Genomic DNA, 57,671 nt, shown 5'->3' with positions numbered 1-57,671 from the left:
ATACGAAAAATACGTCTTTTTCACTTGATGATTTTGCTAGAGCATTAGAGCAACATGATTATGATCTCCAGAAAGGCCAAGTTGTCCGAGGTCAGGTTTTTGAATATACGAGCGATGGTGTATACATTGACATTCTTGGTGGAAAGTCTCCCGGTTTTTTACCCCGAAAAGAAGCTTCTTTAGCCGATGTTGAAGATTTGTCTGAGATTTTACCCCTCCAAGAAGAACGAGAGTTTTTAGTCATTCGGGAACAAAATGCAGAGGGTCAAGTTATCCTCTCAATTCGACAACTTGAACTCGAAAAAGTTTGGGATCAGTTAAATGAATCTCAACAGCAAGCTCAAAGCTTTCAAGTTCGAGTCACAGGGATGAACCGAGGGGGAGTAACAGTAGATTTTGACTCGCTACGGGGATTTATTCCCCGCTCTCATTTGAGTGAAAAGGAAGACTTAAATAGCTTAATCGATCAGTTACTTACTGTTCATATTTTAGAGCTAGATCGCGATCGCAATAAATTGGTTTTCTCTCAACGTTTAGCTTCAGAATCTGTTAGTTTTGGTCAGCTAGAAGTCGGTCAATTAATTGAAGGGAAAGTCAGTAGCGTTAAACCGTTTGGTGTGTTTGTTGATTTAGATGGCGTAACCGGATTGATTCATATTAAAGAAGTCAGTCAGAAATATATCGAGTCGCTTCCGACTTTATTCCCCGTGGGTCAGGCGGTTAAAGCATTGGTGATTGATCTTGAAGAAGGGCGACGTCGCGTTTCTTTATCCACTCGACTGTTAGAAAATTATCCAGGGGAAATTGTTGATAAGTTTCCCGAAGTGATGGACTCAGCAGAAGCCCGGGCTGAACGAGCAAAAAAATTAATTATCGCTTCTTAAATTGACCGGGAAAATCTATTGATTCATCGATCAATTCGCCACCAAGACATAAAGACATGAAGGTTTATTCTTTTTGGATGTTTTTTGTGTCTTGGTTTTTTAAAACTTCTGAACTTCTCATTTCTCATGGTTTATGTACTCGGTATTGATGGGGGTGGTACAAAAACAGTTTGTTTGTTAATCGATGAAACTGGTAATATTCTCAGTCGCGGACAAGCTGGATCATCTAATTATCAAACTGGGGGAATTGATTCTGCTAAAAATGCTATTGAAACTGCTATTAATCAAGCCATTTCTATTTTTTTAGATCACAAAAATTACAATAATATTTTAATTCAAGGATTGGGAATTGGACTCGCTGGCGTGGGTCGAAAAGAAGATTTTAACGTGATTCAAAACTTAGTTGAACAGGTCAAAACTAACTCAAACTTATCAATAAATTGGGAACTAACAACAAATTCTACTGTTATTAAAAGTGATAGCATGATTGCTTTAGTTGGGGGTTTAGGTCATCAAGTCGGAATAGTCGCGATCGCCGGAACAGGTTCACAAATATTTGGACAAAATAGCCAAGGAAAAACGAAACGAGTTGGCGGTTGGGGTTATCTCTTAGGCGATGAAGGAAGCGGGTATTATATCGCAATTTCCGGGTTGAAAGCGGCGTTAAAATCACATGATGGGCGGTTGGGTTCAACTCAATTAATTTCGGCATTCAAACACCATTTAAACCTCGATAATCTTGAATCTTTAATCGAAGTTGTTTATAGACGCGGATGGACAGTTTCACAAATTGCCAATTTAGCTAAAATCGTTGATGAAGTCGCTAGAAAGGGAGATGAAATCGCCAATCAAATTATTAATACTGCGATAGAAGAATTAGTCTTCGCCACAAAAATAGCCATAGATAGTTTATTTGAACCGAATGAAAGCGTTGAAATAGTAACTATAGGCGGAGTGTTTCAAGGAATGAACAATTTTCGCTTAAAATTTATTGAATCTTTAAACCAAATCGCCCCGACTGCGAGACTGATTTTACCTCGTTATGAACCTGCTTATGGGGCGGGAATATTGGCGTTAAATGCGTTAGGATATTTTCCAGTCAACACTGGATTAGATGAAACTCAAACAGACCCTTCAACAAATTTGTTAAACTAACTAACAGTAGAACTTCACACTCAAGTAGAATGACAGCAACACAAGAAAAACAAACTCATCCAACTCCCCCCGGAAATCTCGGTTTACCGTTAATTGGAGAAACCCTTAGTTTTTTAAGAGATAAAGATTTTGCAAAAAAGCGACATCAAAAATACGGGTCTGTTTTCAAAACAAACATTTTCGGTCGCCCCACAATAATGATGATTGGAAGTGAGGCAAATCGCTTTATCTTTACGAATGAAAAGAAATATTTTGAAAGTAAATGGCCAGCGAGTACCAGAACCCTTTTAGGGCCAGATGCTTTGTCAATTCAAACCGGAGATATTCACAAATCTCGCCGTAAACTCTTAGCCCAAGCTTTTCAACCGAGGGCATTAGCAGGGTACGTTCCGACAATGGAAAGCATGACTCGTCGCTATTTACAAAAATGGGAACAGCAGAAAACTTTTGCTTGGTATCCAGAGTTAAGAAAATACACCTTTGATATTGCTTGTAAATTATTTATCGGTGATGAGACGGCTTCTGAAAGTTCAATGGGTGAATGGTTTGAAACCTGGTGTGGGGGATTATTTACGCTTCCCTTGCGTTTACCGGGAACGAAGTTTAATCAAGCATTAAATTGTCGTCAAAAATTATTAAATCAAATTGAAACAATTATTCGTCAACGCCAACACCAAGCCGAACCCGGAGAAGATGCGTTGGGTTTATTATTGCAAGCAGAGGATGAGGATGGAAATCATTTGAGTGTTGAAGAACTCAAAGACCAAATTTTAACTTTATTATTCGCCGGACACGAAACCCTAACTTCTAGTGTCACTGCTTTTTGTTTGCTTCTCGCCCAACATCGGGATGTTTTGGAAAAAGCAAGACTAGAACAACAGCAACTTCAACGAACAGAACCCCTTAGCTTTGAACAGTTAAAATTGATGCCCTATTTAGATCAAGTCTTAAAAGAAGTATTACGATTTATTCCACCCGTTGGAGGTGCATTTCGAGAAGTAATTGAGACTTGTGAGTTTAACGGTTATACGCTTCCGAAGGGTTGGACTGTTCTCTATCAAATTAAACGAACCCATCAAGATCATAGCATTTATAACGAACCTGAAAAATTTAACCCAGATCGATTTTCTCCCGAACGAACTGAGGAAAAACCCTATGGTTATCTTCCGTTTGGGGGTGGAATGCGAGAATGCTTGGGGAAAGAATTTGCAAAATTGGAGATGAAAGTATTAGCGACAATGTTGTTACGAGAATTTGACTGGGAACTGCTTCCAAATCAAAATTTAGAGATGACTATTTCACCCACTCCTTATCCAAAAGATGAACTTTTAGTGAATTTTAAGCGTTTAAATCATCTAGATTAACCTGACCTAAAAAGGTTGATAAAACTATAGGCAGAGAGAAAAAAAATTCTGACCTCTGCCTTTGATAACGTCATTTTTTCGATGGCAAATTAATTTTTTGGAGAAAGTGATTTTCTTCGTCGAGTTTCTAAACGCGGATTTTTCAGCGAAACCACTTCTGCTGTATTACTTTCTCGAGCGACTCGAATCAATAATGCTGCTAAAGCTAAACTAGCAATCATCGAACTTCCCCCATAACTAAATAATGGTAAAGGTAAACCTGTTGTGGGTAACGTCCCCGTCGCTACACCAATATTTAAAATCGACTGACCAACCATCACCACCATCACCCCAATTGCAACTAATTGATGTTCAATTCGATGAGCATTTAAAGCAACTCTCAATGAGATTGTACTATAAGCACCGAGCAACAAAAGTAATAAAATGCCGCCAATAAAACCAAATTCCTCAGCATAAACAGCAAAGATAAAATCACTATATTGAATGGGTAAGTAAAACAGCTTTTGTTGAGACAATCCTAATCCTGTTCCCCAAACGCCGCCCGAACCGACTGCTAACAAACTTTGAATAAGTTGATATCCATCATTCATCGGGTCAGCCCAAGGATTCATAAAAGACAAAACCCTAAGTTTTTGATACTCATTTAAACTAATACTAATTGTTGCTAACAGTATCCCACCTAAAGCAGTTCCGCCTAAATACAGTAAAGGTAATCCAGCTGCTAACGCAATTAACCACAGCGTCATTCCACACAAAGCAGTTGTACTGAGGTTGGGTTGAATCAAAATTGTTAACAAAATTAGTGAAAAAATACCTAACCAAATCAGTCGAGTTTTCCAAGTTAGGCGATACCATTGAGAAAAAAAGCAAGCACTTTGTAAAACTAAAAAGGGCTTGAGTAACTCAGACGGTTGTAGCAGCAGCGGGCCAAGAGAAATCCACCGAGTCGCTCCATTAATTGTTGTACCTAAGCCTGGAACCAGCGTTAGAATGAGTAACCCCAAAATAGAAAAAAGACCAATTCGTGCGCTTTTTAAGATTGTAGGAATAGGAGTTCTAACAATAATATTAAATCCCACCATGCCGACGAACATCCAAATAACCTGTCTTTTGAAGTAATATAGTCCATCTTCATGTTCAATATTGGCGATGGGATAGGATGCAGAGAAAACTACAACTAACCCCACACTCAGCCACAAAAAAGTTAACCAGCGCAGGAGGCGGGCTTCCATCGACCAATGTTCTACTGTAGGATCAAAAAAAGGAATGAGATATCGCCAGTTCATGTCAGTTCGTTGAGTTCTAAAAATAACTGAGTTCGAGAAGGAAGGATATAAAGTCTCTGCGACACGCTCCCGGAGGAGTTAACACAAAACATCAGCTCTGTCTATCTTCTTTACAAACGATTACAATACAGAAGAATAGACCCTATCTATTGGAAAGGCATCGTGATTTCTAATCTCACTCAAACCAGTTCTCGCCGAGCTCAAATTGCTGAAGTTGTGTTCCGCAACGGTTGGGATTATATGCGAGGTCTCCTGACTGGAGGCAAAACTGATAAACCTAACTTACCAACCCCTGAGGTACTTCGCAATATTTTAATCGAGTTAGGCCCAGTCTACGTCAAGCTAGGACAGCTACTCAGCACTCGCCCTGATATTTTACCCGCCGACTACATTGAAACGTTATCAACCCTACAAGCGCAAGTTCCGCTGGTACCGTGGTCAGAAATGGAAGGCTTACTGCGCCAAGAGTTGCAACAGCCTGTAGAGGATGTATTTGCTGAAATTAACACCCAAGCTGTCGCCGCAGGTTCAATTGCTCAGACCTATCGTGCGACTCTCTACAGTGGTCAAGAAGTGGCTCTAAAAGTTCAGCGTCCGGGTATTGATAGAGTTATTGAAAAAGATATTGGCATTCTCAAAGGATTGGGAGAATTAGTCGCGTTAACGGACTTTGGCGAAGATTACGATATTTCAGCTTTAGCCGATGAATTTGGTAATGCGCTGAGAGCCGAATTGGATTTTACCAAAGAAGCTCAACATACAGAAATATTACGAAAAAATTTGGCTGACAGTCGTTGGTTTGATCCTGAAAAAATCATGGTTCCCAAGGTCTATTGGGAGAGGACAACACCCAAGTTATTAGTCTTAGAATGGCTGGTCGGCAAACCGATTTTAACGGCACAAATAGAAGGTAAAAATTATAACGGAGATGCACAAGCCGAACGTCAAGCAATTAGCACTTTAGTGTGTCGAGTATTCTTTAAACAATTTTATATTGATGGCTTCTTTCATGCTGACCCTCATCCGGGTAATCTGTTTTATCTTGATGATGGTCGAGTCGCTTTACTTGACTGTGGAATGGTCGGTCGTCTTGACCCCCGCAGCCAACGAATTTTAACAGAATTGTTACTCGCCATTGTCGATCTCGATGCTCAACGCTGTACTCAGCTCACACTGAAAATTGCTGAGGCTGCTCGTCCCCCAAGTTTAGCAAAGGTGGAAAATGAATATGCTAAAATGCTGCGAAAATATTATAATTTGAGTCTGTCTGAAATTAAGTTTTCGGAAGTCTTTTATGAAATTTTAGCCCTGGCTCGTGATAATAAAATCAAGCTTCCCAGTAATTTAGGATTATATTCTAAAACTCTTGCTAATTTAGAAGGGGTCGCTCGAACTTTTGATCCACAGTTGAATTTGATGGAAGAAATTAAACCGTTAATGACAGATTTATTTCAACGTCAATTGTTTGGAGATAATCCTTTAGAAACTGTATTAAGAACTGCCTTAGATATGAAAAGTTTATCTTTGCAGTCTCCCCGTCAAGTTGAACAGTTATTAGATCGAGTCACCTCTGAAACCCTGAAATGGAATTTAACTCTGACTGAGTTAGACCCTCTACGTCGCAGTTTAGATGATTCGGCTAATCGACTTTCGTTTAGTATTGTCGTTGCTGCTCTCATTATTGGAGCTGCCATTGTCACCACAGGCGCACAAACTCCTCAAGTGACGATCTTGACAAACGCTTTGTTTGGGGTGGCGAGTTTCTTTGGGTTATGGCTGATCGTCAGTATCTTACGTTCAGGCCGTTTGAAATAGCGATCGCTACAACGTTAGTTAAGAGATACAAGGTAATGGAGCTAAGCGGGCTCGAACCGCTGACTTCCTCAATGCCATTGAGGCACTCTACCAACTGAGCTATAGCCCCTTGCACCGTTTTTTACTATAGCTCAGTTGAGATCAATTTGTCAAGAATCTCGCCCAACTTACTCAGCTTTAGATAATACAAGACTTGTTTAACCCCCATTTAGACAACCTAGAATGAATATCCTCTCCTAAAAAGAGGAGTAAGAATAGGAGTGATTAGAAATTTGAAAAAGGTGTTCCACGCAAGATCCCATTAAAAAGTAAACCAGTATCATCGCGGCTGCCGAAATAGCAACCAAGATACCTGCCAAGACAAAAGAGAATTCGCGATAACGAGCAGCTTGTTGCATCAGATGCACAGACCAAGCTACCAAAGCAACGTCAATTATTAGAATAGGAATCAGCATAAGTTACGTTTCGTAACATTTCCTCTATTCTAACAGGAGTTTTGTAACTATTTGGAGAGAAATATTAATCTTATTAACCTGTATCATCAGCAATACCCCCTAAAATCACAATTAATCGCAATTTAGCGGAATTTAACAATTGCGGAATTTAACAATTGCGGAATTTAACAATTGCGGACAAGAACTTGCTCTTGGGTCAAATAAGACTTAATTTCTGTTACACTCAATTGGCCGTAATGCAGTAACGAAGCCAATAATGCCGCTTCTGCTCGTCCTGTTGTCAATGCTTCGTAGATGTGATGACAATTTCCAGCGCCCCCTGAAGCAATCACCGGAATTTCGACATTTTCCCCAATGGTTCGAGTCAATTCTAAATCATATCCCGCTTGTGTGCCATCCGCATCCATACTCGTTACCAGAAGTTCTCCAGCGCCTCTTTGCGCCACTTCTACAGCCCAGGCGATCGCATCTATTCCGGTGTTTTCACGCCCTCCCCGCACGTACACATCCCACCCAGGGTTCTGTGGATCAGTACGACGACGTGCATCAATTGCGACGACAATACATTGCGCCCCAAAGCGATCGCTAGCCCGACTGACAAACTCCCGATCACGAACAGCAGCCGAATTGATACTGATTTTATCAGCCCCCGCCCTTAACAAATTTTTAATCATTTCTAAGTTTTGGATACCACCCCCAACGGTGAGGGGGATAAATACCTGTTCGGCGGTGCGATAAACCACATCGAGGATAATATTTCGCTGTTCGTGAGTGGCGGTAATATCAAGGAATACCAACTCATCGGCGCCCGCTTCGTTATAGATAGACGCGAGTTCAACCGGATCGCCCGCATCTTTGAGGTCAACAAAATTAACCCCTTTTACCACTCGACCTGCGTTGACATCCAAACACGGTAAAATTCGTTTAGCCAGCATTACTATTCTTGTCCTATTAACTCGAAATTATTTCAATCAGATTTTTTCTGCAATCCTCTACTTTTTAATCTGGAAAAATAAAAGTTATACTCTCGACCCAAACTCAATCATCGTCTGACGGTAAGCTTCGGGTAATCCAGTGTCTAAACATTGACCTTTAACAATATACCCTGTTATTGGCTGTTGTTGTCGGAAAATTTCTAAACAAGAGGTTAGCTGAAATTCTCCCTTATCTCTTTTATTGGCTTGAATTTGCGCGGCTAAAATCTCAAAAATCTGCGCTTCCAACACATACAAACCAAAAATCGTGAGAAATTGATTATCATCCAACCCCTCAACCCGAAGATGAGTTAAAGCATAATCTAAACTCGGTTTTTCATAAATTTGAGTTAGAGATAAGATTTTTTCTGACTGCTGAAATGTTCCCGCCACACAACCATAATGATGAATAATATTTCCGGGTGTAACTCTCAACCCAATCACACTCTGTTGAACTTGTTTGTAAATCTCTAATAATTGACCCGCACAATTAATCTCTAATTCAGACCTATAAATATGATCGCCTAACAGCAATAAAAAAGGTTGATTATTCACCCAGTCCGCCGCACAAAACACCGCATGACCATAACCTTCTGGTTCGGTTTGAGTCAGAATCGTAATTCGTTCTCCGATGGTTTGTAAATAATTACTATATTCTCGTCGTTCTTCTGAAAGTTTGTTCCACAATTCCGGTTTGGGGGGATGTTTAAAAAAGGATTCAAACAGTTCGCGATCAGTTGGTTGTACAACAATCCCTACTTCTTCAATTCCCGCTTGAATTGCTTCTTCGACTATTACTAAAATTATCGGTTTAGCCAGTCCATCTTTATCAATAATCGGAAAAAACTCTTTCTTCAATCCTTTGGTTGCGGGAAACATCCGAGTCCCAAAACCTGCGGCTGGAATTATCGCTTTTTTGACTGGTTTATTATTGGGTTCTGAATTAAACATAATTTTATTTACAATGCCCCATCTATCCAGAGTTCTGCAAGCCGGATACTGCTATCATGTTACCATTCGGCGCAACAATCGAGAGTTTCTTCCCCCTTCTTCTTCCACCCTTGGGAAGGAGAAAATAAGGTTTAAAAGACATTTTAAATGAGAGGTTGCAGACTTCGAGGTTGAAGCCGTAGCCGAATGTTAAGACTTTAGACTATATTTTAAGGTGGGTGATCACCCAGAATTTACTGTGGGAATTGTAAAACCTTTTATGTCACCCATCCTGCGCCGATTTTTTGCCGTTACTGGGGTTAACTCAGATAAGTGTATCGCCCCAAACTACTCTCATAATTTTGTAGCAACCGTTGAGATTCTTCAATGGTAATTTGATTTTGTTGTAAAGCAAGTTCGGCTTGACGGCGAATATTTTCAACTAAATCTTCAGCATCATACTGAACATAACCTAAAACTTCCGTCATTGTATCCCCTTTAACAACGTGTTCAACCTGATAACCTTGGGGTGTTAGTTTAATATGAACGACATGAGGATCACCAAACAAATTGTGTAAATTTCCCATTATTTCTTGATAAGCACCCCCCAAAAATAGGGCTAAATAATAAGGTTCGATTGCATTTTTATGAGAATATTTTTCTTCGATTTCTTGTAAAGGATGCAACTCTAAAATAGGTTTTACATCTCGCAAATCAATAAACTGACTAATTTTACCATCACTATCACAGGTTAAATCGGCTAATGTTCCTCGTTGAGTTGGTTCTTCATCTAAACGATGAATAGGCATAATGGGAAATAATTGATCAATTGCCCAACTATCGGGTGCTGATTTAAACACAGATAAGTTTACATAATAAATGGAAGCCATCATTTTTTCTAGGTCTTCCAAATCTTCAGGAACATACTCTGCAACCCGAACAATACTCTGGATTTTATGACAACAAGACCAAAAAAGTTGTTCAGCTTTGGCACGATCGCTTAAACTCAGATATCCAAAGTTAAATAAACTAATTGCTTCTTCTTTAAATTGAATGGCATCGTGATAGGCTTCTTGATAGTTATCCGGGTTAATCGCTTGATAGGTTTCTGTCAGATTTCTTAAGATTAAATGATCCTCTTTTGTGATAGAAGGGGGAGCATTTTTTGCAACTTCACTGGTTCCCAAAACATCAAAAACTAAAACCGATTGATGAGATGCAATTGCCCGTCCGCTTTCACTAATTAATGTCGGAACTGATATCTTTCGTTCTTCACAAGCTTCTTTGACTTCTGCTACAATATCATTGGCGTAGTTTTGCATATTGTAGTTTTTAGAGGCCTGAAAATTGGTTTTAGACCCATCATAATCAATTCCTAAACCCCCTCCGACATCTAGATATTTCATATTTGCCCCGAGATGGGAGAGTTCCACATAAATTTGACTGGCTTCTCGAATAGCATCTTTAATCACACTAATCGAAGAAATTTGAGAACCAATATGAAAATGCAATAGTTGTAAACACTCTAATAATCCTGCTGATTTTAACGTTTCAACGACTTGAATCATTTCAGGAATAGTTAAGCCAAATTTAGCGCGCTCGCCTGTTGTTCCGCACCACCGACCCATGCCTTTTGTACTCAGTTTTGCTCGAATTCCTAATATCGGTTGAATGCCTAAATGACGACTCGCTTCAATAGCAATATTAACTTCTTCGAGTTGTTCCATAACAATAATTGGCGTATGCCCTAACCGTTGCGCCAACATTGCCGTCTCGATATAATCCCGGTCTTTATAGCCATTGCAAATCAGCAGAGAACCGGGCGTTTGTAGCATGGCTAAGGCAATTAATAATTCCGGTTTAGACCCGGCTTCCAAGCCAAATTTAAAAGGTTGACCAAACCGAACTAAATCTTCAATTAAATGTCGTTCTTGATTACATTTTACGGGATAAACCCCTCGATAATTTCCCGGATATTTGTAACGCGCGATCGCTTTCGCAAAACAAGCATTTAAACGTTCAATCCTGTCTTCAAGAATATCTGGAAAACGAATTAATAAAGGCAAGCCCAAATTGCGGCGTTTAAGGGATTCTACCAGTTCAAACAAATCGAGAGAACCGCCCCGATCTCCTTTGGGAGAAACGGTAATATGACCTGCGGAATTAATCGCAAAATAAGGCTCACCCCACCCCAAAATGCGATACAATTTTTCACTATCTTCTATTGTCCAAGATTTTTGAGTCGATGATTCAACAGAATTCGGGCTAAGGTTAGTCGATTTTAAGTTTTTAGAGGAAGATAATTTTCCAGGTTGAACTTCAGAGTTAATAGGCAACTCCATATTATTTGCGATCCTCGCGTTTATGCCTCGATTAGACAGTTTAACGTGGATAGTGGACATTGAGGTACACAAGAGAGGCAATCTTTGAATTGTCCGAGTGAAAACCCATTTCCCCAAATGATTTCCAATAAACGATCAATCTCGGGTTAATCTGGATGATGTAGGTTTCGAGCAAATTTGAGGAGACTGGTTTGGAACGCACATTTATCGCAATCAAGCCCGATGGTGTTCAACGCCGCTTAGTGGGTGAAGTTATTAGCCGCTTTGAAGAGAAAGGATTTACCCTCGTCGGTTTGAAGCTGATGAGTGTTAGTCGAGAACTGGCGGAAAGTCACTACGAGGTTCACAAAGGGAAGCCCTTTTTTGATGGTCTGATGAAGTTTATCACCTCTGGCCCCGTTGTAGCGATGGTTTGGGAAGGTGATGGTGTTGTGGCAGCCGCTCGTAAAATGATTGGTGCAACCAACCCACTAACCGCAGAACCGGGTACAATTCGGGGTGACTATGCTGTGAGTGTGGGGCGCAACCTCATTCATGGTTCTGATGCGATTGAAACAGCCAACCGTGAGATCAGCTTGTGGTTCAAAGAAGAAGATCTGATTGCTTGGGAACCGAGCATTATGTCTTGGCTCGTTGAGTAATTGAAAAAAAATTAGGGGATGTGGGGAATTGAAAAGGTTATTATGCGTGACTTAGCCTCTGCTCAATTCCTTCTTCCCCGAAAAATTATGTTATCTGTCTGATGTAAATCTAGTCAAACTTTTGAGAAACTCGGCGCTCTGAAAATCCCCAGGCAAATAAACCGACTGTGAACACAACTAGCGCCCATTCTGGGGGAATATATTCGGGATTAATCACCCGCACCAGTAGCCGAATTCCGACTAAGCCAACTGTGAGATAACCTGCTGTTTCTAAATTGGTGTATTCAGTTAACCAGCGAATAAATAATCCGGCAAGAAATCTCAGGGTAATAATACCCAGTGTTGCACCAATGATAATCAGCCAAGTTTCATCAGCAACAGCGATCGCTGCGGTGACACTATCGAGAGAAAAGGCTAAGTCTGTCATCGCGATCAAGGGGATGACTTGCCATAGCGACGAGAAGCTTTTGCCACTTGATGAGTTTTCTTCTTCTTCCTTTGAGGTAAAGTAATTAAACACCAGCCACAATAGGTACAAGGCTCCAATTAGCTCAAATTGCCAAAACTGAATAATCCAAGTTGCTGCAATAATCAGAGCAATTCGCAGCACAAAAGCTAATATTAAACCGATGTTGAGGGCTTTGCGTTGCATTCTCTTATCTTCTAAGGTTTTTGCAATTGAAGCCAGGGCAATGGCATTGTCAGCCGATAACACCGCTTCTAGAGCAACCAGAATGAACAACAGAAAAAAAACGTTAATACCCACTTCGGGCGAAGAAACTTCTAACACTTGATCCCACATTTATGATGTTATTAATTCTATGATACTATGTATTTTTTTTTACCGCAGGTAGATTGAGACCACTTATTGAGTTGTCACTTTTTCCAGATCGCGAGTGTAACAATCTTCAACTCTCGGCTCAGGATTTTTGCATCTACCCAAGATAAATGAGAATAGACTTCAACAATCTTAACGCAAGTTGTTGACAATTTTCGGAGGTGGGTTGGGTTCACGGGGAAAACAGTCCCAATTCACTGAAGCACACGACTTATACCCATCAGTTTAGCGAAGACGGGCCAGAGACTTTGTTTAATCTTATTACAAACCCTTCCCAAAACGGTCAATATAGCTGAAATTTGTGAACAATCGACAATTTAGATGAAGGAGTTTTTTAACGATGTCTTTATCAGATACTCAAGTCCTGGTTGCTTTGGTGATTGCTTTATTTCCCGGAATCATGGCTTTCCGCTTGGCAACAGAACTGTACAAGTAAGTCTTGTCAATTGATCTCCCGACAATCTCAAGCCTAGTCAACTCAGTCGTTTATAGCCTGAACGTTGTGATCCGACTTGAGTAGATCCTCAGCTTTCCAATCGAGGGATTGAGCTGTTCTCACTGTTAAACTGAACTAGACCTGTATAGAAACTTTATAAAGAGTTGTTCAGGGTCTAACTCACAAAGTTTAACGGTTAGGACAGTTTTTGTTTAAGTTCATCAACTGAATCTTCTCAGTTCTTTGACTGGTATGCTTAACTGGTATTGAGGTTCCCAGAGATTAACCTGGGGAAACTTGTAAAAATTTATACTGCTATAGAGAAAGAATATGCAAGCGATTCAGCCCGTTACAACCGTTCATCAGCCTCAAATCAAACAGCGACACCATCCCCGTCGTCCTGCGGCTGTACAACAACGACGTTCTCAACGTCACCGTGCGATCGCACTGGAGGCGAGCATTAAGTTAGCAACCAATGTCATGCTCTCCGTTTGTGTGCTTTCTGCCTTCGTGCAAATTATGCCCCATTATCGCTCAACCTCAGACAAACTGAGTCAGATACAGTCAGAAGTCAAGCTTACTCGGGAGCGAGTCGCATCTGAGCAAGCCGACTTCAATCGTCATTTCGATCCCCAACAAACCGCGAGTATCATGCAAGAGTATAGCAATCGAGTTGCTCCCGGACAGCGACAAGTCATTTGGTTAGAAGACTATACGACTGAACAACCGGAGTCGGAGGAGGGTTCAGAATATCTAGGTTTGGGCTGGAACTAGAGAACAGAGATATTTCATTCGATTCTCTCCCTAAAAATTTCGGGGGTTCCGGGGGTTCCGGGGGTTCCGGGGAGAAGATTTTTTGGAGATGAAAAATAGCTTTTTATTAATAAAAATCCTCCCTACCTCCCTACCTCCCGCGCACGGGTTCGCCACTCCCCTCAACGCGGGGAACCCGCGCACGGGGGTGGACTCACTACCTCCCCACTTCCCCACCTCCCCACTTCCCCACCTCCCCACAAATCAAATTTTAGTCCGACGAGCGCTCGCGGCCCACCTCCCCAACTCCTGACTCAAATCCAACTAAGCTGCATCTGCCAAGGCAAACTCAGACATGAGCAATTCAACAGCAGCTTGATACTGAGGATCAGCGTCAGTGGCGATTTGATTTCGGGTTAAAGCTTTCGTCGGAACGATTTTATCCGGTTTAATCCCGAGTTTATGAATATCGTGATGATTGGGAGTTTCGTACTTGGCAACCGTGACCGCCAATCCTGAACCATCCGACAAATCGAATAACGACTGAATTAAGCCTTTACCAAACGTTTTTTCTCCCACCAGTTGAGCGCGAAGATTATCCTGTAATGCTCCAGCTAAAATTTCACTCGCGCTAGCTGTTCCTTGATTGACTAATACCGCAAGTGGGGCTTGAGTCAAGGGAGGACTCACTACATCAAAACTTCCTAAGACTCCCTGACGATTAACGGTATAGACAACCGTTCCGTCGTTTAACCACAGTCGAGCAATTTCAACACCCGCTTGTAAGAGTCCACCCGGATTGTTTCGCAGATCAAGAATATAAGCTTTTGCCCCTTGCTTGTCAAGAGTTTGAATTGCATTGGCGACTTCTTCAGTTGCATTGGCACTAAACTGACTGAGGCGAATATAACCAATGGGGGCTACAGATGACTCGGATCGCAGTTGAGCAAACACTGGATTTAAAGCAATGCGATCGCGAACCAGTTCAATCTCCTCAATTTCTGTTGTATCAAATCGTTGAACCGTGAGCGTTACCGTCGAACCGATTGGCCCTCGCATATGAGTCGCAGCTTCATCGAGAGTCAGTTCATCGGTGGAGAATTGATCAATTTTGAGAATGCGATCGCGAGGTTGAATTCCTACTTCAGCCGCAGGAGAACCATCAATGGGCGCCACAACCGTTAGCTGTCCAGTTTCAGCATCGAGGGCAATTTGCAATCCCACACCCGTCAGTTCTCCGGAGGTACTCACCTGCAAACTCCGATACTGATTGGGTTTGAGCAAACGAGTAAAGGGATCATCCAAGCTGGCGAGCATTTTCTCGATCGCGCTATAGGTTTCTTCACGGTTTTTTAAGTTTTGGCGAATCGCTTTTTCACGGATGAACCACCAGTTTTGATGGTTAAAAGTTTCATCCAAATAGGCTCGGTTGACAATACGCCAGGTTTCACTGACGAGCTTTTGTTCCTCTGTGATTGCCATTGCCGGGGCAGTCCATCCACCGATGATCAGGGTCAGTTGTAGAATAATCACCAGTACAATCTGAAAAACTCTTTTGTGCATCTTCCCTAACTTTAAGGTTTTCCTAACGTTTTGAGCAAGTTGTTTTTGATTCCGGGGACAAACGGCTCAATCGATTGCAGGCTGAATGACGTACCGATTGGCATATCGTCATCAACCCCCAGATGAAGACCGCTTGATTCCCCAAGGTTTTGTGAAATTATAGTTAAAGTTATGTTACATTTTTGAATGATGGGCAACAGAGTTAGAGCAATTGACTTGCCAGCTTAAGAGAGTTGTACCATTGTCTCACTCCCTCTTGTAAACTAAAGATGACTCCTCTAATTCTGAGATTTAGTAGTCTCCATGCTAACTTAGAAGATCTAAACGAATCGAGAGTCAACTGTTTGATAGCACAGCTAGATCGAAACAAGCTTTGAGCTTTAACTCATCTACATTCGTGCCGAAAAAAATCCTTAGCCTCTCTGGGAGTAGGCTTTATAAGGATATGAACACCCCAACCCAGACCGCAATTCATTTTTAGGAATTCTAGTTTCATGTTTTCAAAGGAAATAGAAGAATCAAAAGCATTTCAGTGGTTCAACGAACGCCTTGAAGTCCAAGCGATCGCAGATGATATTACCACCAAGTACGTTCCTCCCCATGTCAATATTTTCTATTGTTTGGGCGGAATCACGCTGGTTTGCTTCTTGATTCAGTTTGCGACTGGATTTGCGATGACGTTTTACTACAGACCCACCGTTACTGAAGCTTTTGCGTCTGTACAGTACATTATGACGGAAGTCAACTTTGGTTGGCTGATTCGCTCCATCCACCGCTGGTCTGCCAGTATGATGGTATTGATGATGATTCTGCACACTTTCCGAGTTTACCTCACAGGTGGCTTCAAAAAGCCTCGTGAACTGACTTGGGTAACGGGTGTGGTTTTAGCGGTAATCACTGTTTCCTTTGGGGTAACTGGATACTCTCTGCCTTGGGATCAGGTGGGATATTGGGCGGTGAAAATCGTGTCTGGTGTTCCCGAAGCTATTCCCGTGGTTGGTTCAACTTTGGTTGAGCTAATGCGTGGGGGTGCAGCAGTCGGACAAGCAACTTTAAGCCGCTTCTACACCTTACATACTTTCGTATTGCCCTGGCTGATTGCTGTATTCATGCTGATACACTTTTTGATGATTCGTAAGCAAGGTATCTCTGGTCCCTTGTAAGGCGAATTTAAGTAGCTTTGACTACGTTAATCAGCATCTTGGAAAACCATAATTAGAACCATTAACGACTGTAAGACTTGAAAAAGGAGACTCAGTATAGCGATGTCAACATTAAAGAAACCGGATCTTAGTGATCCCGTATTACGCGCCAAACTAGCCCAGGGTATGGGCCATAACTACTACGGTGAACCTGCATGGCCGAATGACCTGCTGTATACTTTCCCCGTGGTAATTTTAGGGACTTTTGCCCTCGTTGTCGGTTTAGCGGTACTAGACCCTGCAATGATCGGCGAACCGGCTGATCCGTTTGCAACTCCGTTGGAAATTCTACCCGAGTGGTATTTGTGGCCTTCGTTCCAAATGCTACGGGTGGTTCCCAACAAATTGTTAGGCATTACCCTAATGTCTGCAATTCCTCTGGGTTTGATTCTTGTTCCTTTCATTGAAAACGTCAACAAGTTCCAAAACCCCTTCCGTCGTCCTGTAGCGACTGCTATTTTCTTGTTTGGAACATTTGCAACCCTTTGGTTGGGTATCGGAGCAACTTTGCCGATTGATACGTCTCTGACCTTGGGCTTGTTCTAAGGTTTGTTCTAAACTTTCAAACTATCCGCATTTTCTGACGGATAAGATACCTGTGGGTTTCTATTTAGGCTGTACTAGAGTCTATCACTGAAACTTTCACAGGTATCATTATTTTTGTTTTCTTTTTGATGTCAGTCTACTCAAGATTTGCTGTAATAGAGTAAAAAAGAGTAGTATTCGTTAGATTAATTCAAAAACTTGGATAAGAAAACAGATCTCAATCCCCAGTTCTTGTGGTGCTTCTTGGAGATTTTATCCTGTGAGGGAGGCATTCAGTCTTATGTTAAAGATATTTTAAAGGCTTATTTAGATCTAATCGAGCCAGGGAAAAAATTTCACTCCCCAACAGACTTCCAAAGTGAAATATTACTATTGCGAGATGCTCCCGGCTGTCCTAACCCCTACGAGAACAGCGCCATTAAGTTTGATTATCTCCAAACCAAACCGCCCGCTTTAGGACGCATTCGACTTGCTTTAACCCTACTGAGAGGTTTACTCACAAACCGTCCTCAACGGGTGTTTTGCGGTCACATCAATTTAGCACGTTTAGTCCAAGTCACCTGTCAACCGTTTGGAGTCCCCTACACCGTACTCACCTATGGAAAAGAAGTCTGGCAACCCCTTCCCCCGAAATATCGTAACGCCCTGCAACAAGCCGACCAAATTTGGACAATTAGCCGCTATAGTCGAGATCAAGCCTGCCAAGCCAATCAGTTAAACCCAGAAAAATTTCGGCTGTTACCCTGTATGGTGGATGGAAATCGCTTTACTCCTGGCCCAAAACCCCAACCTCTAATCAAGCGATATGCTTTACACAATGCTAAAGTTTTAATGACTGTGGCACGTTTATGGTCTGGTGATATCTATAAAGGCGTTGATGTCACCATTAGAGCCTTACCCCAAATTTCCCAAACCATCCCGAATGTTAAATATTTAGTCATCGGACGGGGAGATGATCAACCCCGGTTAGCCAATTTAGCCCAAGAATTAGGGGTTGCTGATCAAGTTGTGTTTGCTGGATTTGTTCCCACAGAAGATTTAGTAGATCATTATCGCGTTGCCGATGCCTATATCATGCCATCCCAGGAAGGATTTGGTATCGTGTATTTAGAAGCTATGGCTTGTGGTATTCCAGTTTTGTCTGGTAATGCTGATGGTTCAGCTGATCCCGTTCAAGATGGAAAGTTAGGATGGCAAGTACCTCATCGAGATCCTGATGCAGTCGCTAAAGCTTGTATCGAAATTTTGCAAGGTAACGACCAACGTTGTCAAGGTCAATGGTTACGACAACAGAGTTTAACTCAGTTTGGTCAAGATGCTTTTCGGGTGCAACTGCAAAAATTGCTGAATTTGTCGGTAGTATCATAGAACAAAGGGATGTTTTATCTATCGATGAACGCTTAAGGAGATCGCTGTGAACCAGGAACGGCCTAAAATCCTCAAATTTAATTTTTCCAAGGTAAGCAACTGGCTGATTATCCTGGCAGTGCTGTGGTTGCTCACCTCGATTGGTTTGGGGTGGCTGATTAATTCGATTATTATCTTGATCGGGATTTTACTACTGCTTCCTATTGTTTTGTTCGTTGGGGCGCAGTGGTGGTTGAGCCGCAATATCATACAAGATGAATGCCCAGTTTGTGGCTTTGAATTTACTGCACTCAATCAAACTCAGTGCCAATGTCCTAATTGTGGTGAACCACTTCAAGTCGAACAGGGTCATTTTAGTCGCTTAACCCCGCCAGGAACCATTGATATTAAAGCGGTGGATATTTCAGCTCAGACATTGGACGATTGATTTCAGGGGGTCAGATCTCGCTTCGTTGTACGGAGTTCGGGAATGCTGACAAACAGAAAAATAAAACTTCAGTTCGGCTCAAATAGGAGTTAGGATTTAACGTGTCTCAAATCAAGCCAACAGTTCTGGTAACGGGCGGAGCCGGATATATCGGTTCTCATGCGGTTTTAGCTCTGCAACGTTCGGGTTATGAGGTTGTGATCTTAGATAACCTCGTTTATGGTCATCGCGATATCGTTGAACAAGTCCTCAAAGTAGAATTGATTGTTGGAGATACTAACGATCGCCAACTGCTGGATAATTTGTTTTCGATGCGTCAAATTGATGCGGTGATGCACTTCGCCGCCTATGCTTATGTGGGTGAGTCTGTATCGGCTCCTGATAAGTATTATCGCAATAATGTCGTCGGTACACTGACGCTGTTAGAAGCGATGAAAGACGCATCTATTAATAAGTTTGTTTTTTCTTCAACTTGTGCAACTTACGGCGTTCCTCAACAAGTTCCCATTCCCGAAGATCATCCCCAAAATCCGATTAATCCTTATGGGATGACGAAGTTAATGGTTGAAAAAATATTATCAGATTTTGATCATGCTTATGATTTTAAATCGGTTTGGTTCCGCTATTTTAACGCGGCTGGAGCCGACCCAGAGGGGGCTTTGGGAGAAGATCATCAACCTGAAACTCATTTGATTCCTCTGACTTTATTCGCGGCTTTGGGTAAACGAGAGTCTCTATCGATTTTTGGGACTGATTATCCGACTCCTGATGGAACTTGTGTCCGAGATTATATTCATGTGAATGACTTGGCGACGGCTCATGTTTTAGGCCTAGAATATTTAATGAAAGGCGGAAAAACTGATGTCTTTAATCTCGGAAATGGTAATGGATTTTCGGTTAAAGAGGTGATTGAAACGGCTCGTCAGGTGACAGGACGGGATATTATTGCGGTTGAATGCGATCGCCGCCCTGGAGATCCTCCGGCTTTAGTCGGAAGTGGAGAAAAAGCCCGTCAGATTTTAGGATGGAATCCTCAATATTCTGACTTGAATACGATTATTTCTCATGCTTGGCAATGGCATCAAAAGCGGCACGGTTAATTTAAGATCATTCAATTAACTGTTTCATTAAACATTGGGCAATCCGGTTAGCGGCTCCGGGTTGTCCCATTCGTTTTTGACCATTTTCTGCAATTAATTTTAACCGATTTTGATCGGCTAAAAGCGATCGCACAATATTCGGAATATCGCTCGGATGTTTGACTAAAATTAATGATGGCCCGAGCAGACGACTTTGGGCTTCTGCAAATCTTGGGGTGAATTGGGGGCCTTGACCTTCTAGGGCGATCGCAGGTTTTCCTAAACCCACAAACTGTTCGGTTGCGGTTCCTGCCATCGCAATGGCTAAGTCTGCTTGATGCAAACAATCACTAAAGCGTTGCGTTAAAATCATTGTCGCATTTTTCCGGGTATATTCGACCTCTAAATCGGTCTGTACATCTGTCTGATTCCACCCCAAACCGCTCAAACCCTCACCAAACGGACTCAAGTCCAAAGAAGGAGCGATCGCCGCTAAAAAGACCAAATTTGCGGGCTGTTGTCGGTCTTTTCCCTCAGAAAAAGCTTCGACTAACTGAGTCACGGCTTCTGTGATCCGTTGCCAATTTTCATAGGCTTCTGGTGGGCGAGAACCGGGTAAAAGGGCGATGTTCAGCGTTTTATTGCTTTTAGAAATAGGCGGGGTATGAGGTTGCAAATCATCCATCATTGGGTTTCCCAAGTCATAAGCCGGAATTGACCATTTTAAGAGGGTTTCAGTGGTCAAACGATCTCGGGGAAAAACCGCTTGGCAATTAGGATGACTCATTAACCAACGTTCCCAAGGCAAATAAACCGAACCAGACCAACCTTCCCAACGCTGCATCCAAGACTGACGCGATAAAGGCCCTTGTTCATCTCGCAGATAATATTCTGATTTGGCGGTACCGACAAAAGCATAATCGGCACCACTCAGCCTGGCAAATAGGAGTGGGACAATATCCCCAACTGCGAGTATAAATGCACCTTGTTTTGCCCAATTGCGAATAATTTTAAATTGAATGTGGGTTAGCTGCAACAAACCCCCCTGTACATCTCGCAACAATTGTCTGCCATCCATATAAATAAAACCCCCAGAAGGCATTTGCTGAACCGGTCCGGCAATTGTCACATTTTCCAGTTGATGATAAGCAATTCCATCTCCAACTAAGGGTAAAGCAGCGAACTGGGGAGGGTTGGGAAAACGCTGTAATTGTTGTAAAATGCGAACAGCAATCGCATCCTCCCCATGACCGTTACTCAAACACAATAATTTCACGCCTTTTGAGACACATTAACGTTCTTTTCGTCAGATTAGCAGCACAGCAGCAACAAGTGAAGTGAATCACCTCAGATTTTATGTTTCGTTTCGATCACGACTGACTGGGTTGCATCATTTTTGACGAGTAAATTAATGATAGGCGGAGAAAATTAATCGTGTGACTAACTGCTTTGCTTTGTTTTGACATCCTCACGATTACCATCTTCATCTGTTGCTTCATAGACAATAATCTCACCGTTTGAGGTCAGTTGATTGAGAGAGAAGCGGTCATTATTGCTACTCCAACTGATAGCCTGACTCAGTGTCAAGCTTGCCGATAAAATTAACGAGCTGAATAGAAGTGTGTTTTTCATGGATGAACCCTGATTTCTACAAATGCGAAGGATATTTAACCCTGTTTTAGGATTAAAAGTGGGTGATTGCAATAACCCGCTTGTATTAAAAAAAATTGTTTGGTACTCTCATTGCGGGTTAATCTTGCTTTCAACTAAACTCTTAGCAAGAACCAAAAATTTTTTCGGTTCTGCACTTTATTTTCTATCAGGTTTTCCGGTTTTGGGAAGTGGGGAGTGACCCATCAAGACATAAATACATCAGGGGGATATCCACCTCAAAGACATTACAAATGTTGACTGTATTAATCTATCTGTAGTGAGCAGTTATCACTCGTTATCACACTAAATTTAGAATTTAATCAAGCTTCTAAATCGATACAAACTCCCAAAAAACAAAAAATTTCTTAAAAGACAATTCATTGATCCGGTCAGATCTCAAATTAAAGATGTGGACAATTTTTAGGGAGAGATAAAATTAAAATCATCCATTTTTTTGTGAATTACTCTACTCAACTCTCTTAGACCCATCCAGTTTTCAGACTGTCCAGGTGAGTGACACGCAACGATTAAAATTTCGATACAGTAAAATAGATAGACTAATTTTTGATATGTCTTGATATTCCAACAATGTTCACAAAATTCACCGGAGGCGAATTGTGACTCTAGCCAACATCGGAATGCTGGTTCTAAATTGACAACTCCAAAATATTCACCCATGCCATCCAAGCTAATTTTTCGTCAATTTGCCAATGGTATACCTAAATTACCTCTGCGTTTTGTACTGGTTGTTCCCTTCTTAATCCAAATTTTTGCCGCAGTCGGGTTAACAGGGTGGCTTTCATTTAGAAATGGATCAAGTGCTGTTAACGATTTGGCAACTCAGTTACAAGTTGAACTCAATCATCGGATTCAACAAGAACTGAATACTTATCTAGAAATGCCCCATTTAATTAATAAAATTAATGTTGATGCGATTCGTCAAGATTTAATTAACTTAGACCAGGTTGACCGTCTCGAAGGTTATCTTTGGAACCAAATGCAGCAATTTCCGACGGCAAGTTATATTGGGATTGGCACTAGCAAGGGTGAATATGTCGGTGCAAATCGTTATGATGATGGCTCAATAGAATTTGATATTTTAACAGAAAACACCGATCAAAAACTGCAAAAATGGCTAGCAGATAGTCAAGGAAATCGGACAGAATTAGTCAGTGAACAAGACAACTATGATCCGAGAAATCGACCCTGGTATGAGGCTGCTACTTATTCTAAACAACAGGTTTGGAGTGAAATTTATGCTTACTTTGGTTCTAAAGCTTTAGTGGTTTCTGCCAATCAACCCATTTATGATCAACAGGGAAATCTTTTAGGCGTTGCTAGCACTGACTTAACTTTAGAACGAATTAGTGAATTTTTGAGTCGTTTAAAAATTGGTAAAACAGGACAAACTTTTGTGATGGAACGCAACGGGGTTTTAGTGGCGACTTCTACCTTAGAAGATACTTTTACTGTGATTTCAAAAAACTCCGAACCTCAACGACTCAAAGCAGTTGATAGTCGAAATTTATTAACTCATGCGACGGCTGAATACTTGATCGAACATTTTGGCAGTTTAGAGAATATTCAGACTCAAACTCAACTTACTTTTCAACTTAATGGACGGCGAGAATTTTTACAAGTGACTCCGCTTTCTGATTCTAGAGGAATTGATTGGTTGATTGTGATGGTTGTTCCAGAATCAGATTTTATGCAACAAATTAATGCAAATACTCGCCTTACTATTTTACTTTGTATTGCTGCTTTAATTTTAGCGACTGGATTTGGAATTCTAACGACTCGTTGGATCGCGAAACCGATTTTAAGACTAAGTGAAGCCAGTCAAGCCATTGCCAGGGGTGCAAAATCAGCAAAAGCCAGTAGTGAACTTCATCAAAAAGTAACCATTGAATCCATCGAAGAATTAGGGATTTTAGCAAGTTCTTTTAATACGATGACCCAACAATTACAGGAGTCTTTTATTACCTTAGAACAACGAGTAGAAGAACGGACTGCTGAACTCCGTCAAGAAAAAGAACGATCTGAACAGCTTTTACTGAATATTTTACCAAAAGCTATTGCTGATCAGCTAAAAAAAGACCAAAAAGCGATTGCTTCTGCTATCGAAGAAGTGACAATTTTATTTGCAGATATTGTCGGGTTTACGCCTTTATCTGCACGAATTCCCCCCATAGAATTGGTGAGTTTACTGAATGAAGTTTTTTCTATTTTTGATCAATTGGCGGACAAATATAAGTTAGAGAAAATCAAAACTATTGGTGATGCTTATATGGTTGTCGGAGGATTACCTTTACCCCAAGCTAATCATGCCGAAGCCATTGCAGATATGGCTTTAGAAATGCAAGCCGAAATGAATCGCTTTCAAACCACTTCAACTTTAGGAATAGATGGACTCGAAAACTTTCAAATTCGGATCGGAATTAACACAGGTTCGGTTGTCGCAGGTGTGATTGGAATTAAGAAGTTTATTTATGATCTTTGGGGAGATGCAGTTAATATTGCATCCCGGATGGAGTCTTCTGGATCACCTGGATGTATTCAAGTCACCGAAGCCACTTATGAACGGTTAAAGGATGAATATTACTTGGAAAAACGAGGTCTAGTTGAGATCAAAGGGAAAGGTAAAATGAATACCTATTGGTTACTGAAAAAACAGGATAATTTTTAATTGATTGTTGGTTTAAAGATTCTCAACATTTGATTTCCACCTTTTTGAAACTCATAAGCAACAGGTTCAATTTCAACCGTCCATCCTTGCTGCTGTAAATGACTAATTACAGGAGTCAAAAAAGGCGAGAGATTTCCACTTATCTCTAACAACGGAAAAATTCTAACTTCTCGTGCGACTCTACACAATTCTAACACAGATTTGAGATGAAAATCTTCTGATAAATGTTGAGAATAGCTAAACAGTAAATGACTATTCAAGGCGAGATCAAACTGTTGAGAATTAAAGGGTAATTTGGGTAACTCAGCCGTCACATAGCGTTCTTCTGCTTTTCCCATAGGAAAATCTTCTAAAAATCGTTGCATTGCCTCCATTCTTAACTGTCCTAACTGTTGGGGAGACTTGATATCATTCCAAACATAATCATTTTGATTTTGACGCAGTTGTTCGACAACTGTTGAGTAAGTTTCTTGAATTCGCTGGTTAATTTCAGGGGCTGAAAATTGATAAACCGGATCACAAGAAATAACTCGATATCCTCGCCGTTTCATTTCTACGTTAAAGCTTGCAGGGCCACCCGCACAGTCTAAAATTGAACGTTCTAAATCCTCGGGAATCAAAGCAAACATTTCTAGATAATCTTCAAAACTACGTCCCCAAGGAATAATATTATTGAGTTGAAATCCCATCTTTTTCTATCTTATTTCAAATCTAACAAACCACTCGTTTTTAGCTTAGGATTAAAGCGAATTTCTTCTTGTAAACCCCGTTCTTTGAGTTGTTCTAAAATCAGAGATTCAATTCGCCTGGAAACCTTTTTTAAATGCTTTTCTTGGTCAATTCCATCAAGATGATGATAGGTTTGATTTTCTGACTCACTCATCAAGGGTTTAACATTAATCGGTTGATTCCATTGTTCGGTTTGTTCTCCATTTCCAACCGGAACTGAACCATTTTCAGCGATCCAAGCTTGTCGTATTTCTTCTAATATTGTCCGACTGGGACGATCAATGGTTTGAACTTTTATCCAATAACATCCTTGAGGTTGACGAACGAGATGCTGTTTTAAACTGAGATAAATATCGCGAGAATATCCTACATATTGTAAGACTTGATCGGCATCAAAAATAGCATAAACTCCGATTTTTCCTTGTAAACTTTCTGGAAGTTGACCTTGTTCGTTAATGTAGGAAATAGAGTCCAAGCTTGCTAAGGTGGGAATTTCGGCTTGAGTTGTCATTTTTAGAGAATATTTGAAAGAATTTACGTTTGAGAAATTGAACAGAGTTTTATTAACTTTCAACGAGGCGATAAATCGCACATAAACGACTGGGTTGGAATATTTTTGCTTGAAACATAAAGTTAGGTGGAACGTTGACAATAATATGATCTTCAGATTCGTGATACTGTTCAAATTCCCTGGGCATTCCTTTCGGAGTTTGCACACTGTAGGGAATGGGTTGAAATAAAAGTTCGGTAAATTCTACCGCTTTTTCATTTACTTGTTGACTAACTTGATTGAGAAAACCTTGACTCGTGAGTAAGCCAAATAATGTGGTTTTTACTTGCGGATCGAGGATAAAATCAGCATCAAAATTTTCTACAATTCTTATACGCATTACACAATCACCTAACACTTGACAACCTGAACAAATGATGAAACAAACAAACCCTGAAGTCTGGCTTGCTATTTCTGCAAATGTCCCTAAGATCATCTTAGGACGATTGGGGACAGTTCCCAAGTGTTAAACAGAAATAAAAATGTGAAGTATTATTAAAAAAGACTCACAACGAAAAAAGCAGCCAGATGGACTGTATCCTGATTTCGTCATCAATTTGAGTGATCAGTCCCCGTTTAGGTTAGCATTGCTTTGTTACTGTTTGCTCTAGCGATCGCCATGCAGAATAGAGAAACGTCTTCAATACCCTCACAAACATCAACAGATTGGTGGAAAATCGCCGAATACAGTGCTGTTGTCGGTTCAACCATCGGTTCTATCGTTGCTGCTGCATGGTATAGGCAGATTTTATATGCTGCAACTCCAATCAGCGCCGCATTATGGTTAAATTTAATTAATCGACAACGGTTTGAACAACAAGTTCGACAGTATAGCGAATCTGCGATCGCCGATGTGCATACAGTTGTCCAATCTCTACAGGAACAGGTGCAAAATATACCTGCTGAACCGACTGAACTTGATCCCATTACTGAAGTTTTAACAGAGTTGCAGCGTGTGACCCAAAGTTTAGAACATGATGTGATTCGACAGCAAGATTGGGAAGTGATCAATGTCCGCATCAAACTCATAGAAGAAGCGTTAGAAGCGGTGAAACAAACTCCTGTTTCTGATCATGTCCCTCTGATTTCTGACTACTCTACAGATCCTCCTCCAGAGTCAGATCTTACTCCTCCTGTATCTTCTTCTCAGTCTTCTGAGCGCGACGAGAAACTCCATGTCAAAATTAATCAGCTTCATCGACAAATCGTAAAACTCGATCAGCAAAATCGAGATGTTGTCAAACCCTATCTGATCCGTTTAACGAAAGCTGTCGAACAACTACAAAATGCTCAAAAAAACTAATATTTTTCTTCTGAATTATTGAGAAATTTTACCTTTTTACTCAGACATTTTTCGAGCTTGTTTAACCATCTCAATTAGGGTATGATGAGCATCTTCCGAATTTTCTAGAGTGTGATCGAATGAAACTCGTAATGGGGTTGATTTGGCTTCCACTAAAGCCGTGAGATCCATCCCTTCTGGGTCTATCGAAACTAGACGAGCAGAGGTGGCATTCGGAGTTTTAGCAAAGACTTTGGCATAGAGTAAAATAGCATTGGCGTGATCATCATTCATATGAGCGCAAATGCGATCGCTAATTTCCGGGGTAATCGGTTCTGCTGACATGGTTTGACTTCGCCTTACTTTTTGTTTGATCTAATAATACAACACTCACAAATAGAGCGCAAAAAATTTCCACATTTCCTTAGCGGCGATATTCATCTCCACAATCTCCAATGATTTGAAATAAATCCTGAGATTTGTCAGTTATTGTCTGAATCTTTTGATGATCTTCTGCATCTAAACTCAATTCAAACACATGAGCATTTTCTTTGAGATGTTCAGAAATTCCTAAACGCGCTCCGATCATTGTTCCAGCAACGGTTGGCTGGTCTAAAATATAACGAACAGCAACATTCGGAATCGTAACTTGATGTCTATCTGCAATAACTTTGAGGGTTTGTAGTAACTCCTGAAAAAGACTCCAACCGCCCCAACCATCAATCATATTTTTGTATTTTTTCAAGCTAACAGTTTCAAGCTTAAAATTTTGCGGTTCGGGCTGATTCAAATACTTTTCAGATAAAAATCCTCCACACAAAACCCCATAAGGTAAGAGTTTAATCTCCTGTTTTTGACAATATTCAACCATCTGATTGAGAGGGCGACGATCTACTAAAGAAAACTGCACTTGATTAGAAACAATCTTCATCCCATTTTCAACAATAATTTTTAAATGTTCAGTATCAAAGTTAGTTAAAGCCAGATGTTTGATCTTCCCTTCAGTTTGCAATTGGCTCATGTGTTGGAGCGCGTCTAAATAACTTTTATCGCGATAGTCCCACCAATGAAACTGTAATAAATCGAGGCTTTCTACCCCCATGCGTTGACAAGAGATATCAATATTTTTCTCCACAACAGATCGGGTCATTTTACCGGGTCGAGGCACCCATTTTGTAAAGGCTTGTAGGTTAGATAAAGCATCTTCACCCCGTTGATTAACCAGTTGTTTGCGAAACTCCCCAATAAAATCTTCAGCCGGGCCATAATGATCCGCAAGATCCCAGGTTGTATAGCCTGCATCGAGATACTTAAACATACTATCAATTGCCGATGAGGGGTTAATGCGTCCGTGAGAACCGGAAACTTGCCACATCCCATTTAAAATGCGACAGATGTTTAAATCATCCGTAAATTGATAGCGACTAGACGACGATAGGATCATGTTCGTTTGTGATTTCAAAAACACACTCTCTAGTTTAAGGAAAAATTGCCCCTAATTTTCAGGGGAGGTCGGGAGATGAAAATTAGGGTCACGGGTTACGTTAAAGACTGTTTCCCAAGATACAGTTAGCTAGCATACAATGATTAAATCGACTTAAAGCGAGTTTGAGGCTACATCAACCGATGTCAAAGACCTCGGAAGCTTTATCGAGAGTCACCAGACTTCTAGGAGTCTGATCGACGTTGCAATAATTCTTTACAATTGTTAAAAGTAATATGTATAACTCAAGTCTATGATCCCAATCCAACCGTGAACTTGAGCTAAGGATATTATCAAACCCACTAAAATAATAGATGATGTCCACTAAAAGCCCTATAGATTCTCGAAAACCAATAATAGATCAACCATCGATAGACCCAATACAACAAGAGGAGAGTGGACGATCTGTGTTCCAACGCTTAAAACAAGACTTCAAAAATGACCTGATCGCAGGCTTGTTAGTCGTTATCCCCCTGGCGACGACTATCTGGTTAACAATTACCATCGCCAGTTCGGTGATTGAGTTTTTGACGCGAATTCCTAAACAGGTCAATCCCTTTGATGGGCTGCATCCAATTTTAGTCAATTTACTCAATGTCGTTGTTGGATTAGCTGTTCCTCTACTCGGAATTTTGTTTATTGGGTTAATGGCCCGTAATATTGTCGGTCGGTGGCTCCTTGATTTTGGTGAACAGGTACTCCAAGCAATCCCTCTAGCAGGTTCAGTCTACAAAACCCTTAAACAACTGTTAGAAACCCTACTCAAAGACTCTAACGATAAATTTCGTCGTGTCGTTCTCGTCGAATATCCCCGTCAGGGAATTTGGACACTAGCTTTTGTAACGGGGAATGTCAGTGAGGAAATCCAAACCTTGATGAGTCAACCCATGATTAGCATTTTTATTCCCACAACTCCCAACCCCACGAGCGGATGGTATGCTGTTGTTCCGATTAATGATGTGATCAACCTTTCGCTAACCGTTGAAGATGCTTTTAAAATCATCGTATCGGGAGGAATAGTGAACTCAGTCTCACCGACCAAACCCACCCAGACCCCTCCGGTCAAACAAGAAAAGCTCGAACGTTTCATCCCAAACGAGAACCGACTACAACCTGTACCATTAGATGAAGAAGGATTAAAATGAACCCGTGAGTCTGTTTCTCCAAACTCAATTCAAAATGGAAAAATTTTAAATTCCATTCATTCTCAATTTGCTCGTTTAACACTACTATTTACTGGGGAATTCTATGCAAGCTCGTCGAAGCTCTCGTGAACTCGCTCTATTGGGAATTAGCCAACTCCCAACTGGCCCTGAAAAACTCGCCACTCAACAAATTCAAGATATCATGTTGGCTGTTGTCCGAACGCTGGCCAATGAAGGTCAAGAATCCTTAGAAACAGCCATGGTTGAACTGCAACGAGGAAGTGATCGGTTGATGGGAAGTCAATTTCGAGCCAACGATCTCCAAAGTGCTAGAGCCATGATCCAAGAAGCGATAGAACTGACACAAACGGCAATTAATCGTTTAGGAATTGCAGCAGAGTTTCCTGAACTGATTCAACTGGCTCGACAAGAAGAAGTTGCAGCTTATACTATCGAGATTTTAACAGAAGTTAATATTCATCGTACAGAAATTGATGAAGTTTTAAGTCAGGCGTTGGTAGATTGGCAAGTCAACCGTTTACCTCGCATTGATCGCGATATCTTAAGAATTGCGGTCACAGAATTATTGTACTTAGGAACTCAAGAGCAAGTCGCCCTCAATGAAGCGATAGAACTGGCAAAACGCTATAGCGATGAGGATAGCTATCGATTTATTAATGGTGTGTTACGACGTGTTCTTGATCAATTAAAAGCGGATGTAGTGGTGCAGAATTAGCCTTGATAGATGGGGAGTTCTCAACTCCTTAATTTTATTTTTATTCTAAAATTTGAAGTGCGAATAAATTGATCGGCTTTGATTCTAAATTTTTAGACTCTATTGATTAAACTTAAAATCAGTAAAATATTAAAATGCTACTATCGCTGCGGATTGATAATTTTGCACTGGTTGATCATCTCGATCTAGAACTGGGATTAGGTTTAAATGTTTTTACCGGAGAAACAGGTGCAGGAAAGTCTATTATTCTGGATGCTATTGATGCAGTTTTAGGCGGAAAAGTAGATCGCCGGGTCATTCGTACAGGGGCTAAACGAGCAATTTTAGAAGCGACTTTTGAAGTTGAACCTCTGATCTCAAGTTGGTTAGCTGAACAAGAAATAGATCTTGTTGATGGAACACTCGCCGTCTGTTCTCGGGAAATTACATTATCCGGTGGAAAACTTCGCACTCGTTCTCGTTTAAATGGCATTTTAATCAGTCGAAAACTATTAGATGAAATTCGCGATCGCTTTGTGGAAATCACCGCCCAAGGTCAAACGTTACAACTAAGTCAACCCGGTTTACAACGAGAATGGTTAGACCTCTATGGAGGGACGGATTTAATCGTTGCTAAACAATCTGTTGCTACGGCTTATACTCAAGCAAAACAAGCTCAAAATATCTTAGAAAATCGCCGTCAGTTTGAACAGCAACGTTTACAAAGATTGGATTTATTACAATATCAAACCCAAGAATTAGAAGCAGCAGAGTTAACCGATGCGGATGAATTAGAACAACTCAAACAAGAATCAATTCGCCTCAGTCATGTCGTTGAACTTCAACAACAAAGCTATAAAATCTATCAGGGATTGTATGAAAACGATGAGGGAAAAGCCGCCTCAGATCTTCTCTCAAAAGCGGAAAATATCTTAACCGATATGGTGGAATATGATCATAGGCTACAACCGATTTTAGCAATGGTAGAAGATGCGTTAGCCCAAGTCATAGAAGCCGGACGACAAATTAGCAGTTATGGTGAACAACTCGAATCTGATCCGCAACGACTCCAAGAAGTAGAAGATCGCATTCAACAGCTTAAACAAATTTGTCGAAAATACGGCCAAAATCTAGCCGAAGTGATTGCTTATTACCAAAAAATTCAAGCCGAACTCAAAGACTTACAAACAGGTGAACAGTCTCTCGAAGCCCTCGAAAAAGATTATCAACAAGCAACTAAAAAGTTAGTTTTAGCGTGTCAAAATTTAAGTCAACTTCGTCAAAAAACCGCTTCTAAACTCGAAACTCATTTGATCAAAGAACTCAAACCCTTAGCGATGGAAAAGGTAAAATTTCAAGTCGAAATACATCCCATCGAACCCACGATCACAGGTGCCGATCAAGTCGAATTTTGCTTTAGTCCGAACCCCGGTGAACCTCTACAACCTCTCGGTGAAATTGCATCCGGTGGAGAAATGAGTCGGTTTTTATTAGCATTAAAAGCTTGTTTTTCAGAAGTTGCAGGTTCAGGAACTTTGGTCTTTGATGAAATTGATGTCGGTGTTTCAGGACGAGTCGCCCAAGCTATTACCCAAAAGTTACATCAACTCAGTCAACGTCATCAAGTCTTATGTGTAACTCACCAACCTATTGTTGCTGCGATGGGAGATCGTCATTTTCATGTTGAAAAAGAAGTGATTGGTGATCAGATTTCTAACGGAGGATCAGAACAAAGAACCGTTGTTCGAGTCACTCAACTCAATAATCATCAACGCCGAGAAGAATTAGCACAACTGGCGAGTGGACGTTCGGCGACTGAAGCGATCGCCTTTGCAGAATCTTTGCTGACTCAAGCCGATTCTTTGCGGGAATTTCAGGCCAATTAACTGCATTTATATTATACAACAACTTTTAACTTGAGGGATTTTCGTCTAAATAACCCCCTGAAGTTTAAAACTCATATAAATCTTGTGTAAAAAATAATTCTCAATCTTCATTTTGTCCGGACTCTTAACTTTGGGTTAACTTTCATGCGATAACTTATCCTTTGTGAAATAAAAAACTATTCACATTACATCGAGTTGGGCTATCTTGACGAGAGACATTAGTTCGGATTTTTACGAAGTAATGCTCTCTTAAGTCTTGATTAAGAGAAATATCTGGAAATTGAGGGAGACTCCAATATGGCGACGGTTTTTACTGAGACTTTTGAAACGGATGGGAATGGAACGAGGTATACAACCTCAATTCCTGAATTTACTGATGGTTTTTCAGACTTTTTTATCCGTACAGATGGCAGTAATATTATTAGTTCCTACAACGTTTTCAATTCAGAAGGAAGCTTCTATTTTGCGGCTCAAGATATTGATGGAGAAGGTGCTGCGTCTCAGCAAACATTGACATTCTCAGGAATTGATATTACAGGTTTTACTAATCTCAACTTAAGCACATTGTTGGCTGAAGATGATGCTAGCGACGGCAATCAAGATTGGGATGCACCTGATTTTGTGTCGTTTGAATATCAAATTGATAGTAGTGGCTTCACAAATTTATTAGCGATTGAAAATGATGGGAGTACATTCAACTCAGCACCCTTTCGAGATACAGACTTCGATGGAACAGGGGATGGAACAGAAGTAACAGAAGTGTTCTCTACTTTCTCCGGTGCGATCGCTGGAACAGGTTCTATCCTAGACCTTCGCATTACCTTTGACCTCGACTCTGGTGATGAGGATATCGCAATTGATAATATTCAAATTACGGGTGATAGCGGTGGCGGTGGCGGTGGAACAACCCTTAGTATTGCTGCTACTGATGCAAACAAAACCGAAGGAGATGCAGGAACTACACCTTTCACCTTCACCGTAACTCGTTCTGGCGACACCACAGGTACAACTTCAGTAGACTTTGCCGTTTCTGGAGATGCAGATGCGGCTGACTTTGGGGGAACATTACCTTCTGGTACAGTTAACTTTGCTGATGGTGAAACTAGCCAAGTGGTAACAGTTGATGTGTCGGGTGATACCGACTCAGAACCCGACGAAAACTTTACCGTTACCCTTTCTAACCCCTCTGGTGACGAAACTATTACCACTGCAAGTGCAAACGGTACAATTGAGAACGATGATGGTGTAGCAATTACCCCTATTTACGATATTCAAGGCGCTCGTCAGACTTCTCCGTTTGTCACCGTTGACTTTAACAATCTACCTGCTAACACCTTTAGCATTACAGGGGATTCTGTTGCTACCACTGGAATTGTAACCGCAGTTGATTCTAATGGATTCTATCTTCAAGATCCAATCGGTGATGGTGACATTGCAACTTCCGATGCACTATTTGTCTTCACCGGATCTAATCCTAATGTTAGTGTCGGTGATGCGTTACAAGTAGAAGGTACGGTTGCTGAGTTTTTCCCAGGCGATACCGATACTCGCAATTTACCCACAACACAAATTAGCAGCCCCACAATTACCACGCTTTCGACGGGAAATGCTGTTCCTGATGCCGTCATAATAGGTTCAGGTGGTCGGGTTCCGCCAACCGAAAATATTGATGATGATGCCTTTGCTAGCTTTGACCCCACAACTGATGGAATTGACTTCTTTGAGTCCTTAGAAGCAATGCGGGTCACAGCCCAAGATACAGTGGCGATCGCACCGACAAACCGTTTTGGTGAAATCTTTACTGTTGTTGATAATGGTGTAGGTGCTACAGGAATTAGCGATCGGGGTACGCTGAATATCAGCCCTGACGACTTCAACCCTGAAAAGGTTCAAATTGATGAAGATTCTGGCGTTTTTGACTTCGACTTCCCCACTGTTGATACTGGTGACAGTTTAGGTGACGTGACTGGGGTGATTAGCTACAGTTTTGGTAACTTTGAAATCATTCCCACTGAAGACTTTACCAGCAATATTACTTCTGCCAACTTACAGCCTGAAGTCAGTTCTATCGTCGGAAGCAGTGATCAACTCACAGTTGCTAGTTACAACGTTCTCAATCTTGATCCCAATGATAATGATGGGGATACAGATGTTGCTGATGGTCGCTTTGATACAATTGCGAGCCAAATTATTAACAACCTGAACACACCCGATGTGATCGGACTGCAAGAAGTTCAGGATAATAACGGTTCTGTCAATGATGGTACGGTTGCGGCTGACCAAACTCTCCAGACTTTAATCGATGCGATCGCCGATGCGGGTGGCCCAGAGTACGAGTTTATCGATAATACCTTTATTACAGATGGGGCTAGCGGAGGTCAACCGGGCGGAAATATTCGCACTGCGTTTTTGTATAACCCCGCTCGTGTTGATTTAGTTGAGGGTTCCGTTCAACCGATAGGCGATCAAAGTTCGGGTAGTGCATTCGAGGGCGCTCGTTTACCGTTGGTTGCAGACTTTGAATTTAACGGTCAAGAGGTGACTGTTATTAGCAACCATTTCTCATCCAAGGGAGGAAGTGCGCCGATTCTCGGTATCGAACAACCTTTTGATGAGCGTCAAGAAGACGTCACTGTTAACGGTAGTCTAGATGAACGACAAGCTCAAGCAAACGCGGTCAATGATTTTGTTGCTAATACTTTAAATGCTGACCCTGATGCAAATATTGTTGCGCTGGGAGATTTCAATGAGTTTGAGTTTGTTTCTCCGTTAGAAATCCTGGAACAAAACCTGACCAACTTAACGGAAACATTACCTGAAAATGAGCGTTATAGCTTTATTTTCCAGGGAAATTCTCAGTCTCTCGACCATATTTTGGTTAGCGATAGCTTAGATGAAGGTGCCGAGTTTGACGTTGTTCAGGTCAATAGTGAATTTGCTGAAACTGAACAGCGAGCCAGTGACCACGACCCATTAGTCGCACGTCTAACCCTAGAGACACCAGTAGTAGAGCCGAATATTATTGAAGGGACTCGTAACGCTGACAACATTACAGGTACAAGGAATCCTGACTTCATTACAGGAAATAACGGTGATGACACGATTAACGGTCGAGGTGACAATGACACTATCGAAGGGGGTCGTGGTGGCGACGATATTCGCGGTGCGGCGGGTGATGATGTCTTAGCGGCTGACCGAGTTGACCGTTTCGATGACTTCGATGGTACGTTTAGCCGACTACGCGGTGGGTCTGGAGACGATACTATTTTCGGAGGCAGCAAAGATGATATCATTAACGGCCAGGCTGATGACGATCTGTTATTGGGCAAAGGCGGTCATGATTTAATTATTGGTAATGCCGGAGATGACACCCTCAATGGAGGAGTAGGGAATGATACCCTGCGCGGTGGAGATGGAACTGATACCGCAGATTATTCTGACTTGGTAATTAAGGGTGTATTTGGTACTGTTGCAGGTCTTGATATTAATTTAGATCGCGGTCGCGCTAGCCACTCCAGTACAAACAATGCTCTGACTTGGATGGATGTGGTTACAAATGTAGAAAATGTGTTGGGAACTCAACGCAATGATCGTCTCATTGGAGATGAGAAGGATAATCTCCTCGATGGTCAAGGTGAAGTGGGTCGCAATGACCGTCAAACCACGTTTGAAGGCTTAGATGGTACAACTTACAATGTTACTGCTGATGTTGTAGAATATCAGGGCAATCTGGCTGATTTCAGTTTAGCCGGAACTGCCGATAACTTTACTGTTACAGGTTCAAATACCGGAACAGATACGTTAACTGATATTGAGTTCCTTAAGTTTGATGATGGAGTTTTTGCTACCTCTGACCTATTCTAGGTTGCTCTAAGCGAAGGAAAAATTAATGATTAGGAGAGGTATTAAACGCCTCTCCTTTGTGATCTTCTGTTTGTGATCTTCTGTTATAGATGATTGAAATGAATTGAGAAGATTACTTTAGCTTCATTTGAGATCGGAACTCAGGGACACAACATCTGCGCCTCTAATATCATCAAGACAGAACGACCTCTAGGGTTGATATTTACGAAACGCCAACGTCACGTTATGTCCACCAAACCCAAAAGAATTGGAAAGAGCAACTTCTACCGTTTGACTACGACTAACATTAGGAACATAATCTAAATCACACTCAGGATCCCGATTATCCAAATTAATAGTCGGCGGAACTCGATCATTAGTGATCGCTAGGACTGTCGCCACCGCTTCAATCCCTCCCGAACCGCCCAGTAAGTGACCTGTCATCGACTTTGTGGAGCTAACCGCAATATTATGAGCGTGTTCACCCAGAGCCGTCTTAATGGCTGCGGTTTCCGTCGGATCATTCATCGGGGTGCTGGTACCGTGAGCATTGACATAACTCACCATATCCGGTGTTAGCCCTCCATCTTTAAGCGCGAGTGACATCGCTCGTGCCGCCCCTGCCCCACCCGGTACGGGAGAAGTGATATGATAAGCATCGCAAGTCATCCCATAACCGACAATCTCTGCATAGATACGAGCGCCACGAGACAGAGCATATTCGAGTTCTTCTAACACTAAAATTCCCGCTCCTTCACCCATAACAAACCCATCGCGATCGCGATCAAATGGACGACTAGCATGAGCCGGATCATCATTGCGAGTTGAAAGAGCGCGCGCTGCGGCAAACCCAGCTACAGACAAAGCCGTTACCGCCGCTTCTGTTCCCCCACAAATCATGGCTTGGGCATAGCCTCGCTCGATTAAACGAAACGCATCACCGACTGCATTGGAGCCAGCAGCACAAGCAGTAACAGTGCAAGTATTTGGCCCTTTTGCCCCAGTATGAATCGCAGTGAGTCCGGCTGCCATATTGGCAATCATCATCGGAATCATAAACGGACTGCACCGATCAGGGCCACGAGTCAGATTGATTTCTTGTTGATCTTCGAGAACTTTCAGGCCCCCGATTCCAGTACCGATAATCACACCAACCTGTTCTGCATTCAAGTCATCAATCACGAATCCCGCATCGGCGATCGCCTGCTTACTTGCGGCTACAGCAAATTGGGCAAAACGATCCATCCGTTTAGCTTCTTTGCGCGTGATGTAGTCACAAGGATCAAATCCTCTCACCTCGCCTGCAATGCGACAGTCGTGTCGTGAAGCATCAAATAAGGTGATCGTATCTATACCATTGCGGCCACTGTGCAATCCTTCCCAATACTCGGCGACTGTATTTCCGAGGGGAGTAATTGCCCCCAGACCCGTTACAACAACGCGCTTGCGGTTTATCTTATCCATGATTTTTATTTCAAGCAGTTAACCACCCAAAATGCAGAACATCGACGCTCTACAATTATTTGTTATCAGTTAGTTATTCTCAGTGTTGGGGTTGAAGTTTTCAGATCAACCCTATGGTGAGACTTTTACAGATCAAGTCTATTGAGTCATCAATACCAGCTTCTTCCCCACTGATTTTTCCCATGATTGTTCTAAGACTGTTTACCGTTGGCAGGTCACAGTTCAACCCTGAAGTCAGTCCGGTCTATTGTCAAAGCTGGTGCGCGCTCCGAGCCAGTTGCTCAAAGCAAGCGTTTGTGATGTCATCGTGCTTGAAAACGGCTTAGGTAGAGGCTTTGACTTTACTGTCAATATAATCTACTGCTGCTTGTACGGTCTCTATTTTCTCGGCTGCCTCATCGGGAATTTCAATCCCAAATTCTTCTTCCAATGCCATCACCAGTTCAACGGTATCTAGAGAATCTGCACCTAAATCGTTGACAAAGTTAGCTTCAGGCTTGACTTCGCTTTCGTCAACTCCGAGTTGTTCGGCTGCGATTTTTTTTACTTTTCCAAAGGTATCACTCATACTTGTTGTTTCCTTGTTTGTATGCCGCGTATACCATATTATCGGAAAGCGCGATCGCTGCGTTAATGATTTCGAGGTTTTTACGATTATTCCGTCAGCTTTGTCATTCTTCATTCTTTTTTTAGTGCAGATTCGGAATTGGCGAGAGAACATGGATTGTAGGGGCGGGTTTAATCTAGATGGATGTTATTACCCACTCAGAGTCTATATCAACCTGCCCTGGGTTGTACCCTGTTTGGCGCGATTAGGAGAACACTGCTTTCATGTCATCATCTCAAAAATTAAGATACGCTTATTTTCCCGGATGTGTCGCTCAAGGGGCTTGTCGGGAGCTTTATCAATCTACAGCAATTTTGACTCAAACTCTTGGGATTGAATTGGTCGAACTCAAGAAAGCCTCTTGCTGTGGGTCAGGTACGTTTAAGGAAGATTCTCAGCTTCTCGAAGATACGGTGAATGCTCGTAATATTGCTTTAGCCGAAGAACTGAATTTACCCTTATTAACCCATTGCAGCACTTGTCAGGGAGTCATTGGTCGGGTTGATGAACGCCTAAAAGACTTTCAGCAAAATGATCCGGCTTCTCTAGAACAGATTAATCATTTACTCGCTAAAGAAAGCTGTTCACCCTACACCGGAACAACTGAGGTGAAACACTTACTCTGGGCGCTGGTCGCGGACTATGGTTTGGAGGAAATTCAACGTCGGGTGACTCGTAAATTGTCCGGCTTGAAATGTGCTGCGTTTTATGGCTGTTATCTGTTACGCGCTCAAACCTCTCTCCCTTATGATGATCCTCATCAACCTGAGTCGATGGAAAATGTATTTCGAGCAATTGGGGCGACTCCGGTTTATTATCGCGGACGGACTCAATGTTGTGGTTGGCCGCTTTCGAGTTACGCCACTGACCTTTCATTTCAAATGGCGGGAAACCATATTACTGAAGCGATTGATTTAGGGGCTGACTGTATGGTTACGCCTTGTCCGTTGTGTCATCTCAATCTTGATTCTCGTCAACCCGAAGTCGAAAAGGTGATTGAGCGATCGCTGGGTTTGCCCATTCTACACCTTCCCCAACTCGTGGCGCTAGCTCTTGGGATTGAACCGAAAAAACTGGGTTTAGACCGTCATATGGTTTCGACTCAACCTGTTTTGCAAAAGTTAGGGCTTTAGACAGTTAACAGTTAACACTCACCCTCGGGGTTCAGCAGTGAAAACAGTTATGAGTTGCCCAGATCATTGTCATTTCCTGAACTTTTAACCTCTCAATGACCCTGCCCCTCGCCCCGAACATAATATTACGGAGTCTAAAGTTTTATCGCCTTATGTATCTTGCGTGCTAAACACTAGGGTAAAGTGACGGAATATATACGATAATTCAGCTCTAGAACTTGTCATAAAATCTACACCGTTGTAGATTCTGTCAAACTTGAGATCCTTTGGAGAACTTATTCAATGTCTCATTCAGTCAAAATTTACGATACCTGTATTGGTTGCACTCAGTGTGTTCGGGCTTGTCCCCTAGATGTTCTTGAAATGGTTCCCTGGGACGGTTGTAAAGCGAGTCAAATCGCATCTTCTCCCCGTACAGAAGATTGTGTGGGTTGCAAGCGCTGTGAAACAGCTTGTCCGACTGATTTCTTGAGCATTCGGGTCTATCTCGGACCTGAAACGACCCGTAGTATGGGTCTGGCTTACTAATCATCTAGAACTGACCAACAGTTCATCTGCCAGCTATATTTCAGCCGCCATTTTTAGGCGTGATAGTCATAGAGAGGGAGAATACACTTCCTCTCTATTTATTTGACATCCTCTCCGCGTGTTTCGAGAGTCTCCAGCCCCGAAAAAAGATGAAGAAACTTGACGTTTGACCATCGAACCTATAGCTTAAGTTAGGATCAGTCCAAACCTGATTCCTAAAATTTCCGCAGTATAGTGAACTAGGCTTATTCAAACTCTATCGAAACGGGGGAAAAAGCAACAGGGTCACGGATTCATCAATACATATTCCTGATCTATATCCCATCTGGTGCAACAATTGGCGTAAACAGAATCCGAGATGTTGTAGTTTGCTCCGTTTATTGATTTGTATCTAACTTGATTCTTCGTAGGAGTTAACAAACCCAGATGTGTGGAATTGTTGGTTATATCGGAACTCAAACCGCTACTGAAATTCTGTTGAGTGGCTTAGAAAAACTTGAATATCGAGGCTATGACTCCGCCGGACTTGCAACGGTACTGGATAACAAAATTCACGCTTTGCGAGCCAAAGGTAAACTCTATAACCTTCGTAACAAACTCGCCAATACAGAAATGTTAGCGAATATCGGGATTGGTCATACCCGTTGGGCGACGCACGGAAAACCGGAAGAACGCAATGCTCACCCTCACCTTTCTCCTGATGGAAAAGTTGCAGTTGTTCAAAATGGGATTATCGAAAATTATCGCGAATTACGAGAAGAACTCAAAAGCAAAGGATATGAGTTTAAATCAGATACCGATACTGAAGTTATCCCTCATTTAATTGCCGAATATCTTTCTCAACTGTCTGCTGAGAATGCTGTTTGTTCTCCTTCTACTTTTGTCGAAGCGGTGCGACAGACCGTAAACCGACTCACAGGAGCTTTTGCAATTGCAGTTATTTGTGCTGATTTTCCCAATGAATTAATAGTCGCTCGTCAACAAGCGCCGCTTTCAATTGGTTTGGGTCAAGGTGAATTTTTCTGTGCTTCTGATACCCCCGCTTTAGTTCCTTATACACAAACGGTTCTGAGTTTAGAAAATGGTGAACTCGCCCGTTTAACCTATTTGGGCGTTGAGGTTTATAGCTTTGCAGGGGAACGTCTCAATAAAATGCCCCGAATTCTCGATGTCAGTCCAACTCTGGTTGAGAAACACTCCTTCAAACATTTTATGCTCAAAGAAATTCACGAGCAACCGGGAGTGGTGCGAGACTGTTTACAAGCATATATTAATAGCAATTGGGATCTGGAATTTGAAGCCAAAACAACCGATGAATTACATCCAGCAACTGTTGATATCAATCAATCACCCATAGAATTGGGTTTACCGGATGAACTATTAGAAAATCTCGAACAAGTACAGATTATCGCTTGTGGTACCAGTTGGCACGCCAGTTTAGTCGGGAAATATTTACTTGAACAATTAGCCGATTTACCCACAACGGTAGAATATGCTTCGGAAGCGCGTTATGCACCTTCGCCGCTTAGACCCCATACACTCATTATTGGGGTGACTCAATCGGGAGAAACAGCCGATACTTTGGCAGCTTTATCGATGGAAAAGCAGCGTCGTTTAAATGCACCGACTCAGTTTAAACCTCGATTATTAGGGATTACAAATCGCACTGAAAGTTCATTGGGTCAGTTAGTCCCTCATCTGATTAATACTCGCGCCGGAATTGAAATCGGGGTAGCAGCAACCAAAACATTTACAGCCCAAGTGATCGCCTTTTATCTCTTAGCAATAGATTTGGCTTGGCGACGCCAAACGTTATCGCAATCTCGTGTACAAGAATTAGTTAAAGGGCTGCGAAAATTACCCTCTCAAATCGAACTAATTTTAAATACTCAAGAAGCAAAAATTGAGGATTTTTCTCATCAGTTTAGTGACACTAAAGACTTTATATTTTTAGGGCGAGGAATTAATTTTCCAATTGCCTTAGAAGGTGCATTAAAACTCAAAGAAATTAGTTATATTCATGCCGAAGGTTATCCAGCAGGAGAAATGAAACACGGGCCGATCGCATTATTAGATAAAGATGTGCCTGTGGTGGCGATTGCCATGCCGGGAAGTGTCTATGAAAAGGTGATTTCTAATGCCCAGGAAGCCAAAGCTAGAGACGCTCATTTAATTGGAGTAACTGCCAAAGAAACTTTAGAAGAATCTGATGTTTTTAATAATATTTTACCTGTTCCTTTGGTCGATGAATTGTTATCTCCTATTTTAGCAGTAATTCCCTTACAACTATTGGCTTATTATATTGCAGCTCGTCGGGGTTTAGATGTCGATCAACCTCGTAATTTGGCAAAATCGGTAACAGTTGAATAGGGGTGAAAAACTAATTTTTGAGTTTGTTGTAGCGATAAAATAAAGTCGTTTACTATCGAATAAAGTCTTTGACTAAAAAATAAAGTCCTATACTAGCAAATAAAGTTGTATACTGCTGGTATAGGGCTTTTGGACTGCTGTATTGGAATTGCGATCACCAAAAGTTGCCAAGACCCTCAGTGAGTATTTCCAGTTGACAGGGGGGTAGTGAGAAGCTATCGTAGAGAAAAGGGTGCAGTGGGGAAATGCTAATGCGCTCGAATGTATAAAAAATGAATGGGGTTGCAGATAGAAGTTTCAAGTTTTTGCGAAGCATCAAAATAATTTTTATCAATAGCGGTTTTTCGATTTGAGTCAAACTATTCCCTGTTCCACCTGGCTGAGTTTGTCGTCTTTTCAGCAAAGTCTGCGGTCAATATAATAGCAGTGTGCGAGTCCTATCTCCGTACATCCCAAACTGTCAATTGAACAACTCCGTAAAAACACGGAGATATAAGCTAACTTAATTCCGTAGTTTCACGGATACACTTTTGAGGAAAGAAAGTTATATTGATGTGTAGTGAACAAATTGATAGAAAAGCTCATACATTTCTCTGTCAAAAAGCAGTTAGCAGTTGTCCCTCATCGGTTATGGGGTTTATGTTAACAATACTGTACTAAGCGCATCTTCACGGAGAAGTGGTATCAGGTTTTCTCGCCAAGTGTTTTAATCAGGCTCTACATCAACGTATCAATTTTTGATTGCTTACGCTCCGGGGGTTCTACCTGGCGCCTTGCAGTCAAACTGTTTCGTGCCTTTATTTAGAGAATTAACCCAATTATGACTACTCTCAACTTTGACGAAAATACCTATCTCCAACAACACTCCGACGTTGCCGATGCCGTTGCCGACGGACGGTTAGGAAGCGGTTTTGAACACTGGGTAAAGTTTGGTTTCAACGAAGGGAGAATACCCCAGATTGCATTTAAAGAAAACTTTTATCTTGACTTTAACCCCGATGTAACGGAGGCAGTTACTAACGGTAATTTTGCGACGGGTTTTGAACATTATGCTTTGTTTGGAGCGTCCGAAAATCGGGCATCTGTTGGCAGTGAGACGCGAGAAGGTTCCCAACTGCAATAAATTTTAGAACGGGGTTTTCTACGAGTTGCTGTTAACGATGATGCCATTGGGTTTAGCAACCAAGAAACAGACGGTTCTTTTACTGGGATGGGAATTGATTATAGTCGCGCATTGGCTACGGCTTTATTTGATAACCCCAATGCGGTAGAATTTGTGGTGGTTGAAGCGGGTGAAGATTTTAACAGCGTTGCCAGTGGAACCGTCGATATAGCCGCCACTTTGCCCACTCATTCGGTTCTCCGCGATGCCACGTTGGGAGTAGACTTTTCCCCTACAGTTTTCTTCGATACTCAAGGGGTTTTGGTGCGGGGCGATAGCGGAATTAATTCGGTTGAACAGTTGCAAGAAACGACTGTGGGCGTATTAACAGGAACCCGCTCCCAACAAAATTTAGAAGATGCCGCCCAACGTGCGGGAATTACCTTAAACATCCAAACATTTTCCTCTCAAGATAACCTGTTTGCTGCCTACGATGCGGGTGAAATTGGTGCGGTTTCCATTAATCGCGGCGTTCTCAGCAATCGCATTCCCACCTTATCTAATCCGGGGAATCAGGTGATTTTAGAGGAGAATATTGGCAAAGAACCGTTAGCTTTTATTGTACCCGAAAATGAGTCGGAATTTGCCGATGTGGTGCGCTGGGTAGTTAACGCTCCCATTCAAGCGGAATTTTTCGGGATTAATTCTCAGAATGTGAATGAATTTCTGGATGGAAATAGCGACATCAAACGCTTTTTGGGCGTGTCGGGGAATTTGGGAGAATCTCTGGGAATTGATAATGATTTTGCGTTGAATATTATTCAACAAGTTGGGAACTACGAAGAAATTTATAACCGCAACTTCGATGAAACCGCCCTACCCCGCAATCTCAATGAATTGATGTTTGTTGAACCGGGTGGTCTGGTTTATTATCCTCCTTTTTCAGGTAGCGATCAAGTAAGTGTGCCGTTGGTTGATAATGATAACCGTAACGTTTTAGAGGAAGTTTTAGACCGGGGTTTTGTGCGGGTTGGGGTGAGGAATGATGCCCAAGGATTGGGTTTTGCGGAGGAAAATGGCAACTTAAGCGGCTTTGATGTTGATTTTGGTCGGGCGCTGGCGGCTTCTTTATTTGGCGACCCCAATGCTGTAGAATTTGTGATTCAAACAACGGGTTCTCAGCGCTTTAGCGATGTTGCCAATGGTGTTGTTGACGTCACGAGTCGGAACGCAACTCATAACCTCAAACGGGATGCGTTGTTGGGAGTAGATTTTGCTCCAATTAATACTTACGATGCCCAATTTGTAGTCACTCCAACTGTTAGTGGAATTACCACTTTGGAACAGCTTGCAGGGGGTCGAATTGGTGTCACTGCTGGTACGACTTCTGAAACTCGATTGCGAGAACAGTTGAGTGCGGCAGGCATTAATGCGGAAGTCGTGGCTTTGGATAATTTTCAAACCATATTTGACAGTTATATTAATGGCGAATTAGATGCAATAACGGGTGATGGGGGTCTGATTATTTCCAGTCTTCTGACCTTACCCGTAGAGCAACGAAGCCAGCATCAGCCCTTTCCGGAAGTCTTGGGAGAGGAACCTTTAGCAATGGTTGTAGATGAGAACCAATCTGAGTGGAAAGATGTGGTTTCTGGCGTTACTTATGCGGTTTATGAAGCCTTTGAACTGGGTTTAACTTCGGAAAATGTGACGGCTGAACTTGAGAGTTCAGACCCCGTTGTTCGCCGATTTTTGGGAGTAGAAGGAAATATCGGAGAAAGTCTCGGTTTGCCGAATGATTTTGCATTGAATGCAATTTCAGCAGTGGGGAATTACAGCGAGATGGCAGAGCGAAACTTCCCTGGAATTCCTTTTGACCCTGGTAGCGTTCCTTACACCGAGGGCGGTTTCTTGTTCTCCGTTCCTTTTGCTTAATTTAGCTGAGTTGGGGTGGTTGATAAATCACCCTTACAAAAATTAACCCTCAAGATTGTCTTTCAATGGAAATTATCGTGATGCAAGCCGCTATTAACCCTCTCCCAAAACTAACAGAAGAACAGCAACTTTTACAGTGCCTTGCTGGGGGCGAAATTAATGCCTTTTGGCAACTCTTCCAACAGTACCGAGACTACCTGTTTCGGTGCTGCCTCAAGTGGACGAACGGCAACTCAACCGAAGCGGAAGATTTGTTGAGTCAGGCGATGCTCAAAGGGTTAGAAAAAGCACAAAAATATGCGGGAAAAATTGAAAATTTCAAATATTGGCTGATAACGCTGACTCGGAATTTTTGGATCGATTTAAAACGTCGCCCTTGTGCAAACCAAGTTGAGGATATAGAAGTGTATGGAGAGCGAGAGGATTTAGGATGGGTGGCGGTTGACAACACACCTGGAAGTGCCTTGGAGCGTGATGATAGAAACCAGGTCATTCGCGCTGCTATTGATGAGTTACCGACCAAAATGCGCGAGACATTTATCCTACATTTTTATGAGGAATTGTCTTATCAAGAGATAGCTGAAAGGCAAGGAATTTCCTACCCGAATGTCTGCAAGCGTATTTCGCAGGCGCGGGGAATTTTAGTAAAGGAATTGCGGGGTTATTTTATTGAGGAAAAGACAAGCACTGAAGTGTCAGTCACACCTGTAGTAATAGATTCGGTAATTGAGGAAACTCCCCTGGAGAAGGCGGGAGTTGAGCCGATTTTGGATGAGCCGATGACGCTATCTGTTGCGGTGGCGGAAGTGGAGTGTGTTGTGGATGAGGAATCGCCGGAGGTAGTGGTATCTGAGCAGGAGTCTGAGTCGGATTTTGTGGCGGTGAGTTCTGAGGGGAGTTTGGAGGAATTTAAGGCGATCGGGAAGCAGGTACTAAGAGCAGTGCCCCGGTGGCTGTCCAGTTTTGGAGGTTCACAACTGCTTCATGGTCTAAACGAATTGGTATGGAGGAATTTGAAACAATTTTTTAAAATTTTAGTAGTGGTGACTATTACAGTTATGGCCCAGACAAATATGGCATGGGCTGTTCCAGATTCTATTTGTCTGGAAGCTCTAGCTTACTGTCAATTAATGGATATAGACCATATTATAGAAGGGCATTGCTATCAAGATTGTCAAACTACAGGGAAATCTCAGTTTGACAAGGATCATTGCAATCATGCTCAAGATGCTCTGCCCAGTTTATGCAAAGCGGTACTTAATAGTCCCTCATGCAAAGCCTATAAAAATCCGAACGAATTCTACGAGATAGTGTCAGATGGAGTGAGCCCCGATATTGGAATAGTCCAGCCATCACCAGGAGCAGCCTGTATAGAAACAGGGCGAGTAAAAGTAATCTACGATCAAAACGATAGATATTACACGGGAGTACATATTACGAATATGTATCCTATTAAGCCTGAAAATTAAAGCAATTCATAAATTGAAAGAGGAGTTTGTCACGAAAAAGAAAAGGTACAAAACAAAGGAAATACCAACCTATATGAACAAGATCAGTAAATGGATGGGGGCGCTGTTCGCTATCGTTATGGCCGCAATGTTGAGCGTACAGGGAAATAGCCTAGCATTATACCAAACAAATGAGGTTGTAAATTTTCAAACACATAAGACTGGAGTTACCCAAGACGAAGATAGTGTATATCGTGTTAAGCAAGATAAGGTTTGCCGTGACAAGAAAATAGACCCAGAACGGGAGGTGGTATGGCAAAAGAAAAATATATATTATGCAGACAAAAGTAGTCAACAAAAGCTAATGACTCACGAGACTCAGGTTTTTCTAATAAAGAATGAAGAAGATGATAAGGCTGAGGCAGAAGGACACCCAGATGATGGAAGCTGGACAGTATTCTTAAGAAGAAAAGCAACTATGGGGAGTTATCCAGTGGACTTTTTTGCAACCAAGGAGGGGCTAGTAGAGCCTAAAAATTCATCAATCCATTTTGGACACCAAATAACATACATTCCTCCGAAATCCTTAGATAAATGTCCACAAGATTGAGTTTGAGGCGAATGGGTGCGACCGCCGTTAGTAGAGTTTGGGATGAGGAGGAGATCGCTTTTTGGTTGATATGGAGATGAAGGGGCGAGCGGGCTTGCTTGAGTTTGAGGCGGCATTCCCCTTTTTCTGCTTATCGCGAGCGTAGTGTGCATCAAGTTAGAAAAAGAGCCTCTAAATCAAAAAAATCACCTACTCATAACTCAAATATACCCTCTAGGTTTTAGGAATTCATTCAGAAAAAAGGATAAGTAACCGTCATTAAGTGTAGAAGGCAATTTCTTAAGACAACAAGCAAGAATCGGTTCCAAACCGCAACGACAGAAAAATATAGAGGATAATTCAATGGTCAGTCCAATCACCGACAAACAGCTAACCCAAGAAGAATTTGAAAACATCTTGGATGCTATGGAGACCTATTATGTTGCAACAATCAAAGGAGAGGCTTCCGAACCACTACCGAGATTCCTTTCGTCATACTTTATCGCGTCATTCGATAAAAATGATCCGCATTTCATCCTCTTTCCCCATCTCCCCTAACTCAATCCTCAACACTCCGTTCCTGACCCAACTCAACCACAGACGATCTCCGGCGCACCTTGCGAGTCAAGCCAGAAAACCCGCCACGGCTATTCCACAGACACTTACGCCATGCCCAACCCCTGCGGCGCTCACCGATATCCCAAAAAATCGAACCCCTCTATCCTTCTTTAAATTGACACAACAAAGAAGTAGAGAGCGCGATCGCCCCTTGCTACGATCGCTCGTAGGTTGGGTTGCGCTACGGCAAAACCCAACATTTCCTAGCTCAAACAGGCAATAACAGATTCTAATGATTCACTTATTGGAGGAAATGCAATGAAGAGTATCTTATCTATTGATGGTGGTGGCATTCGCGGAATTATTCCTTTAAAAGTGCTTGAATATATCGAAGGTAAGACAAACAAGCCAATTCACGAGCTATTCGATGTCATCGGCGGAACTTCAACAGGGGGAATTATTGCTTTAGGTTTGAACTCAAAATCATCGAACACAGAAGCCATATATTCAGCCAAAGATTTGTTGAAGTTTTATACTGAAGATGCTGGCGAAATTTTCCAAGAAGCAAAAAGAGAATATATCGAACTAGAAGAAAAAGTTGAAGCCGATGATAAGCTAGGCAACCCAGGATTCCGTCATTCAACATATTCTTCTAAAGGAATTGAAAAGTATCTAAAAGAGAAATTTGGTTCAGACACGAAAATGTCGGAATTACAACCAAAGCCAGACGTGTCAGTGTTTAGCTACGACATTCAGAATGACTGCCCCTACTATTTCAATAGCAAAAAAGCTCGTGAAAATCCCAATTTTGATGATTATTGCGTTTGGCAGGCTGCCCGGGCAACCTCAGCAGCTCCGACTTTTTTTCCAACTGCAAGGTTTCCTGAAAAGTCAAATTCTATCTTCGTTGATGGTGGAGTCTACATTAATAATCCGGCACTTGCGCTTTTGATTCAGGCCAAACATTTGTATCCTTATGAGCAAAAATTTTTACTAATTTCTCTTGGAACAGGAAGCTTGAAAGTAGCACGCGACTTAAAAGATGCAGGGATTTTGGGATGGATGATAAGTCATCCTGGAGCGCTATTAGACGTTATGATGAAGGGTGCTTCCGAAACTACCCATCAACAATTGCAAGAACTGGTATCAGGTAATTCAAATTCTGGGCTTAAGATTCCGAGCTTAAATCAGTATGAGCGATACCAGAAAGAGTTGCAGGAAAATATTGCAATGGATGATATTAAACCCAAAACCCTAACAAAGTTGGTAAACCTTGGAGAAGCTCTGGTAAACGAAAATAAAAATGAGTTGAATGAACTTTGTGAGGTTTTAGTAAAAATTAAGTAGAGCGATCGCTCCCTAGTTACCTATCAAGATACTGACAGTTTCTAAGCGATCGCCCCTCTATCTTTCTTGAAATTTACACAACTTTGAAGAAGTAGAGAGCGCGATCGCCGTCCACCTATCCCAAAATCTCTTGAGCGATCGTGAATGTCACGATCGCGATGAGAATCCATTTCTCAGGTTAAAACCTTACTAATAAAGAGTTTAAAGCTATGGTTGGTATGACAATGCCTCTAGAAACAATCTGTCTTAAAAATTTAGTCGAACCCTAGTAGTGGGGAATCCCCCTCTGAATATCAAAACAATCACTGAATACATTCAACACAAAATATAAAGCAAGTGAATAAAAACAATTTTATAGGTGAAGCAAATACAATGTTGGAAATTAGATTAGCAAAAACACCTGAAGAAAAAGAACAGGTTTTTAGGTTACGCTATCAAATCTATGTAGAAGAAATAGGATATACCCTAAAATATACCAACCACAACAATGATAAAATAGAAGAACCGCTAGATAATTCAGGCAATATTTTTGTGGCTTTTAAGGATGGAGAATTAGTGGGTACTGCTCGAAGTAATTATGCTAAAAATTCAGATTTGGGATACTATACAGAACTCTATAAAATGAGAGAAATTGCCAAAAATGAACATCCCTTAAGTACGTCAATTGGTACGAAATTTATGATTCAAAAACATTTGAGAGGAAGCAGAATCGCTTTTGGTATTATGCAGACTCATTACAATCAATTACTGCTAGATCAAATAAAATTTGATTTTATAGACTGCGAACCACACATGATTCCTTTCTTTCAAAAGCTAGGCTACCAAACCATTGATATGATAAATCACCCGGAATATGGCAGTGGTATGGCTATGATGTTAGATGTTTTTAATTTGAAGCATCTACAGCGAGTTAAATCGCCTTTTATGCGACTGCATATAAAAGACTTTAATTTTTCAAAACATGGCATAAATATAGTCAATATTAAGCCATAAAACACTCATAAATTACGTTATTTTGATCAAATCAAATAATATTGATTGAGAGGAAAACATGAAATCAATTCAAACAACAATAAATTTGCAAAAAATCCTAGAAAAAGAAATACTGGTTTGGGCATTCATTCCCTGTTTATCTCTAGATCAAGATTTTTCTAACGCAGAATTTAACCCTTTATATTTTCAACAAGAACTAACCGATGTTTTTGCTGAACTGGAGGTGGCATGGAAATTTAAGCTAATCACTTTAAAGAATATGAAGGAGGTGATTGAAGAAGTGGCTGCTTCCCAAGCCCAATATTTTCCAGTTGTACTAAATTACTGCGCTGGACTAGATGAAATTGATGGATATCCAGGTGCTTCTGTTGTTAAATTATTGGAAGCTAAGGGTATTCCTTTCGCGGGGGCAGATTCTCAATTTTTTAAAATGGGAGACTCCAAAATCTTGATGAAACAGGCTTTCGTTGAATCGGGAGTCTCAACTGCACCCTATGAAGTGATTAAGGATGTGAATAGCATTCGGGGATTATGCGATCGCCTTATCCCTCCACTGATTGTTAAACCTTCAAGTTCGTTTGGTACTAGAGGTATTTCTTTGCAATCTGTTGTCCACACCGATGAAGAAGCGATCGCTCGATTTGAGGCTCTACAGCAAGGACAACATGGGATGCAGGTACAGGCAGACAGTATCTTTGTAGAACGATTTATCAAAGGTCGAGAATTTACGGTTTTTCTCGTAGGGGCTGCTCAACAGCCAAAGCAGATCGAGATTTACCCCCCTCTAGAAACTGCTTTTCACTCTGGTGTACCTGAAACTGAGCGATTTTGTACCCGCGAGTTACGGACAGGAGAAGCAGAACAGCGAACCCCTCTGCCACCTCATGAATCATTATACCGTTATCAATTAGCACCGACTGAATTGCAGGATCGACTTTGCGATTTGGCTAAACGTGCTTACTGTGCAGTGAGTGGTAGTGGATATGGACGGGTAGACATCCGTATGGACGAGACAACTGAAGAGATGTTTGTTTTAGAGGTAAATCCCAGTCCTGCTGTCACCTCCAAGTCAGCCACGATGGGTGTGGATCAGCCAAATACATCTAGGGTTGGTACTATTTTGCACCAGGCAGACATTCCATTTCGTCATCTGATGTCAGAAATAATCGGGGAGGCTTTGACTAGGCATTCAACTCAGTAGTTTCAAAAACTGTAATTTACTGTAAACCCAAAGTTTTGAAGTTGATTAATCTCTCTAATAAATCGCAAAAAAAAAGGATTTCGTTTATATGCGGCAAACTAATAGCGTGCGGAATGAAACTCTAATTAGTAACTTAACCAGTTCTAATAAGACTCTAAATCATCAAAATATAGAAGCTTTGCAAGTTGTTTCTGAAATAGAGGAATGTATTAAATCTTTAGAAGCACAATTTAATAAAATCCCTTGGTCAAACAGGGAATGTTATGCGGATTTTTTAGCTCAAAGCTATTATCAAACTTCTCATACGCCACGTTTAGAAGCCCTGGCCATTTCCCGATGCAGCAATAATAGCAATTTCTTTCCTTTATTCGTTGAAGGATTTCAAGGGGAGGTAGGGCATGAAAGCTTGGCTCTTCAAGATCTAAACTCGTTAGGCTATTCTATTGAATCTTTTTCAGAATTGCCAGCTACATCCAGTTTCTACCATAGTCTTTACTACTTCCTAAATTACGAAAACAGCTTATCTATTTTAGGGTACAAGCTTCCTTTAGAGGGTTTCGCTTGCCAGGATAGTCAGAAGTTTTTCTACGAGAAAATGGTAGGCTTATATGGTGAATCGTCAACACACTTCCTTAAAGTTCACGATTCAGAAGATGTTTCTCACTACAAACAAGGTTTAGAAATGCTTCAGATGTGTGAAAGCAAAGACCTAATTGTGATTTGTAAAGTCTGTCAACAGTTTTCTTATGCTTTTGGAGCAATGACAGAGGCGATTGCAAAGAAACACCTCAACAAGAGATCTGCTGAAAGTTCATTAAAAGCTGGTACGCTAATAACGCTAAATCAGAAATTGTGACATCTCAGCTAGTGCAAGATTTTCTAGCTGAGATGGCTACTGTTTTTTTTGCGCTCCCAATGCCACCTTACCTGGCTTGAAAACACCTGGGGTATTGCAGCGAGTCACCCTTTAACTTAAAAATCAATGAATCTCATCTGGTTTTTCAAACAACTCAATAAATACATCGCTCCCTACCGATGGTTAGGCATTCTTCTGATTGCTCGTGGACTTTTTGAGGCGGCATTTGACTCCTCAATTAGAATCAGCTTAAAGTTCATTATCGATGCTGCCATCATTCCCCAAAACTACCATCTCCTAATTTTAATTCTTCTATTACTGGGTGCGGGAGCGATTTTATTTGTCTTCATCGGATTATTAGGAGATTTCTGGGCAGCACGGTTTAATATTTCCGTCACCAACAATATCCGCTCAACTCTGTTTGTTCGCCTGCAAAACTTATCGATGGAGTTTTTTGGGCGACGTTCAGCCGGAGATATTGTTAACTGTTTTTCCGCCGATACCGAAAAAGTAGAAAATAGTTTGCTCTACGGATTTATTCTAATTTTAGAACTCGGTAGTATCCTCTTTTCTGCTATTTTTATGTTTTCCCTCAACTGGCAGCTAGGTCTAATTAGTTGTATTGGGTTAACCGTTTGCGTTCTTGCCCCCGCAAAAATTGGTCAAAAAGCGACCGAGCAAAACTATCAACTGAGAGACAAACGAGGAGAAATTGCCAATGTTGTTCAAGAAAATATTCTCTCTCAATCTGTAATTAAATTGTTTGGTTTACAACCCCGAAGCATTAAGAATTTTCACGACAACTTGCAGGATTTAAAGAAAGTTTATGTACAAGCTACGTTTTCCTCTTATTTAGTTCAAAGAATTCCCACTCTAGTTTTTGTTTTTGTCCAACTAATCGTTATCAGTATCGGTGCGGTTATGACCTACCGAAACATGATTACAGTTGGAACTCTCGCCTCTTTTCAAGTTTTATTGGTGGGTTTAAATTTGAATATTCTCAGCTTTACTTTTTCCCTGCCCTACCTCATAGAAGGCATAGCTGGAATGCAACGCATTAATATTTTATTGGCTGAAATTCCCCAAGTCGAAGACGCGCCCGATGCGGTGGAATTATCCCCTTTTTCCCGCGAAATTTGCTTTAACAACGTTAACTTTAGCTATTCCTCTGAGAGAAAAGGAGTTAGCAATCTATCCCTAACCATCAAAAAAGGAGATTTTGTTGTATTTGTTGGTCAGAGTGGGGCGGGAAAAAGCACCATTGTTAACCTCTTAACCCGGCTTTACGACCCCGACAAAGGACAGATTATATTTGATAGTATTGACTTGCGTTCCTGCACTCAAAAATCCCTGCGCGACCAAATCGGACTGGTTTCTCAAGAGGTCATTTTATTTAACACTTCCATCCGAGAAAATATCAGAATGGGCTATTTAGAAGCCACCGATGAGGAAGTGGAAATTGCTGCTAAAAATGCAGAAATTCACGAATTTATTCTCACTTTACCCCAAGGTTATGATACCCCGGTTGGTGACAGGGGCGGACAACTATCGGGAGGACAACGCCAAAGAATCGCCCTCGCCAGGGCATTAGTCAGAAATCCTGCTATTTTAATATTAGATGAAGCGACATCCGCCCTTGACTTAGTAACCGAAGCGGGTATCCTAGCAACTATTGACCGCCTTGCCAAAGAACGCACTGTTATTATGATTACCCACCGCATTACCCAAGCATTGCGTGCCGATAAAATCTTTGTGTTGGAAAACGGCACGATTGTTGCCAGTGGTAATCATACAGAATTGTTGAAAAAAGAAGGAGTTTATGCTACGCTTTGGCAGCAAATGAATGGAGGAAATTCCAATAGTACAGAGATTGCAAGTGTTTAATTTACCTGAAAAAAAATATTAATCAAGCCCAAAAAAGCTATTTATCTTTCCACGATTGGTACAAAATCCGAACGAGAAAGACTCGTAAAATACGACTATCGAAGTCGGCGATCGCAAATATGGGAATAGACAGGCAACCTCTAAAAGTGCTTTTATAGGATTGATGCGCTAACATGACAGCCCTTGGAGCCATTGGAATACTGCCATAGTGTACAACTTTATTGTCTGTATATTGACTTATACTTCTACATTGTTCAGACACCAGTGTACAACTTTAAAGTCTAGAGTTTTAGAAGAGCTAACGGAATATCAGCGATTTGACAACTTGTGAGTGTACAACTTTATTGTTCCTTTACAGCGGGGTTAGTCTCGGCGTTCAGACTCAGCGACGATTTGAATTCTATCTATTAAAACCAGCCTTTGATTATATAGAAAAAAAGTTAAATAAAGATTAAGTAAAGGTTATTTAAAGTTTAATTTTTTGAAAAATATCGTTATTTTGAGAAAATTCAGTCTTCAGTTATAAAAATAAAATAAGTTTTTTCTTGTAAATCTATCTGATGAGGGACAGAGAATAGCATTGGGCTGATTTAATCTTAAGGCATTCACACAGATTTTAAATAAACATCAATATTCTTGGGAACTTTAGATAAAGATTCTGAGCCTTGTTGATTGGTTTCTCGTCTGTGGAATTGTTCAATTCAAGTTTAATATTTTTTGGGTATGACTTCTAATGCTCAGAGTTCTCAGGCAGATGACGATAATCGTTCCTCGCGTGAACAGATAACAGATCAAACTTTTTTTTGGCTAAATCGGATTCTAGCATTTAGTGTTGCTGCCGTTTTAATTTGGCTAGCAATAGAAGTTACACTTGCGGGTGTTCCTGCAATTAAAGAATTTGGAGCCAGCTTTTTAACCACCAGTGCCTGGAATCCTCCTGAGAGTAATTATGGCATACTTCCGATGATTTATGGAACAATTGTAAGTTCCTTAATCGGTTTGTTAATTGCAGTCCCGATTGCGATTGCTAGTGCTGTGGTTTTGAGTGAAAACTTTTTACCCGTTTCTATTCGGACTGTACTCACTTTTCTAGTGGAGTTATTAGCTGCAATTCCTAGCGTTGTCTATGGACTATGGGGAATTTATGTCCTGATTCCATTTTTGCTAATTGTAGGTGGATGGCTACACCAATATTTAGGCTGGATTCCATTATTTAGCACCCGACCAATTGGCCCTGGAATGTTACCTGCCGGAGTCATTTTAGCCATAATGATTTTGCCCATTATTACGGCTATTTCTCGGGATTCTCTGGCTTCATTACCGCCCGAATTACGCAGTGCCGCTTATGGGGTTGGCTCGACTCGATGGCAAACTATTTTTAGCATTTTAATTCCGGCTGCATTTTCAGGAATTGTCGGCGGAATTATGTTGGGATTAGGCCGGGCTTTAGGAGAGACAATGGCGGTTACGATGGTAATTGGAAATAGTAATGACTTGAGTATTTCTCTATTTGCACCCGGAAATACAATTGCCTCTTTAATTGCCAGTCAATTTCCAGAAGCAAGTGGTTTACAAGAATCTTCTTTGATGTATGCCGGAGCGGTTCTATTTTTAATTACGCTAATCGTTAATATTTTGGCGGAATGGATTGTTCGTCAGGTGAAAAAATACTAGGAGATTTATTAATGACTTCAGGAACAACAGAGCAAAACGGTTTTCCCAATGAGAGTATCGAAACTTCAGGATCAAATTCAGGTAATCTGATTGAAAAACTCTTAACTGGAATAGCTTTTTTCATGTTAGGTTTGGCTATTTTACCTTTAGGGCTAGTCATTTCTTATGTGATTTTTAAAGGATTAAGTCGATTTAATTTGGCTCTTTTTACTGAAATTCCTCCCACTGCAATGCAAGAAGGAGGAGGTGTTGCTTCAGCGATTGTTGGAACAATACTTCTGGTTGGTCTTGCCGCCGTAATCAGTGTTCCTATTGGTATTGGAGCGGGGATTTATCTCTCTGAATTTAGCTCTAAAAAAATTGCCAAATGGATTCGCTTTGCCACGAATGTTCTGAGTGGAGTTCCTTCGATTATTGTCGGAATTTTTGCTTATACTGTAGTGGTTTTAACGATGGATAAATTCTCAACTTTAGCCGGAGGATTTGCCCTAGCAATTTTGATGCTTCCCATCATTGTCAGAACCACAGATGAAGCATTACAACTCGTCCCTCAAGAGGTTCGTTGGGCTTCGGTTGGTGTCGGAGCATCGAGTTTTCATACTGTTTTACAGATCGTTATTCCGGCAGCTATTCCAGCTATTTTAACCGGAATTACTCTCGGTGTTGCTCGGGCGGCAGGGGAAACAGCACCTTTGTTATTCACCGTGATTTTTGCTCAAAGTTGGCCGGATAGAATTATCGATGAAACTGTTCCTTCAATGTCAGTTTTGATCTATAACTTTGCAACGGCTCCCTATGAAAATCAACAAGAAATTGCTTGGGCGGCTTCATTAATTTTGATTTTGTTAGTTCTGTTTGCGAGCATTTTGGCTCGATATTTTGGTCAGAAAGGAACTTATTAGGTTTTTAACTCATTCTTCACTTCAAACTCGGAGGTAAATTATGGATAATCGTCATTTTGAGATTCAAGACAATACTGAGAAAAATAGAAACAGACCGGAAAAAAATTCAATTGAAGTTCGAGACAATATGCAAACAATGAGACAGAATAATCACTCCTCAGAAAATCGTGACTCTCATGCGAGTCAAGACGACAATCATTCACAGAGAAACAGAGAACGTCACAACTCTAAAAACAATCGCTCCAATCAAAGCATAAAGACATTCAACAATAGTGTTTTTACAACTGAACAGTTAAGCGTCTATTACGGTGATACCTTAGCCTTAAGTAAGGTCAATATGGAAATTCCCCCTAAACAAGTCACTGCGTTAATTGGGCCGTCGGGTTGTGGGAAAAGTACCTTAATTCGTTGTTTTAATCGTCTCAATGATTTGATTGAGAGTTTTCATACTGAGGGTAAAGTTTTTTTCCATGATAAAAATCTTTATTCTAAGAAAGTTGATGCGGTTAAAGTGCGTCGAAAAATTGGTATGGTTTTCCAAAAACCAAATCCTTTTCCCAAGTCAATTTATGATAATATTGCCTATGGAGCCAGGATTAATAATTATTCGGGAGATATGGATGAGTTAGTTGAAAACTCCCTGAAAAAAGCAGCGCTATGGACTGAGGTGAAAGATAAACTGAAAGAAAACGGTTTATCCCTCTCTGGAGGTCAAAAACAACGTCTATGTATTGCTCGGGCGGTGGCGTTGAAGCCGGAAGTTATTTTAATGGATGAACCCTGCTCCTCTCTTGACCCGGTTTCGACTCAAAAGGTTGAAGATTTAATTCATGATCTCAAAGAAAGTTACACAGTTGTTATTGTTACTCACAATATGCAACAGGCGACCAGGGTTGCAGATTTAACTGCTTTCTTTAACGCTGAAGAAGGAGAGTCAGGAAATCGATTTGGGTATCTGGTTGAGTATGATGAAACTGATAAAATCTTTCAAGATCCCCAAGAGGAAGCGACCCAAAAATATGTGAGTGGTGACTTCGGATAAATCCCATT

The 57,671-nt window shown here is 41.4% G+C and carries 52 protein-coding genes and 1 tRNA gene (1 of these 53 running past the window's edge); 34 read left to right on the top strand and 19 right to left on the bottom strand.

The window, feature by feature from the left end; all coding sequences use genetic code 11:
• The 3 genes from M595_RS14755 to M595_RS14745 all read left to right on the top strand — a co-directional run.
• Nucleotides 1–884 carry the 3' portion of a S1 RNA-binding domain-containing protein gene (locus M595_RS14755; RefSeq protein ID WP_023067104.1) on the top strand. Its footprint begins 4 nt before the window's first position, so 884 of the gene's 888 nt are visible here — the last part of the coding sequence; its start codon lies off the left edge, out of view; it ends in the stop codon at nucleotides 882–884.
• Nucleotides 885–1,010: 126 nt separating this feature from the next.
• The gene (locus tag M595_RS14750; protein ID WP_023067095.1) at nucleotides 1,011–2,039 is read left to right on the top strand and encodes an N-acetylglucosamine kinase; all 1,029 of its coding nucleotides are present in this window, start codon (nucleotides 1,011–1,013) and stop codon (nucleotides 2,037–2,039) included.
• A 29-nt stretch (nucleotides 2,040–2,068) separates the two neighbouring features.
• Complete coding sequence (locus M595_RS14745; protein ID WP_023067074.1) at nucleotides 2,069–3,403, top strand: cytochrome P450; 1,335 nt, start codon at nucleotides 2,069–2,071, stop codon at nucleotides 3,401–3,403.
• Nucleotides 3,404–3,492: 89 nt separating this feature from the next.
• On the opposite strand, the gene M595_RS14740 is transcribed toward M595_RS14745, so the two are convergent.
• Nucleotides 3,493–4,689, bottom strand: coding sequence for an FtsW/RodA/SpoVE family cell cycle protein (locus tag M595_RS14740; RefSeq protein WP_040484142.1), 1,197 nt, complete (start codon nucleotides 4,687–4,689; stop codon nucleotides 3,493–3,495).
• A 165-nt stretch (nucleotides 4,690–4,854) separates the two neighbouring features.
• On the opposite strand from M595_RS14740, the gene M595_RS14735 reads away from it, so the two are divergent.
• Nucleotides 4,855–6,504, top strand: coding sequence for an ABC1 kinase family protein (locus M595_RS14735; protein WP_338041650.1), 1,650 nt, complete (start codon nucleotides 4,855–4,857; stop codon nucleotides 6,502–6,504).
• A gap of 36 nt (nucleotides 6,505–6,540) precedes the next feature.
• Here the strand turns inward: M595_RS14735 and M595_RS14730 are convergent.
• The 5 genes from M595_RS14730 to speA form a co-directional block, all read right to left on the bottom strand.
• Nucleotides 6,541–6,613: transfer RNA gene (locus M595_RS14730), tRNA-Ala, on the bottom strand.
• A gap of 127 nt (nucleotides 6,614–6,740) precedes the next feature.
• Nucleotides 6,741–6,959 (bottom strand): hypothetical protein, encoded by a 219-nt coding sequence (locus M595_RS32345; protein WP_009783177.1) that lies wholly within the window; start codon nucleotides 6,957–6,959, stop codon nucleotides 6,741–6,743.
• Between the two features lie 164 nt (nucleotides 6,960–7,123).
• Complete coding sequence (hisF, locus tag M595_RS14720) at nucleotides 7,124–7,894, bottom strand: imidazole glycerol phosphate synthase subunit HisF (RefSeq protein ID WP_023067118.1); 771 nt, start codon at nucleotides 7,892–7,894, stop codon at nucleotides 7,124–7,126.
• An 84-nt stretch (nucleotides 7,895–7,978) separates the two neighbouring features.
• A complete protein-coding gene (locus M595_RS14715) occupies nucleotides 7,979–8,884 on the bottom strand; it encodes a sugar phosphate nucleotidyltransferase (RefSeq protein ID WP_023067099.1) in 906 nt (301 codons plus the stop codon).
• A 299-nt stretch (nucleotides 8,885–9,183) separates the two neighbouring features.
• A complete protein-coding gene (gene speA / locus M595_RS14710; protein ID WP_023067105.1) occupies nucleotides 9,184–11,205 on the bottom strand; it encodes a biosynthetic arginine decarboxylase in 2,022 nt (673 codons plus the stop codon).
• 191 nt (nucleotides 11,206–11,396) lie between these two features.
• On the opposite strand from speA, the gene ndk reads away from it, so the two are divergent.
• Entirely contained in the window at nucleotides 11,397–11,846 is a 450-nt protein-coding gene (gene ndk / locus M595_RS14705) for a nucleoside-diphosphate kinase (RefSeq protein ID WP_023067065.1), read from the top strand.
• A 109-nt stretch (nucleotides 11,847–11,955) separates the two neighbouring features.
• On the opposite strand, the gene M595_RS14700 is transcribed toward ndk, so the two are convergent.
• A complete protein-coding gene (locus M595_RS14700) occupies nucleotides 11,956–12,648 on the bottom strand; it encodes a MeeY/MeeF family manganese export membrane protein (RefSeq protein WP_023067106.1) in 693 nt (230 codons plus the stop codon).
• Between the two features lie 376 nt (nucleotides 12,649–13,024).
• On the opposite strand from M595_RS14700, the gene psaM reads away from it, so the two are divergent.
• Together psaM and M595_RS14690 are read left to right on the top strand one after the other, a co-directional pair.
• The gene (psaM, locus tag M595_RS14695; protein ID WP_009783171.1) at nucleotides 13,025–13,120 is read left to right on the top strand and encodes a photosystem I reaction center subunit XII; all 96 of its coding nucleotides are present in this window, start codon (nucleotides 13,025–13,027) and stop codon (nucleotides 13,118–13,120) included.
• Between the two features lie 330 nt (nucleotides 13,121–13,450).
• Complete coding sequence (locus M595_RS14690) at nucleotides 13,451–13,894, top strand: slr1601 family putative cell division protein (protein ID WP_023067059.1); 444 nt, start codon at nucleotides 13,451–13,453, stop codon at nucleotides 13,892–13,894.
• Nucleotides 13,895–14,197: 303 nt separating this feature from the next.
• Here M595_RS14690 and ctpA read toward each other — a convergent pair whose 3' ends face one another.
• Nucleotides 14,198–15,436 (bottom strand): carboxyl-terminal processing protease CtpA, encoded by a 1,239-nt coding sequence (gene ctpA, locus M595_RS14685; RefSeq protein ID WP_040484141.1) that lies wholly within the window; start codon nucleotides 15,434–15,436, stop codon nucleotides 14,198–14,200.
• 494 nt (nucleotides 15,437–15,930) lie between these two features.
• On the opposite strand from ctpA, the gene petB reads away from it, so the two are divergent.
• The 5 genes from petB to galE all read left to right on the top strand — a co-directional run bounded on the left by petB (nucleotide 15,931) and on the right by galE (nucleotide 20,079).
• Entirely contained in the window at nucleotides 15,931–16,599 is a 669-nt protein-coding gene (gene petB / locus M595_RS14680; RefSeq protein ID WP_023067115.1) for a cytochrome b6, read from the top strand.
• Nucleotides 16,600–16,701: 102 nt separating this feature from the next.
• Nucleotides 16,702–17,184, top strand: a complete 483-nt coding sequence (gene petD, locus M595_RS14675) for a cytochrome b6-f complex subunit IV (protein WP_009783167.1) — start codon at nucleotides 16,702–16,704, stop codon at nucleotides 17,182–17,184.
• Nucleotides 17,185–17,382: 198 nt separating this feature from the next.
• Complete coding sequence (locus M595_RS14670) at nucleotides 17,383–18,552, top strand: glycosyltransferase family 4 protein (protein ID WP_040484140.1); 1,170 nt, start codon at nucleotides 17,383–17,385, stop codon at nucleotides 18,550–18,552.
• A gap of 46 nt (nucleotides 18,553–18,598) precedes the next feature.
• The gene (locus M595_RS14665; RefSeq protein WP_023067067.1) at nucleotides 18,599–18,979 is read left to right on the top strand and encodes a hypothetical protein; all 381 of its coding nucleotides are present in this window, start codon (nucleotides 18,599–18,601) and stop codon (nucleotides 18,977–18,979) included.
• A gap of 101 nt (nucleotides 18,980–19,080) precedes the next feature.
• Nucleotides 19,081–20,079: a UDP-glucose 4-epimerase GalE gene (galE, locus tag M595_RS14660; RefSeq protein WP_023067069.1), complete on the top strand. Its 999-nt coding sequence runs from the start codon at nucleotides 19,081–19,083 to the stop codon at nucleotides 20,077–20,079.
• A 7-nt stretch (nucleotides 20,080–20,086) separates the two neighbouring features.
• On the opposite strand, the gene M595_RS14655 is transcribed toward galE, so the two are convergent.
• Together M595_RS14655 and M595_RS14650 are read right to left on the bottom strand one after the other, a co-directional pair.
• Nucleotides 20,087–21,334: a lipid-A-disaccharide synthase-related protein gene (locus M595_RS14655; protein WP_040484139.1), complete on the bottom strand. Its 1,248-nt coding sequence runs from the start codon at nucleotides 21,332–21,334 to the stop codon at nucleotides 20,087–20,089.
• A 164-nt stretch (nucleotides 21,335–21,498) separates the two neighbouring features.
• Nucleotides 21,499–21,690: a hypothetical protein gene (locus tag M595_RS14650; protein ID WP_040484138.1), complete on the bottom strand. Its 192-nt coding sequence runs from the start codon at nucleotides 21,688–21,690 to the stop codon at nucleotides 21,499–21,501.
• A 697-nt stretch (nucleotides 21,691–22,387) separates the two neighbouring features.
• Here M595_RS14650 and M595_RS14640 point away from each other — a divergent pair.
• Nucleotides 22,388–24,397: an adenylate/guanylate cyclase domain-containing protein gene (locus tag M595_RS14640; RefSeq protein WP_023067121.1), complete on the top strand. Its 2,010-nt coding sequence runs from the start codon at nucleotides 22,388–22,390 to the stop codon at nucleotides 24,395–24,397.
• Here M595_RS14640 and M595_RS14635 read toward each other — a convergent pair.
• The 3 genes from M595_RS14635 to M595_RS14625 are packed head-to-tail and all read right to left on the bottom strand — an operon-like array spanning nucleotide 24,394 to nucleotide 26,016.
• A complete protein-coding gene (locus tag M595_RS14635; protein ID WP_023067096.1) occupies nucleotides 24,394–25,086 on the bottom strand; it encodes a malonyl-ACP O-methyltransferase BioC in 693 nt (230 codons plus the stop codon). The two genes, M595_RS14640 and M595_RS14635, sit on opposite strands and share 4 nt — an antisense overlap.
• An 11-nt stretch (nucleotides 25,087–25,097) precedes the next feature.
• The gene (locus M595_RS14630) at nucleotides 25,098–25,637 is read right to left on the bottom strand and encodes a GIY-YIG nuclease family protein (protein WP_023067084.1); all 540 of its coding nucleotides are present in this window, start codon (nucleotides 25,635–25,637) and stop codon (nucleotides 25,098–25,100) included.
• 52 nt (nucleotides 25,638–25,689) lie between these two features.
• On the bottom strand, nucleotides 25,690–26,016 hold the full coding sequence (locus M595_RS14625) for a hypothetical protein (RefSeq protein WP_023067085.1): 327 nt from the start codon (nucleotides 26,014–26,016) through the stop codon (nucleotides 25,690–25,692).
• A 252-nt stretch (nucleotides 26,017–26,268) separates the two neighbouring features.
• On the opposite strand from M595_RS14625, the gene M595_RS14620 reads away from it, so the two are divergent.
• Entirely contained in the window at nucleotides 26,269–26,979 is a 711-nt protein-coding gene (locus M595_RS14620) for a hypothetical protein (RefSeq protein WP_023067072.1), read from the top strand.
• A gap of 36 nt (nucleotides 26,980–27,015) precedes the next feature.
• On the opposite strand, the gene M595_RS14615 is transcribed toward M595_RS14620, so the two are convergent.
• Nucleotides 27,016–27,303, bottom strand: coding sequence for a DUF2470 domain-containing protein (locus tag M595_RS14615; protein WP_023067060.1), 288 nt, complete (start codon nucleotides 27,301–27,303; stop codon nucleotides 27,016–27,018).
• Nucleotides 27,304–27,382: 79 nt separating this feature from the next.
• Nucleotides 27,383–28,402: an aldo/keto reductase gene (locus tag M595_RS14610; protein ID WP_023067077.1), complete on the bottom strand. Its 1,020-nt coding sequence runs from the start codon at nucleotides 28,400–28,402 to the stop codon at nucleotides 27,383–27,385.
• A gap of 446 nt (nucleotides 28,403–28,848) precedes the next feature.
• Between M595_RS14610 and M595_RS14605 the strand changes: the two genes are divergently transcribed.
• The 4 genes from M595_RS14605 (at nucleotide 28,849) to M595_RS14590 (ending at nucleotide 36,051) form a co-directional block, all read left to right on the top strand.
• On the top strand, nucleotides 28,849–29,586 hold the full coding sequence (locus tag M595_RS14605; RefSeq protein WP_023067088.1) for a DUF502 domain-containing protein: 738 nt from the start codon (nucleotides 28,849–28,851) through the stop codon (nucleotides 29,584–29,586).
• A gap of 103 nt (nucleotides 29,587–29,689) precedes the next feature.
• Entirely contained in the window at nucleotides 29,690–30,322 is a 633-nt protein-coding gene (nusB, locus tag M595_RS14600; protein ID WP_023067080.1) for a transcription antitermination factor NusB, read from the top strand.
• 134 nt (nucleotides 30,323–30,456) lie between these two features.
• Nucleotides 30,457–32,187 (top strand): DNA repair protein RecN, encoded by a 1,731-nt coding sequence (recN, locus tag M595_RS14595; protein ID WP_023067116.1) that lies wholly within the window; start codon nucleotides 30,457–30,459, stop codon nucleotides 32,185–32,187.
• Between the two features lie 297 nt (nucleotides 32,188–32,484).
• Entirely contained in the window at nucleotides 32,485–36,051 is a 3,567-nt protein-coding gene (locus tag M595_RS14590) for a DUF8508 domain-containing protein (protein ID WP_023067073.1), read from the top strand.
• 189 nt (nucleotides 36,052–36,240) lie between these two features.
• Here M595_RS14590 and fabF read toward each other — a convergent pair whose 3' ends face one another.
• Nucleotides 36,241–37,494, bottom strand: coding sequence for a beta-ketoacyl-ACP synthase II (gene fabF, locus M595_RS14585; RefSeq protein ID WP_023067102.1), 1,254 nt, complete (start codon nucleotides 37,492–37,494; stop codon nucleotides 36,241–36,243).
• Nucleotides 37,495–37,816: 322 nt separating this feature from the next.
• Nucleotides 37,817–38,062: an acyl carrier protein gene (gene acpP / locus M595_RS14580; protein WP_023067086.1), complete on the bottom strand. Its 246-nt coding sequence runs from the start codon at nucleotides 38,060–38,062 to the stop codon at nucleotides 37,817–37,819.
• Nucleotides 38,063–38,325: 263 nt separating this feature from the next.
• On the opposite strand from acpP, the gene M595_RS14575 reads away from it, so the two are divergent.
• The 9 genes from M595_RS14575 to M595_RS14535 all read left to right on the top strand — a co-directional run bounded on the left by M595_RS14575 (nucleotide 38,326) and on the right by M595_RS14535 (nucleotide 49,111).
• The gene (locus M595_RS14575; RefSeq protein ID WP_023067090.1) at nucleotides 38,326–39,234 is read left to right on the top strand and encodes a CoB--CoM heterodisulfide reductase iron-sulfur subunit B family protein; all 909 of its coding nucleotides are present in this window, start codon (nucleotides 38,326–38,328) and stop codon (nucleotides 39,232–39,234) included.
• A gap of 282 nt (nucleotides 39,235–39,516) precedes the next feature.
• Complete coding sequence (psaC, locus tag M595_RS14570) at nucleotides 39,517–39,762, top strand: photosystem I iron-sulfur center protein PsaC (RefSeq protein WP_009783147.1); 246 nt, start codon at nucleotides 39,517–39,519, stop codon at nucleotides 39,760–39,762.
• A 426-nt stretch (nucleotides 39,763–40,188) separates the two neighbouring features.
• The gene (glmS, locus tag M595_RS14565) at nucleotides 40,189–42,132 is read left to right on the top strand and encodes a glutamine--fructose-6-phosphate transaminase (isomerizing) (RefSeq protein WP_023067101.1); all 1,944 of its coding nucleotides are present in this window, start codon (nucleotides 40,189–40,191) and stop codon (nucleotides 42,130–42,132) included.
• Nucleotides 42,133–42,952: 820 nt separating this feature from the next.
• Nucleotides 42,953–43,255 (top strand): hypothetical protein, encoded by a 303-nt coding sequence (locus tag M595_RS14560; protein ID WP_023067061.1) that lies wholly within the window; start codon nucleotides 42,953–42,955, stop codon nucleotides 43,253–43,255.
• A complete protein-coding gene (locus M595_RS14555; RefSeq protein ID WP_275044464.1) occupies nucleotides 43,256–45,169 on the top strand; it encodes a transporter substrate-binding domain-containing protein in 1,914 nt (637 codons plus the stop codon).
• A gap of 65 nt (nucleotides 45,170–45,234) precedes the next feature.
• Complete coding sequence (locus M595_RS29310) at nucleotides 45,235–46,638, top strand: RNA polymerase sigma factor (RefSeq protein ID WP_071809933.1); 1,404 nt, start codon at nucleotides 45,235–45,237, stop codon at nucleotides 46,636–46,638.
• Nucleotides 46,639–46,711: 73 nt separating this feature from the next.
• On the top strand, nucleotides 46,712–47,227 hold the full coding sequence (locus M595_RS14545; protein ID WP_023067081.1) for a hypothetical protein: 516 nt from the start codon (nucleotides 46,712–46,714) through the stop codon (nucleotides 47,225–47,227).
• Between the two features lie 342 nt (nucleotides 47,228–47,569).
• Entirely contained in the window at nucleotides 47,570–47,764 is a 195-nt protein-coding gene (locus M595_RS14540; protein WP_040484135.1) for a hypothetical protein, read from the top strand.
• 318 nt (nucleotides 47,765–48,082) lie between these two features.
• The gene (locus M595_RS14535; RefSeq protein ID WP_023067123.1) at nucleotides 48,083–49,111 is read left to right on the top strand and encodes a patatin-like phospholipase family protein; all 1,029 of its coding nucleotides are present in this window, start codon (nucleotides 48,083–48,085) and stop codon (nucleotides 49,109–49,111) included.
• 41 nt (nucleotides 49,112–49,152) lie between these two features.
• Here M595_RS14535 and M595_RS32735 read toward each other — a convergent pair whose 3' ends face one another.
• Nucleotides 49,153–49,281: a hypothetical protein gene (locus M595_RS32735; protein ID WP_023067092.1), complete on the bottom strand. Its 129-nt coding sequence runs from the start codon at nucleotides 49,279–49,281 to the stop codon at nucleotides 49,153–49,155.
• Between the two features lie 166 nt (nucleotides 49,282–49,447).
• On the opposite strand from M595_RS32735, the gene M595_RS14530 reads away from it, so the two are divergent.
• The 4 genes from M595_RS14530 (at nucleotide 49,448) to M595_RS14515 (ending at nucleotide 54,045) form a co-directional block, all read left to right on the top strand.
• Nucleotides 49,448–50,104, top strand: a complete 657-nt coding sequence (locus M595_RS14530) for an N-acyl amino acid synthase FeeM domain-containing protein (RefSeq protein WP_040484134.1) — start codon at nucleotides 49,448–49,450, stop codon at nucleotides 50,102–50,104.
• 58 nt (nucleotides 50,105–50,162) lie between these two features.
• Complete coding sequence (locus M595_RS14525; protein ID WP_023067075.1) at nucleotides 50,163–51,305, top strand: D-alanine--D-alanine ligase family protein; 1,143 nt, start codon at nucleotides 50,163–50,165, stop codon at nucleotides 51,303–51,305.
• An 88-nt stretch (nucleotides 51,306–51,393) separates the two neighbouring features.
• Complete coding sequence (locus M595_RS14520) at nucleotides 51,394–52,161, top strand: heme oxygenase-like domain-containing protein (RefSeq protein WP_023067108.1); 768 nt, start codon at nucleotides 51,394–51,396, stop codon at nucleotides 52,159–52,161.
• 126 nt (nucleotides 52,162–52,287) lie between these two features.
• Nucleotides 52,288–54,045 (top strand): ABC transporter ATP-binding protein, encoded by a 1,758-nt coding sequence (locus tag M595_RS14515; RefSeq protein ID WP_023067068.1) that lies wholly within the window; start codon nucleotides 52,288–52,290, stop codon nucleotides 54,043–54,045.
• Between the two features lie 37 nt (nucleotides 54,046–54,082).
• Here M595_RS14515 and M595_RS31200 read toward each other — a convergent pair whose 3' ends face one another.
• Nucleotides 54,083–54,238 (bottom strand): hypothetical protein, encoded by a 156-nt coding sequence (locus M595_RS31200; protein ID WP_161809822.1) that lies wholly within the window; start codon nucleotides 54,236–54,238, stop codon nucleotides 54,083–54,085.
• 530 nt (nucleotides 54,239–54,768) lie between these two features.
• Between M595_RS31200 and pstC the strand changes: the two genes are divergently transcribed.
• From pstC to pstB, 3 genes are read left to right on the top strand one after another with little or no spacing between them, the layout of a single operon-like run.
• Entirely contained in the window at nucleotides 54,769–55,719 is a 951-nt protein-coding gene (gene pstC / locus M595_RS14510) for a phosphate ABC transporter permease subunit PstC (RefSeq protein WP_023067076.1), read from the top strand.
• Between the two features lie 11 nt (nucleotides 55,720–55,730).
• Nucleotides 55,731–56,621 (top strand): phosphate ABC transporter permease PstA, encoded by an 891-nt coding sequence (gene pstA / locus M595_RS14505; RefSeq protein ID WP_023067109.1) that lies wholly within the window; start codon nucleotides 55,731–55,733, stop codon nucleotides 56,619–56,621.
• 40 nt (nucleotides 56,622–56,661) lie between these two features.
• Nucleotides 56,662–57,663, top strand: a complete 1,002-nt coding sequence (gene pstB / locus M595_RS14500; RefSeq protein WP_023064943.1) for a phosphate ABC transporter ATP-binding protein PstB — start codon at nucleotides 56,662–56,664, stop codon at nucleotides 57,661–57,663.
• The last annotated feature ends 8 nt before the right edge of the window (nucleotides 57,664–57,671 follow it).

It is taken from the genome of Lyngbya aestuarii BL J, assembly GCF_000478195.2.
GTDB lineage: Bacteria > Cyanobacteriota > Cyanobacteriia > Cyanobacteriales > Microcoleaceae > Capilliphycus > Capilliphycus aestuarii.
Note: the sequence above shows the minus strand (reverse complement) of the source record. Positions and strands in the feature narration are given on the sequence as shown.

Coding starts and splice junctions, on each gene's coding strand:
- M595_RS14750 (WP_023067095.1), top strand. CDS start 1,011: ATGGTTTATGTACTCGGTATTGATGGGGGTGGTACAAAAACAGTTTGT.
- M595_RS14745 (WP_023067074.1), top strand. CDS start 2,069: ATGACAGCAACACAAGAAAAACAAACTCATCCAACTCCCCCCGGAAAT.
- M595_RS14740 (WP_040484142.1), bottom strand. CDS start 4,689: ATGAACTGGCGATATCTCATTCCTTTTTTTGATCCTACAGTAGAACAT.
- M595_RS32345 (WP_009783177.1), bottom strand. CDS start 6,959: ATGCTGATTCCTATTCTAATAATTGACGTTGCTTTGGTAGCTTGGTCT.
- hisF (WP_023067118.1), bottom strand. CDS start 7,894: ATGCTGGCTAAACGAATTTTACCGTGTTTGGATGTCAACGCAGGTCGA.
- M595_RS14715 (WP_023067099.1), bottom strand. CDS start 8,884: ATGTTTAATTCAGAACCCAATAATAAACCAGTCAAAAAAGCGATAATT.
- speA (WP_023067105.1), bottom strand. CDS start 11,205: ATGGAGTTGCCTATTAACTCTGAAGTTCAACCTGGAAAATTATCTTCC.
- M595_RS14700 (WP_023067106.1), bottom strand. CDS start 12,648: ATGTGGGATCAAGTGTTAGAAGTTTCTTCGCCCGAAGTGGGTATTAAC.
- psaM (WP_009783171.1), top strand. CDS start 13,025: ATGTCTTTATCAGATACTCAAGTCCTGGTTGCTTTGGTGATTGCTTTA.
- M595_RS14690 (WP_023067059.1), top strand. CDS start 13,451: ATGCAAGCGATTCAGCCCGTTACAACCGTTCATCAGCCTCAAATCAAA.
- ctpA (WP_040484141.1), bottom strand. CDS start 15,436: ATGCACAAAAGAGTTTTTCAGATTGTACTGGTGATTATTCTACAACTG.
- petB (WP_023067115.1), top strand. CDS start 15,931: ATGTTTTCAAAGGAAATAGAAGAATCAAAAGCATTTCAGTGGTTCAAC.
- petD (WP_009783167.1), top strand. CDS start 16,702: ATGTCAACATTAAAGAAACCGGATCTTAGTGATCCCGTATTACGCGCC.
- M595_RS14650 (WP_040484138.1), bottom strand. CDS start 21,690: ATGAAAAACACACTTCTATTCAGCTCGTTAATTTTATCGGCAAGCTTG.
- M595_RS14640 (WP_023067121.1), top strand. CDS start 22,388: ATGCCATCCAAGCTAATTTTTCGTCAATTTGCCAATGGTATACCTAAA.
- M595_RS14635 (WP_023067096.1), bottom strand. CDS start 25,086: ATGGGATTTCAACTCAATAATATTATTCCTTGGGGACGTAGTTTTGAA.
- M595_RS14630 (WP_023067084.1), bottom strand. CDS start 25,637: ATGACAACTCAAGCCGAAATTCCCACCTTAGCAAGCTTGGACTCTATT.
- M595_RS14625 (WP_023067085.1), bottom strand. CDS start 26,016: ATGCGTATAAGAATTGTAGAAAATTTTGATGCTGATTTTATCCTCGAT.
- M595_RS14615 (WP_023067060.1), bottom strand. CDS start 27,303: ATGTCAGCAGAACCGATTACCCCGGAAATTAGCGATCGCATTTGCGCT.
- M595_RS14610 (WP_023067077.1), bottom strand. CDS start 28,402: ATGATCCTATCGTCGTCTAGTCGCTATCAATTTACGGATGATTTAAAC.
- nusB (WP_023067080.1), top strand. CDS start 29,690: ATGCAAGCTCGTCGAAGCTCTCGTGAACTCGCTCTATTGGGAATTAGC.
- recN (WP_023067116.1), top strand. CDS start 30,457: ATGCTACTATCGCTGCGGATTGATAATTTTGCACTGGTTGATCATCTC.
- M595_RS14590 (WP_023067073.1), top strand. CDS start 32,485: ATGGCGACGGTTTTTACTGAGACTTTTGAAACGGATGGGAATGGAACG.
- fabF (WP_023067102.1), bottom strand. CDS start 37,494: ATGGATAAGATAAACCGCAAGCGCGTTGTTGTAACGGGTCTGGGGGCA.
- acpP (WP_023067086.1), bottom strand. CDS start 38,062: ATGAGTGATACCTTTGGAAAAGTAAAAAAAATCGCAGCCGAACAACTC.
- M595_RS14575 (WP_023067090.1), top strand. CDS start 38,326: ATGTCATCATCTCAAAAATTAAGATACGCTTATTTTCCCGGATGTGTC.
- psaC (WP_009783147.1), top strand. CDS start 39,517: ATGTCTCATTCAGTCAAAATTTACGATACCTGTATTGGTTGCACTCAG.
- glmS (WP_023067101.1), top strand. CDS start 40,189: ATGTGTGGAATTGTTGGTTATATCGGAACTCAAACCGCTACTGAAATT.
- M595_RS14560 (WP_023067061.1), top strand. CDS start 42,953: ATGACTACTCTCAACTTTGACGAAAATACCTATCTCCAACAACACTCC.
- M595_RS29310 (WP_071809933.1), top strand. CDS start 45,235: ATGGAAATTATCGTGATGCAAGCCGCTATTAACCCTCTCCCAAAACTA.
- M595_RS14545 (WP_023067081.1), top strand. CDS start 46,712: ATGAACAAGATCAGTAAATGGATGGGGGCGCTGTTCGCTATCGTTATG.
- M595_RS14540 (WP_040484135.1), top strand. CDS start 47,570: ATGGTCAGTCCAATCACCGACAAACAGCTAACCCAAGAAGAATTTGAA.
- M595_RS14535 (WP_023067123.1), top strand. CDS start 48,083: ATGAAGAGTATCTTATCTATTGATGGTGGTGGCATTCGCGGAATTATT.
- M595_RS32735 (WP_023067092.1), bottom strand. CDS start 49,281: ATGGATTCTCATCGCGATCGTGACATTCACGATCGCTCAAGAGATTTT.
- M595_RS14525 (WP_023067075.1), top strand. CDS start 50,163: ATGAAATCAATTCAAACAACAATAAATTTGCAAAAAATCCTAGAAAAA.
- M595_RS14520 (WP_023067108.1), top strand. CDS start 51,394: ATGCGGCAAACTAATAGCGTGCGGAATGAAACTCTAATTAGTAACTTA.
- M595_RS14515 (WP_023067068.1), top strand. CDS start 52,288: ATGAATCTCATCTGGTTTTTCAAACAACTCAATAAATACATCGCTCCC.
- M595_RS31200 (WP_161809822.1), bottom strand. CDS start 54,238: ATGGCTCCAAGGGCTGTCATGTTAGCGCATCAATCCTATAAAAGCACT.
- pstC (WP_023067076.1), top strand. CDS start 54,769: ATGACTTCTAATGCTCAGAGTTCTCAGGCAGATGACGATAATCGTTCC.
- pstA (WP_023067109.1), top strand. CDS start 55,731: ATGACTTCAGGAACAACAGAGCAAAACGGTTTTCCCAATGAGAGTATC.
- pstB (WP_023064943.1), top strand. CDS start 56,662: ATGGATAATCGTCATTTTGAGATTCAAGACAATACTGAGAAAAATAGA.